This is a genomic window from Rathayibacter sp. VKM Ac-2835, from assembly GCF_013266705.1.
Lineage (GTDB): Bacteria > Actinomycetota > Actinomycetes > Actinomycetales > Microbacteriaceae > Rathayibacter.
The window spans coordinates 851,977-906,523 of sequence record NZ_JABSNQ010000001.1 but is presented as its reverse complement, the minus strand read 5'-3'; the positions used below and the strand labels follow the sequence as shown (position 1 = coordinate 906,523).

The window sequence follows — 54,547 nt, the reverse complement described above, 5'->3', positions numbered from 1 at the left end:
CGTGTCCGTGTCAGTCGGCTCGACTTCAATACACGTATGGCGTCCGCGATGAAGATGGACCCCTGACGGATGGAGTCATCGATATGAGGAATTCAACGAAAGCACTGGCGGTCGGCGGTCTCGTGGGCGCTCTGATGCTCGGAGCGACCGGTACCGCGTATGCGGGAACGAAGAACATCGCCTTCAACGAGACTCTTCCCCGCTTCCAGATCGCCGGGTGGACTAACAGCCAAACGAAGGAGATCTCCGACTTCGACGGTCACGTGAACGTGGGGACAGTCGGTGATGACTACTCCGTCGATGTGGAGATGTGCCAGAGCGCGCTTCTCGCGTGCAGCGCGAAGGTGCGCGGCTTGAAGGACAGGAGCGAGGCGAACCTGCACAACCGCTTTCCTGCCGGTGCCGAGGTGAGGCTGCAGCTGCGCATCGGGAAGGGCAATGTCGTGCAGGTTCAGGTCCAGGGGGCCTGGCGCAGCAATTAGGGCCCCGGCTCTTCCGACCAGCGGCGTGGTCCCCCTCGAGGTCGGTTCGTCTCGACTCGGAAGGATGTGATGAGTGATGTCCCCGCGAGAACGCTGCCGAGATCTTGTCGTTCTGGTGCGACGAGAGCTCGTTCGACGGCGGTCACACCTTCCGACGTGCTTCGCGGCGAGCATCATGATCGCGGTCATCGTCGAAGCGATTCTCTCCAACACGCGTTCGGTCTTCCGTGACGACGGTGACGTCCTGATCACGCTCTTCGGCTCACCGGCAGCACTGGTGTTCCCGTTGGTCGTCGCCGTGGCGGGGTCGATGCAGTTGTCCGACGACGTGGCGCACCGAGCTGTCGTCAACGAGCGTTCGCGGCAGTCCTATTCGGCTGTGGTCTCGGCGAAGTTCATCGCCGCGGGGCTTCTCTCCTCGGCTGTCTTCCTCCTCTACGGCTTCCTCGCGACACTCATCGTGTGTGTCGTATGGCCGCTTCTGGGGCATCCGGGAGTCGAGCCCTCCGTGTACATCGACGCCGTCCCGTTCCAGCAGCGCGAGACGTTCGCCAATCTCAGCGGTGGGAACGTCCTGGTGTTCGGGCTGCTGATGTCGCTCTGGTTCGCTTTCGCGGCGGCGGTCTACTCGGTGCTCACGTCGGCGAGTCTGGTCCTCGTCCCGAACAGGGCCGTCGCCCTGCTTCTGCCGTTCGCGTTCTATCTCGGGCTGACCGTCGTGCTGTCCGTGCTCCATGAACCGGCCTTGACGCCGATGTTCTCCGTCTTCCCCGCGGGTCTTGAGCAGTCCCCGTGGTTGATCGCGGCGTCCCCGACCCTCCTCACCGCTCTCCTGGCGGCCGCGCTCTGGGTGTTCGTCGTGCGGCGGCCGAGCGAGAGCAGGCACCTCCTGTGACGGGGCAGAGACTCACCGCGCTGGTCTTCCTCGGTCTCACCGGGGCGTACGCCCTCTACTCGCGCTTCTTCCAGGAGACGGCGACCGGCCGGTCACCGGGGGTCTGGGACGTCCTCCTCGACGTCGCCGCCGATCCCTACTACCTCGGCTTCGTCGTCGTTCCGCTGTGGCTGATCCTGTCGGCGCTGCGGGCGACTCGGACCGCCTCGCCCGGAGCGCTGCTCCGCCACGGGTCGCTCCTCCGAGCCTGGGGCGGGACCCTCGCGGGCCTGGCGACGCTGTGCGCGAAGGCGGCGGCGGGTGCCCTCGCCGTCTGCCTCGTCTGCGGTGCGGGTCTGCAGCCGACGTCGTTCGCGCCTCCGGAGAGCGTCGCCGCCGTCTTTCGAGCACACGGCTTCGCTCCGGTTGCGGCCCTGGTCGCGCAGGTCGGCCTCCTCGGGGCGTCGCTCTGCGCGACGGCCGCTGTCGTCGTGTCCGTCCGCCTGCTCTCGGGCAGGGCCTCCGCCACCTGGGCGTCGGTCGGCGGTCTCTTCCTCTGGGTCGTCCTCTCAGTGCTCGCTCTCGTACCGCCGAGTGCGCCCCTCAGCGCCGCCGCCTTCCTCGACCTGGTGGTCGGCATGGAGAGGACGTCCCTGGTCGGGACGGCGCTGAGGCCGCTGATCGTCCTCCTCGGCGTCGGACTGGTGGTACGGCACGCCGCGCGGGCCTCGAGCCGTGCGGACCGGGTCGCCGTCTCCGTTCTCCTGTCGGTCTCGGCGCTGCTCGTCCTCTTCTCCTTCCTCCAGGCTTCCGCCGGCCGGGACCTCCTCGAGGTGGCAGGTCTCCTGGTGCCGAGTCCGCTCGGATCGATCGCGGAGTCGATGCAGTACCTGCTCGTCTTCCTCCCGTTCCTCCTGGTCGGCATGATCGGCCGGGGATCGCCGACACCTCAGCGCGAGCATCACGAGCTCATCAGAGCGGGGAGTCGGGCGGCCCGGCTGCGGCGCGAGGTCGTCCGGAGCTCGGTCGGTTCGTTCGCGGCGTGGACGGTCGCGGCTGTGCTCGTGCTCGCCGGTGTCCTCTGCGCGACCCGGGAAGTCGTCGCGCCCTCGCCGCAGTGGATCGCGGTGGCGGGTGCCGTCGCCGCGGGAGGCGTGTGCGCGGCCCTGTACGGCGGCGTCGGGGTCGTCCTGCGCTGCTCGATCGCGGGCGTCCAGTCGAGGTTCGTCGCCGTCTGCCTCGTCGCCGTCGCCGTCGTCCTGTCCCGCTCGTTCGCCCCGGACAACCCGTTCCTCCTCGGCGGCCTCGCCGACGGCGGCCCCGGCGGTGATCGGGTCCTCCCGCGGATCGCCGTCCTCGTGGCGTCCCTGCTCGCCCTGTCGCTGCTCGGAAGCGTCGGCTTCCTCGCTCTCACTGCACGAAGAAAGGTCGTGGTCTGGTGGACGTGATCACCCTCGCCGAGGTCGGCAAGAGCTTCGGCCGGAAGGAGATCCTGCGGGACGTGTCCCTCCGGATCGAGGACGGGCGGACCTACGGCCTCGTCGGGCCGAACGGCGCCGGCAAGTCGGTGCTGCTGCTCCTGATGTGCGGCCTGCTGCGACCCTCGGGCGGCACCGTGACGATCGATCCGGCCTACCTCTCCCGGGGTCGGGACTACCCCGATCGATTCGGCGTCTCGATCAACGGCCCGGGCTACCTGGCCGGCAGGAGCGCTCGCCAGAACCTCGCCGACCTGGCCTCGATCCGGAAGCAGGTGGGCGAGGACCGCATCGACGAGGTCCTCGAGCAGGTCGGTCTCTCGCCGACATCGCCGCTGAAGGCCCGGAACTTCTCGCTGGGCATGCTGCAGAAGCTCTCGCTCGCGCAGGCGCTGCTCGAGCACCCCGCTGTCCTCCTCCTCGACGAGCCGTTCAACGCCCTCGACGCGGAATCGGTCGAGCGCCTGCGGGAGATCCTCGTCGCGGAGAAGGCGAAGGGGACGACCATCGTGTTCACCAGTCACCGCGACAGCGACATCGAGATGCTCAGCGACGAGGTGCTGAGGGTCGAGGGCGGCCGGGTGACGGACGGGTGACGACCGTCCGATCGTCGGGCGGCTCGGTGGGCGACGTCCTCTTGGTCTCGGGCGGCCGGATCCGGGCGGCTAGGACCGCAGGATCGCCTCGAGCTCGGCGACGACGAGGTCGGGTCGGGAGAGGAAGGGGTGGTGGCCGGTCGGCAGGTCGATCGAGCGGGTGGCGCGCTCGGCGTGGACGCGCTGGAGGCCGACCGAGGTGCTGCCGTCCTCGGTGCAGACCAGGTACGTGGAGTCGACGCCCTGCCAGCCGGCGACGGAGGTCGGGGTGGTGAAGGCGGCGATCGACTGAGTCGTGACGCGCTCCCAGGCGGCCCGCTGGGTCGTCTCGTCGGCGTCCTGAAGGAAGCGGCGGCCGAACGAGGCGGCGTCGTAGCCGGCGACGCCGAGCGTGCCGTCGTCGTGGGGCGCGATCGAGACGGGGTCCGTCTCCCCGGCCATGATGCCGCCCTGCGTCGAGCCGAGGTCGGGGAGGTAGGAGGAGACGTACACGAGGTGGGCGACGGCGGCGTGCGCGCCGGCCTCGGCGATGACGGTGCCACCGTAGGAGTGGCCGACGACGATCGCCCCGTCGTCCTCGACGTCTTCGAGTGCGACGCGCAGGGCGGCGGCGTCCTCGACCAGCCCGGCGCCGGCGCGGTCCGCCGCCGACTCGCCGCAGGAGGGCAGGGCGACGGCGCGGCTCGCGACACCGGTGCGCTCGAGGAGCAGCTCGGCGGTGCGGTGCCACCACCAGTCGCCGTCGCGGACCAGGGCGCCGTGCACGAAGAGCAGTTGCATGGCAGGAGTCTGCCTCCGATCGCCCGCCGTCGCCTCCCCGGAGGACCCGAGTCCGCTGACAGCGGAGCGCGGGGGCGACCCCTGGTCGGAGCGGGCGCTCTCGGCGTCCGGAGGGCGTTCCACCGGGCTTCGCTCAGGAGGGCCCGCCACTATCGAACCTGTTACCCGACGGAAGGTCCCCTGTGAGCACTCTCAAGCGCATCCTCAGCATGGCGTCGAAGGCGCTCGACTCCAAGAGCTCGTCGAGCTCCTCCTCGCGCCCCGCGACCGGTGGCGGCACGGACTGGCGCGACATGGTCCGCTCGGCCGCGAACGCGGTGACGGGCGACTCCCGATCCGCGTCCTCGAGCACGGCCGCGCCCAGCGCTCCCGCCTCGCGGACGCCCGGCCCCACCCCCGCCTACGGATCGCCGCACCCCTCGGCCCGCCCGCAGGACGCCCGGCCGGCGGCCGCCGTCGCGCCGGAGGACCGCGCGGCGATCGCGCGCTACGACTACCTCCTCCGCACCGCCGACCCCGAGCAGCTGGAGCAGGTGCACCGCGACGCGTTCGCCAAGCTGACGCCGGCGCAGCGTGCCCAGGTCGAGGGGCGCCTGCGCGACGAGCTGCCCGCGAACGAGCAGCCGCGCTCCTCCGCGCCCGACGATCTCGCCCGCGCGGCGACCAGAGGCGAGGCGCACAACCCCGGCTTCCTCAAGAAGATGTTCTCCAAGCCCGGGACCAAGGGTGCGCTGGCCGGTGCCGGAGTGGGCGCCGTCGCCGGCGTCGGCCTCGGTGCCGCGGGAGGACTGCTCGCGGCGGTCGCGGGCGGCGCGGTGCTCAGCAGCGTCGCCGGTCCGCTGCTCGCGCAGGCCGCCGGGATGGGCGTGGACTTCGAGAACCTGGCCGGCGGGCTGGGCGAGTTCGGCGACCTCGGCGAGTTCGGCGACATCACCGGCGGCGCGGGCGAGTTCGTCTCCGGTGCCGGCGAGCACGTGTCGGGGCTCGGCGAGCAGGTGTCGGAGTTCGGCTCGAACTTCGAGATGCCCGACCTCGGCGGACTCGGGAACCTCTTCGACCGCTGAGTCAGCGGGCGCGGCGCCGCACGAGGAGTGCGAGCGCCGTGCCCAGCACTCCCAGGAGCGCGAGCGCGGCGCCGACGATCCCGACGGCGGTGGTCGACCAGTCCGGTGCCGCGTCGACGACGGTGCCGTCGAGCAGCTCCCAGCGGCAGGTGCTGCCGAGCGGCCACCAGGACCAGGAGCCGGCGACGAGCGAGCCCTCCTCGGCGGGCACGCGGCCGACGCTGGCGAGGCAGACGTCGTCGAAGCCCTGCGCGGCGAGGGTCGAGTACTGCAGCGCCACCAGGCCGAGGAGTGCCAGACCGACGACGAGTGCGGTCAGCGCGGCGATCAGCGCCACGCGGCGCGGGGTGAGGAAGCGGCGTCTCGCGGGGGCGGGGATCGGCGCGCTCATCCGTCGATGGTGTCACGCGGCGGCTGGGAGGCGGGTACGTCGTGCAGGTGGCTGTTCGTTCTGCAGGCGATCACGAGGCGAGAGCGCGTTCCGCCGCGTGGAGGTTTCCGGAACGCTCGGATCACCTGCAGATCGAACCGGTGGTGGTCGGGCGGAGGTGGTCGAGTGGGGCTCAGAGCCGGTGGCCCGCGAGCCGCAGGGCGACCGTGAGCAGCAGTGCCGTCGCCGCCAGGCCGACGGCGAGCAGGAAGATCCGCGGGTCGTAGCCGGTGACCGCGAGCGGGAGCAGGGCGCCGAGGACCGTGCCGATCTGCACGACGGCCATGTAGGCGCTCGCCCCGGCGCCGGGTCCGCCGCCGCTGGTCCGCTCGAGCAGGAGCAGGCCGATGCTCTGGTAGCCGGCGGCCGCGACCGCGTAGAGGGCCTGCGAGACGAGCAGCGCCGGATAGGACTGCGTGCTCGAGAGGATCGAGAACGCCAGGACCCCGGCGAGTGCGACGACGGCGAGCGTGAGCACGCTGCCGCGGGCGCTGCTGAGCCGGCTCAGTGCGGGCAGCGCCGCGAGCTCGAGGACCGCGGAGGCGAGGAGCACCGGCGCGACGAGCGCGGCGGGGACACCGGAGGAGACGGCGAAGAGCGGCAGGTAGATCGCCCGGAGCGTGTCGACCGACTTCAGCAGCGCGACCAGCGCCAGCGCAGCGAGGAAGACGAGGGCGAGGCGCGGGCGGGTGGAGCCGTCGCTGCGCGGCCCGTCCGGCGCCGCGAGGCGGGTCGACCGGCAGCCGGTCGCGCAGACCGCGGTCACCACGGCGGCGGCGACGGCGGCGAGCAGCGGATCGAGCCCGGCCTGCGCGAGCAGCGCGTAGAGGACGAGCCCGAGGATGTAGCCCGAGATCAGGACCGCGCGCATCCGGGCGATCGACGCCTCCTGAGTGTCGCCACCCCGCGCGGCGACGCGGCCGAAGAGCTGGGGGACGAGTGTGCTGACGAACAGCATCAGCGCCCCGCCCAGGTAGAGCACGACGACGTGGCCGCCGCTGGCGCGCACGAGCAGCAGCCCCACCGGGACGGCGAGCGAGGTGGCGACCAGGGCGGCCCTCGGGTAGCCGGCCCGGCGGATCCGGGGCACGAGGAGGGTGTTGTACGCGATCGCGATCGCGGCGTTCACGACGAAGAAGACCGCGATCTGCACCTTGGCGAGTCCCGCGGCATCGAGCGCGACGGGCACGCCGACGGCCGTGATGCCGCCGAACACCGCGTTGCTGAGCAGCGCGCCGGCGACCGGCCGGGGGAGGCGGATCGCGAGGGCCGTCGTCGTGCGGTCGTCGCTGGTCACTCGCACTCCTCCGGACGCGCCGGATCCCCTCGACGCGGCAGCAGCATCGGGTCTGCAGGCGTGCTCGGGGATCCTCCGGTCGGCGGGTGCCGGCCCTCGGCTCGGGAGGAGACGCTAGCCGTGACGGCGCACTGCTCGGAGGCCGCTGGCGCGGGGGACGCGGTCGCCGCGTGCCTCAAGGCGCACCGCCGTGGCGCCGGGCACGTCGGAACGGCGACTGCGAGGATCCTCAGGGGTTCGGCGACGTACCCTCGGACGCATGGGGTTTCTGTTCTCGCTGCTGACCGTCGTGCTGATGGTGCTGGCGCTCGTGGATGTCGTGCGTCAGCCGGACAACGTGGTCCGCAATCTGCCCAAGATCGTCTGGATCCTGCTGATCGTCTTCATCCCGCTGATCGGCGTGACGATCTGGTTCCTGCTCGGGCACGACTGGAGGAAGGGCGAGGGCGCCTCGTTCGTCCCGAGCGGGCGCACGAAGCGGCCGCGCCGCTCGAAGACGCCGCCCCCGCCGACGACGGTGGTGCGGCCGCCGACGAAGAGCACCGAGGAGCAGCTCGCCGACCTCGAGCGCGAGGAGGCGCACTACGCGCGGCTCGCCGAGGAGCAGCGCCGGCTCCGCGAGGGCGAGCGGCCGCAGGACGCCTGAGGCGTCGCGCGGCCGCTCCGGGCGCTAGCCCGCGGCTCCGAAGTTCGACGCCGTCCACTGCACCGAGGCGATCTTGGCCTGGCCCGCGATGCTGGGGTGGAAGTAGTCGGTGGTGCCGATCAGCGCCTTCGTGACGGGAGTCGCGGTGAGCGCGCCGCCGTCGTAGTCGCAGAGGGTTCCGGCCGCCGTGCAGGCCTTCTGCAGTGCGGTGTTGTACTGCGTCGTCCGGGTCTTCGCGGCGGTGGCCGAGGCCGAGGCGGCGGTGGTGCTGAGGCGGCCGCCGGTCGCGCTGACGCCGCGGGTGGTGCGGCAGAGGTTGCCCGAGGCCCAGACGACCGAGCCGAAGCCGCCCTTGACGACCGCCCACTCGGCGGCGACGTTCGGCATCGAGGAGAGGACGATCTTGGCGGCGGGCCAGGTGCTGCGGATCTTCGTGATCGCGGCGCTCGCTCCGGTGCTGAAGGCGGCGGCCGTGGTCATCGTGTAGCCGTCGGCGGCGACCGGGTTCTTCGCGGAGCAGAGGTCGTTGCCGCCGATCAGCAGGGTGACGACGTCGGGGCGGACACCGGCGGCGACGGCGGCGTCGATCCGGGCGGGGACGCCGGCGACGAGGTCGCCGGTCTGCGCGAAGTTGGCGGTGGTCACCGTGGTGCCGGGGTTGGCGGTGCGCAGGCGGCTCGCGAAGGAATTGACGGTCGTGTTCGTGCCGGTCGACCAGTTGTTGCGCGGGCAGTCGGCGAACTGGCCGCAGGTGCCGTAGGCCTGGGTGATCGAGTCACCGAGGCTGAGCACCGACAGGGTGGGGGTCGCGGCGGAGGCGGCGCCCGCGGGCACCACCGCCGCAGCGAGGGCGAGCACGGCGCCGACGGCGAGCGCGCGCACGCGGCGGCTCCCGGGACGGCGCGGGCGGAGGGAGGTGGGGAGGCGCATGAGGGGGAACCGCTCTCGGTCGGGGGACAGCGGTGGGGGCCGCCGATCCTGACGTTAGGCCTGCGGGGTCTCCGGCGGTCCTGCGCGCGTGGCCCCAGAACGGGGCCCGATACGTCCGGCTCGATTCACTCGCGTCGGGCGCCGGAGGCCTGCAGGCGGCTGAGCGCCCAGACCACGGCGCCCGAGAGGACGAAGACGGCGGCGACGACCAGGACGTAGACCGCGACCCGGTCGTAGCCGATGCTGGGGCTCAGGAAGGGGTACGGCACCCAGCCGTCGGTCGCACCGCGGATCAGCACCACGACCAGCCAGACGATCGGGTAGATCGTGACGACCCAGAGGCGGCGCCAGGGCAGCGGCGGCCGGTCGGTGAAGAAGATCCAGTCGAGGAGGCCGTAGACCGGGAAGAGCAGGTGCATCACGGTATTGGCCCAGGGCAGCGTCACTCCGCCCGCGAGGCCGACGAGCAGCGTGTTGTAGACGAGGCCGACGACGATGATGTAGCTCGTCGTCGCCCCGCGGACCAGTGCCATGGTCCCGCTCTGCGCCCGGCCGGCGAGGGACAGCGCGGCGGTGATCAGGAGGACCGCGGCCATCAGCAGGTTGCCCTGGATCGTGAAGTAGCCGAAGAAGTTCACGGGGATCAGCGGCGTGCGCGAGGCGGAGTCGATCGCGGTGGCGGTGACCGCGGCGAGCACCGTGAGGGCGACCGCGATGCGCAGGACGGCGAGGAGGATCCGCAGCGCGCGGGTCCCTCGTGCGGGGGAGATCGGCGTCATCGCACGAGCGTAGCGAGCCGGCGGGAGGGGCGCGCCCGGCGGGTAGCCTGACCTGATGCTCACGATCGGTGTCGACCTCGCCGCGGAGCCCGTGCGGACGGCGGTCGCCGCGCTGGAGTGGAGCGGCGGCGAGGCGGTCGTCCGCTCGCTGGTGCTCGGCGCCACCGACGAGGACGTGATCGCCGCGTCGCGGGAGGCGACGACGATCGGCATCGACTGCGCGTTCGGCTGGCCGCTGGAGTTCGCGGCGTTCGTGTCCGCGCACACCCGCCGGGAGATCGCGCCGCGGACGCTCGCCGGGCGCGACTGGCGGCGGCGGCTCGCCTACCGGGAGACCGACCGCGCCGCGCGCGAGGTCACGGGGCGCTGGCCGCTGAGCGTGTCGACCGACCGGCTCGGCATGACGGCGATGCGCTGCGCCGAGCTGCTGGACGCCTTCGCGGCGGCGGGCGAGGACGTCGACCGATCCGGCGGCGGCCGGCTGGTCGAGGCCTACCCGGCGGCGGCGCTCCGGCTCTGGGGAGTCGACACCACGGGCTACAAGACGCGGCCCGAGGCGGTGGCGCTCGCCGTCGAGGCGCTGCGCCGGGCGGCGCCGTGGCTCGTGCTGCCGGTCGGCGCGGCGGCGCTGATGGCGCGCTCGGACGACGCCTTCGACGCGGTGATCGCGGCGCTGAACGCCCGCGCGCACGCCCTCGGGCGGACGGTGCCGGTTCCGGAGGAGCTCCGGGAGTCTGCGCTGGCCGAGGGCTGGATCGCGCTGCCGACGTGCGGGCTGGACGAGCTCGCCGGCTGAGGCGTCAGGCGGACAGCTTGCGGTCGGCGGCCGAGGTGATCGCCTCGGCGGCGCGCTCGGCCTCCTCGACGGTGGCGAAGGGGCCGGTGAAGGCCCCGGTCAGGACGGCTCGTCCGGGTTCGATCTCGAGTCGGAAGCGGGGCAGCTCCGCCCCGGGAACGACGACGATCCGGACTCCGTTGCGACTCCATCGTGCGGGCTGAAGAATGGGGATCTGGGTCATTGGTGCTCTTTCGCGTGCATCGTGCTCGGAAGGCTTCCGCCTCGACCGTGCGTCCTCACGCTAGGTCCGCGGGCGCCCTTCCCGAACGGGGTTGACCTCCCAGGTGCGCGGAGGTAGTCACCGACGGGACACCGTGTCCTGCCTCTCGGCAGCGAGGGCGGACTCGAGCTCGGCGTCGAGGGAGGAGTCCTCGTCCGGCTCGTCGCGACGGGGGAGCGGGTCCGTGAGACCGCGCTGCACGCGGAACCGGTGACCGAGCACGATCCCCAGGAGCGCGACCAGGAAGACGGCCAGACCGGTTCCCGCGATCGGGATCGCGACCGTGCCGAGCGCGCCCGGGACGGCGTCGCCCTCGTCGGTGACGGTGAGGGTGACGCGGATCGACTCCGGGACGCCCTGGGCGTCCTGCTCCCGCGCGATCCGGTCGAGGAGGGCCGTGGTGGCGGTGCGGGAGAGCTCGACGGCGCGAGCGGGATCGAACGAGGTTCCGATCACCGAGAGGAACGGCAGGGTGAAGCGGCCGCCGTTCGACTCGTCGCCGCGCGGCTGGGTGGTGCGGCGGACGGCGCCGACGCAGTCGCCCTCCTCGAGCGGACCGGCCTGCTCGGCGACGGCGGCGCGCACCTCCTCGCCGCTGGCGAGGTAGGCGTAGATCACCGCGGTGCTGCTGAGGTCGCTGAACTGGTCGTCCTCGACGCCGGGCACGCGCTCGACTCCCGGGATCTGCGCGGCGTAGGGGTTCTTCGGGCCGCCACCGAGCAGCACGGTCACGGCGGCGCTGTGCTCGCGGTCGCCGCGGAGGGTGAGCCCCTCGTCGGTGACGGTGAAGTGCACGGCGGTCGCGACGATCACGGCGAGGGCGGCGCTCGCGACGACGAGGAGCTTGCAGCGCCAGAGGACGAGGAGGTAGGTCGGCATTTCCACTGTTTCAGGGTGACCGTCGGGACCTTTCGCCAGCCTGAACAGCCTCGATGTCCTGCGGTCAGCCGGGAGCCGGCAGGCGGATCTCGAGCCGTGCGCCGCCGAGCGGGGAGTCGAGCAGGCGGGCGCTGCCGCCGCCGGCCCGCGCCGCCTCGGCGACGATCGCGAGGCCGAGCCCGGAGCCGCCGGTGTCGCGGGCGCGGGCGTCGTCGCGGCGCTCGAAGCGGAGGAAGACCCGCTCGCGGTCCTCGGCCGGCACGCCCGGGCCGTCGTCGTCGACGCGCAGCACCGCGGTGCCGTCCTCCTCGCGCACGGTGAAGGCGACGACGCCCGCCGCGTGCCGCCGGGCGTTCTCGGCGGCGTTGCGCACGGCGCTGTGCAGCAGCGGCTCGTGGCCGTGCACCTGGGCCGGTCCGACGTCCTCGGTGCGCACGTCGACGCCCAGCGCGCGCAGCCGCGCGGCCTCGGCGAGCACGAGGTCGTCGAGGTCGACGTCCTGCTCCGCTCCCTCGTCGCGCTCGTCCACTCGGGCCAGCAGCAGGAGGCTCGCGACGAGGTGCTGCATCCGCTCGCCCTCGTCCTCGACGACGCGGGCGAGGTCGGCGAGCGGGACCGCCTCCGGATGCCGCAGGGCGACCTGGGCGTGCTGCCGGACGGCGGCGACCGGGGAGCGCAGCTCGTGCGAGGCGTTCGAGACGAAGCGGCGCTGGGCGGCCTGCGAGCGCTCGAGGCGGTCGAGCAGTCCGTTCATGGTGCGGGCCAGGCGGGCGAGCTCGTCGCGGCCGGGCGGCTCCTGCACGCGTCGCTCGAGGTCGGCGGCCTCGATCGCCTCGACGTCGGCGCGGATCCGCTCGACCGGCCGGAGCGAGCGGCCGACGACGAACCAGACCAGCGCGCCGACGACCGCGGTGACGAGCGGGACGGCGACCGCGAGCAGCCGGACGGCCGAGCCCGCGGCGTCGTCGGCGCCGGCGAGTGTCCGTGCGACGACGACGGTCTCGCCCGGGTCGCCGCCGAGCTGGAGGCTCTCGGAGCCGACGACGAAGCGGGCGCCGTCGATCGAGGTGATCTGCGGCTCGTCGGAGACCGGCAGCGGCACGGCGTAGACGACGTCGTCGTCCGCGACCGCGACGACCGATCCCTGCCGCTGCAGCTGGATCACGACCTCGTCGGTGTTGAACGGCGGCAGCCGCCCGGCGCTCTCGGTGTCGGTGGCGATCTGGCGGGCCTGCTGATTCGCGGTGAACGCCTCGGCGTCGACGAGGGACTGCTCCAGCAGGGCGGTGAAGGCGACGGACCCTGCGATCAGGACGGCCAGGATCGCGGCGGAGACCAGGGCGGTCAGCCGCACGCGGATGCTCCAGGGCGGGCGGGGAGCCATCGGTCCTCAGTCTTCGACGAGCCGGTAGCCCGCGCCGCGGAGCGTGGTGATCGACTCCGTGCCGAACGGGCGGTCGAGCTTGGCGCGCAGCCGCGCCACGTAGACCTCGACGATGTTGAGGTCGCCGTCGAACGCGTCGTCCCAGACGCCCTCGAGGATCTCGCGCTTGGAGACGACCCGGTCGCGGTGGCGGGCGAGGAAGTCGACGACGGCGAACTCGCGCGAGGTCAGCCGGACCGGGACGCCGCCGCGATGGACCTCGCGCAGCGCCGGGTCGATCAGCAGCTCGCCGAGGCGGTGGACCACCGGCCGCTCCGGCCGCCCGCGCCGCACCAGCGCCCGCAGCCGCGCGACGAGCACGGTGTACTCCAGCGGCTTCACCACGTAGTCGTCGGCGCCGGCATCGAGGCCCTCGATCTGGTCGTGGTCGCCGTCCTTCGCGGTCAGCATCAGGACCGGGGTCCAGTCGCCCTCGTCGCGGAGGGTGCGGCAGAGGGCGGAGCCGCTCAGGCCGGGCATCATCAGGTCGAGGACGATCGCGTCGTAGACCGTCTCGCGGGCGCGCCACAGCCCGTCCACGCCGTCGTGCGCGACGTCGACCGAGAAGCCCTCGGCCTCGAGACCGCGGCGGACGCCGTCGGCGAAGACCGCCTCGTCGTCGACCACCAGAATCCGCATCCCGTCGAGTATCGCCGGTGCGGGGCGGCCCGTGCACGGAGGCCGGGCGGTCAGTCCAGGCGGTCGAGCGTCGCGCTGATGGTGCGCAGGCACTCGATCAGGACGCCGATCTGGCGGGAGTCGAGGTCGGCGAGGACCTCGCCCTCGGCCGCGACGAGGTGGCGCATGGCGTCGTCGACGCGCTTCGTGCCGCGCGGGGTGAGCGAGACGATCTTGCTGCGCGAGTCGGCGGCGTTCTGCTCGCGGACGACGAGGCCGCGCGCGCCGAGCCGGTCGACGCGGCTGGCGAGGTTGCCGCTCGAGATGCCCAGGCGGGTGGACAGGACGGACGGGGTCATCGTGCCGGCCGGGTTCTGGCGCAGCAGCGAGAGCAGCTCGAACTCCCACGGGGCGAGCTCGCCGGCCGCGAAGGAGAGGCGCCGCACCTCCTGCACCCGCGGGCTGAGCCGGCGCAGGCGGGAGAGGACGTCGAGCGGGGCGAAGTCGAGATCGGGCAGGGCGTCGGCCCACGCGTCGATCACCAGATCGACATCGTCGTCTTCACGCATCCCCCGATTATCGTCGTCCCCGGCGGTGCCGGGCGACGGCTGGCCGCGGCGGCGCGGGAGGCCTACCCTGCCCGCCGCGGCGCACCTGCCGCTAGCCTGGTCGGGTCGGAAGGACTCCTGTGCGCGCGCACCTCGAGCAGCTCCTCGCTCTGCTGAGCGGGACGTTCCTGCTGCTCGCGCTCGTGTCGAGTCCCGACGCCGCGGTCGTGCTGGTCGTCACCACCACCGCGGTCGCCGCCCTGGTCCTCGGGGCGCGCTACCTGGCCGTCGGCGCTCGCCGGCCCGTGCTGTCGATCGGGAGGCGGGCCAGGGAGCACCGGCTCGGCCTCGCCGCGCAGCCCTCGCCGCAGCACCCGTGCACGCGGGGGCGCGTGCGCTCGCGGGCACCGGGCCTGCCGGGACTGGTCGCGTAGCCCGGAGCTCTGCCTCGGGAGGCGCGACCGTTCGCGACCGCGCTCACCTCCCGACGACAGGACTCCCATGAACTTCTACGACTTCCCGCCCATCGCGGCGGCGCTCGACGCCGCCTCCCACCTCGTCACCGGCCTCGCCTCGGCCCTCGAGCCCCTCGCGGGCGGCGCCTCGGCCGCCGCGGCGATCGTGCTGGTGACCCTCCTCGTCCGCGTGCTGCTGATCCCGGTCGGGATCTCGCAGGGCCGGGCCGAGATCACCCGCCGCCGCCTCGCCCCGCTGCTGCGCGAGCTGCAGCGGAAGCACGCGAAGAATCCGGAGGCGCTGCAGCGCGCCACCATGAAGCTCTACGCCGACGAGAAGGCCTCGCCGCTCGCGGGCTGCCTCCCGGTGCTGCTGCAGGCGCCCGTGGTCTCGCTGCTCTACGGGCTGTTCGTGCACCCGGACATCGCCGGTCACGGCAACGCACTGCTCGACGCGCGGCTGCTCGACGTGCCGCTCGGCCGGTCGTTCGTCACGGCGCTCGGCGGCGGCGACCCCGCGCAGCTCGGCGTGTTCGCGGTGCTCCTCGGGGTGATCGCGCTCGTCTCGTGGCTGGCGCGCCGGGTCGCGCTGCGGCAGGCGGCGCTCACCCCGGTGCCGGAGGGGACGCCCGCGGCCGTCGCGCAGCTGACGGGGGTGCTCAGCTGGATGCCGTTCCTCACGGTGGTGTTCGCGGCGTTCGTCCCGCTCGCGGCGACGCTCTACCTGACGGTCACGACCACCTGGACGCTCTGCGAGCGCGTGATCGTGCGGCGGGCGCTGACGAGCGCGGCGCGTCCGTGAGGCGCCCGCTCACCAGCCCGTCGTCAGCACCTCGTCGAGCTGGTCCGCGAAGAAGTCGGCGCTCTCGACGGTGAAGCAGAGCGGCGGCTTGATCTTCAGCACGCACTGGCGATCGGAGGTGGGCTGCACGATCACGCCGCGCTCGCGGAGCCGCTCGCAGATCGCGCGCGTCTGGGCCGTCGCCGGCTCGAGCGACTCCCGGTCGCGGACCAGCTCGAGGCCGAGGTACAGCCCGCTGCCGTGCACGGCCCCGATCAGCGGGTGGCGCTCGGCGAGCTCCTCGAGTCGGCGGCGGAGGTGCGCTCCGGTCGTCCGGGCGTTCTCCTGCAGCCGCTCGCCGGCGAGCACGTCGAGCACCGTCGTCCCCACCACGGAGCTGACGGGGCTGCCGCCCGCCGAGGAGAAGAACGAGCCCTGCGAGCGGTAGCGGTCGGCGATCTCGCGGGTCGTCACAACCGCGCCGAGCGGGTGTCCGTTGCCCATCGCCTTCGCGACGGCGACGACGTCGGGCACGACGCCCTGCTGCTCGAAGCCCCAGAACCACTCGCCGAGCCGGCCGTAGCCGACCTGCACCTCGTCGGCGATGCAGAGGCCGCCGTGGGCGCGGACGGCCGGGTAGACGGCGGCGAGGTAGCCGTCGGGCAGCGGGATGCCTCCGGCGTTGCCGTAGAAGGTCTCGGCGATGAAGCCGCCCGGGGGAGTGCCGGCCGCGGCCAGCTCCTCGATCCGGGCGACCGCCTCGGGCGCGTAGCAGTGCGCCTCGGCCCCGCGGTGCGTGCCGCGGTAGCTGTTGGGGGCGTCCAGAGTGTGGACCCAGGCGGGCCGCGTCGCGAGCGCGTCGGGGTTGTCGGCGACGGAGGTGGAGACCGCATCCGACAGGCCCGACCAGCCGTGATACGCCTCGCGCACCGCCAGCACGTCGTCGCGGCCCGACCAGGCGCGGGCGATCCGCAGCGCGAGATCGGCCGCCTCAGTGCCGCTGTTGACGAGCAGCACGGTGTCGAGCCCCTCCGGCAGCAGGGCCGCCAGCCGCTCGCAGAACGCGCCGATCGCGGGGTAGGAGAAGCGCGAGTTGGTGTTGAGCAGCCGCCACTGCCGCTCGACGCGCTCGACGAGCAGCGGGTGGGCGTGGCCGATCGAGGTCACGTTGTTGAGCACATCGAGGTGCACGCGGCCGGAGTCGTCGACGAGGTGCTCGCGCCAGCCGCGCAGCATCGTGGGCGGGTCCTCGAAGTAGTGCTCCTGGGCCTCGGCCAGGTGCGCGAGCCGCCGCTCGAGCACCTCGGGGTCCGGGCGCGGGGCGGGGAGGGCGCGCCCCAGGAGCAGCGGGGTCGGGTCGAGGAGGACGTCGAGCCAGGCGTCGGCCCAGCGCGCGCGCGCGAACGGCGGCAGGTCGGCCGCGTCGAGCAGGCGCGGCGCGGCCTGGGCGCGCAGGAGTCCGCGGGCGGTGCCGAGCGGGTCGCCCGCGGTGACCCGGGTGCCGGGCGCGGGCGGCTCGTCGACGCCGTCGAGACGCAGCCGGACGCCGTCGGCGAGCAGCGTGACTCCTCCAGGGACGCCGCCGCCCACCTCCGCGTCGAACGGGGCGCTCAGGGAGGTCCGCGCGGCGAGGTGGACCTCCACGACCAGCGCGGTCGTCTCGGGCTCGTGCGCCGTGTGCGGGCGGCCGCGGGTCAGGCGGCGCTCGCCGTAGCGCAGCACCGCGGCCCCGGCGCCGCCCGCGAGCGCCGCGCGGGCGAGGGTGGGCTCGGCGTCGTCATCGAGCCAGCGGCCGGCGTCGAGCGCCGGGCTCTCGGGCGAGAGGTCGACGACGACGGCGTCGAGGCCGCCGAGCACGGGGGCCGCGGCGGGCAGGGCGGCCGGTGCGCTCGGCCGGCCGAGGGCGCGCCGGACCAGCGCCTGGAGCACCGGCAGCGGCGCGGCGGTCGCCCGGTCGAGGATCAGGCGCTCGTGCTCGAGGTTCTCGCGGGCGTAGTCGTTGCCCGGGTCGCCGGCCAGGACGTCGTGGGCGCTGACGACGAGCACCGCCGCGCGGAGTACCACGAGCGGCCAGAGCGCCTCGACCTCGGCCTCGGCGAGCGGGCGCACGGCGTCGTAGGCGGTGGCGGCGCGGAGCACCGTGGCGGCGTCGGCGTCCGCGTGGTGCAGGAGCGAGGACAGCGTGATCGCGAGCTCGCCGACCGCCCAGCCCGCGCCGAGATCGCCGAAGTCGATGACGCCGTCGGGGAGGACACCCGCGTCCACCACCACGTTGTCGTCGGTGAGGTCGCCGTGCACGAGCTGCACCGGGAGCGCGGCGGCGAGCGGATCGACGACCGCCAGCGCCGCACCGACGGCCGTCCGGATCGCCCGCGCCGAGCGACGGGGCACCCGGCCGATCAACGCGTCGACGACCTCGCCCGCCCGCCGCAGGTCCCACTGGTCGGTCTCCTCGAGGCCGTCGAGCGGCTGCTCGGCGAGCGCGACGTCGACGCGGGCGGCGAGGTCGCCCATCGCCCGGACGACGGCGGGGGAGAGGTAGCCGGAGCCGGAGAGGGTCCGGCCGGCGACGAAGTCGAGGACCCGCGCGACGGCGGTCGTGCCGCCGAGGTCGAACTCGTGCAGGGTGCGGCCCTTGCGGTCCGGCCGGACGCGCGGGAGCCGGACGCCCTCGAGCCGGTCCGCCAGGCGGGCGACGGCCTCCGTCTGCGCCTGGATCCGCCCGATCGGTGTCGCGGGATTCGCGATCTTGAGCAGCAGCCGCTCGTCGCCGCTGTCGACGAGGACGTTGCGGTCCTGATTGCTGCCCAGCTCGCGCAGCGCGCCGTGCAGCCCGTAGCGCTCGCGCAGCAGTGCGGCCGCGACCTCGTGGTCGAGCGCGGGCGGGGGCGGCGGTGCGGCGTCGGACGGCATGGCGAGGGTCCTGTCGAGCGGGGGATCGGGTGCATCCATGATCGCGCGTCGTCGCGGCGCCGCGTGTCCCGTCGGCCGCCGCTGCATGCTGGTCGAGGAGCCCCGGAGGGACGTATGGAGACCTGCCGTCCTCAGCAGTGCGGGCAAGCAAACCGGCTTCCGGCGATGGTGGATCTCGATACGCCCGCTGCGCGAGCCACTCGATCAGCATGCACTCCCTGAGGAGGACGCTCTCTGCGTGCTGGTCGAGGAGCCCCGCAGGGCGTATCGAGACCTGCCGTCCTCAGCAGGGTGGGTCTGCAGACTCGGCTTCTGCCGCTGGGGGATCTCGATGCGCCCGCCTCGCGGGCCACTCGATCAGCATGACTGCGCGAACGGACCCGCAACGGGCCCCGCACCCGGAGCAGCGCCCCGCCCGCGTCCAGTCGGAAGGGAGGACGCGCGCGAGTGGACCCGGACAGGGCCCTGGAGCTCCGTTGGGCACCGCCGCGCGTCCAGTCGGCCGCCGCTGCATGCTGGTCGAGGAGCCCCGCGGGGGCGCATCGAGATCGGCCGTCCTCAGCAGGGCGGGTCTGCAGATCCCTCTTCTGGCGGTGGTGGATCTCGATACGCCCGCTGCGCGATCTACTCGATCAGCATGATTCCGCGGGCGATCCTGCGAAGGGCCGAGTCCAGGGGCTCACCCGTGCATGGTGGTCGAGTAGGCCCGGAGGGGCGTATCGAGACCCGCAGTCCTCAGCAGAGGGCCGCCCGCTCCGCGGATTGCTCGATCAGCATGGTCAGTGCGCGTAGGCCGACGGGTCGAAGCGGCCGAGCTCCTCGCGGAAGGCGAAGGCGAAGTCGGGCCAGAGCAGGGTGAGGCGGCGGGAGGCGGCGTCGACGTACCAGCTCTCGCAGCCGCCGTTCGTCCAGACGGTGTCGGCGCTGAGCGCGTCGAGGCGGGCGAGGGAGGCGGCCTCGGCCTCGGCGGTGACCTCGAGGACGTCGACGCCGGCGCTCGAGCGGTGCTCGAGCGCGGCGAGGACGTAGTCGATCTGCGACTCGATCATGTGCACGGCGGAGTTGTGGCCGAGGCTCGCGTTCGGCCCGTTGATCACGAAGAGGTTCGGAAAGCCGTGCACGGCGGTCGAGTCGTAGGCCGACATCCCGTCGCCCCAGCGGTCGGCCAGCAGCTCGCCGCCGCGGCCGCGGATCCGGCGGGCGAACGGCGGGCGGGTCGCGAGGAAGCCGGTCGCGAGGATCAGCGCGTCGATCTCGTGCGGGACGCCGCCGTCGCCGATCGCCGCCGAGCCCTCGACCCGGCGCAGCGGGCCCGGCACGACCTGCACGTGCGGCTGCGCGAGCGCGGGGTAGTAGTCGTCCGAGAGCAGCACCCGCTTGCAGCCGATCTCGTAGTCCGGCGTGAGCACGGCGCGCAGCTCCGGGTCGGCGACCTGCGCGGCGAGGTGGCCGAGCGCCTCCGCCCGCAGCCGGTCGATGGCCTCGGGCACGCCGACCCGGCCGGCGAAGCCGAGCTCCGCGCGCCAGAACAGCTCGGAGCGCAGCCGCTCGACGGCGCCCGGCACGCGGGCGAGCGCCCGGCGCTCCGCAGGCGGGTAGGCGCGGTTCCGGCGCGGGACGACGTACGGCGCCGAGCGCTGGAAGAGCACGACCTCGGCGGCGCGCTCGGCGAGGTGCGGCAGGATCTGCACCGCGGAGGCACCCGAGCCGACGATGCCGACCCGCGCTCCGTCGAGGTCGACGTCGTCGCGCCAGCGGGCGGAGTGGAAGACAGGCCCGGCGAAGCCGTCCAGCCCCGGGACGTCGGGCAGTCGCGGCTCCGACAGCCGCCCGGCGCAGACCACGAGGACGGCCGCGTCGAAGTCCCCCCGCGAGGTGCGGACGCGCCAGCGACCGGCGAGCTCGTCGAAGGTCATCTCGAGCACGTCGGTGCCGAGATGCAGCTGCGGCGCGAGCCGCTCGCGCTCGACGACCCGCTCGAGATAGGCCTGGATCTCGGCGCCCGGTGCGTAGAAGGCCGACCAGTCGGGCTCGGGCGCGAACGAGTACGAGTAGAGGTGCGAGGGGATGTCGCAGGAGACGTTCGGATAGCGGTTGTCGCGCCAGGTGCCGCCGACGCGGTCGGCCCGCTCGAGCACCGCGAAGGAGACGTCGGCGCGGCGCGCGAGTCGGGCCGCCGCTCCGATGCCCGCGAAACCCGCGCCGACCACGACGACGTCGACGGAGGTGGCCATCAGACGATCGTCCGGGGGAGCGTCGACCCAGCCGGGTCGCGGTGCGGGTCGGCGACGAAGTGCTCGACGAGCGCGAGCAGCTCGGCCGGCCGCTCGGCCAGCACGCAGTGGCCCGCGTCGATCACGGCGTAGCGGGCGTCGTCGATCGCGCCGAGCAGCGCCTCCGACCCCTCGACACCGACGACGGCGTCGGCGGCGCAACCGACGACCAGCGCGGGGACGCGCAGGCGGGCCGCGGCCTCGGTCGCGTCGGCGCGGGCGGCCGCGGCGAGGAGCGCGGCGGTCGCGGCGTCGACAGCCAGGGGAGTCGCGCGCTCGGGTCCGAGGTCGGCGAGCGTGCGGACCCCGACCACGCGCGCGAGGTCCGCACGGGCGTCGGGGAGGTCGGCCAGCGACTCCCACAGCCGCGAGACCGCGACCAGGCGCTCAGTGGGGTGCAGCCAGCCGGCGGCCAGCACCAGGGCGCCCACCCGCGGATCCGCCTCGGCGGCGGTGATCGCGGCCCAGGCGCCGAGGGAGACGCCGACGACCACCGCCCGCTCGGCGCCGAGCCTGTCGAGCGCGGCGGAGACGGCGCGAGGCGCGTCGCGCAGCGGATCCCGCAGGTCGGCGAGCTCGACCGCCGCCACCCGGTGCCGGCGAGCGAGCATCGGCAGCAGCAGCGCCCCGTCGGCCCGGGCACCGCGCCCCGGCCCGGTCGCGAGCAGGACGACGTCCGTCGCCGGCTCACCACCGGAGTAGAGGCGGACCGTGTCGTCGCCCACCGTCAGCGAGGACTCCTGGATCAGCGCGGCCTGCCGCTCGAGGTACGCCGACGACCGCGTCACGAGACGCGGCCGGCCTCGCGCACCGGGAGGCGCAGCCGGCGGGTCGCGGTGCTGCCGGGCACCGGCACCGTCATCGCGCGCTCGGCGGCGACGTGTCCGTAGTCGGTGGTGCGCTGGCGCCAGGGCCGGCCGATCTCGCCGGTGAGGCGCGCGACGGTCGCGATGTCGAGCGAGCGGTGCGCCTCGGCGCCCGACTCCGGACTCATCGCGCCGTCGAGCAGCAGCCCGCCGAGGTCGTCCGCGCCGCCGCGCAGCAGCTCCTGCGAGAGCTGCAGTCCGAGCTTCGTCCAGGCCGTCTGCACGTGGTCGATCCGCCCGTGCAGCAGCAGCCGCGCCACGGCGTGCACCGCGCGCGTCTCACGCCGGGTCGGCCCGCCGCGGGTCTGCGCGACGACCGCCGCCGGCGCCTCGGCCGGCACGAACGGCATCGCGATGAACTCGGTGAAACCGCCCGTCTCGTCCTGGATCGCGGCCAGCGCACGGAGGTGGTCGATCTGCTGCTGCGGCGTCTCGACGTGCCCGTAGACCATGGTCGCGGTCGAGCGCAGGCCGCCGCGGTGCGCGGTCGTCACCGACTCCCGCCACTCGGCGACGCTCGGGTCCGCGCCCTCGCTGAGGAGCGCGCGCACCCGGTCGTCGAGGATCCGCGCCGCGGTCCCCGGAACGGAGTCGACGCCCGCCTCGCGCAGTGCGGCCAGCATCTCGGCGGGGGTGCGCCCGGTGCTCACGGCCGCGTCGAGGATCTCGCCCGGCCGGAACGCATGCAGGTGCAGCGTGGGGTGCCGCGCGTGCAGGGTGCGCACGATCAGCAGATGGTCCTCGCCCGGGGTCGCGAGCGGTCCCTGGAGGCACAGCTCGGTGGCGCCGAGCGCGACGGCCTCGTCGGCGAGCTGCTCCAGGGTCTCGACGGTGAGCCCGCCGGCGCCCCAGAGCGCGGTGTCGATGTTGCGGTTCGCCACCACGGTGACGGTGTCGCCCACGGCCGAGCGGCGGACGTCGTCGGCGAGGGCGGCCAGCGCGTCGAGGTCGTCGCCGTCGGCCGCGAGCAGGGCCAGGTAGTCGGCGTCGTCGAGGCCGGCCGGCTCGGCGGCGGCGCGCTCGAGGACGGCGGCGAGGGCCGGGGCCGCCGGGCGCGGGGCGGGCTCGAGCTCCTCCCGGTACGGGCGCGCCACGATCGGCGCGGCCTCGTCGGCCAGCCACGACTCCCGATCGGCGAGCGCGAGCACGTACGGCGCGACCCGCGGGTCGATCCAGGTCTCCGCGTCGCTCAGGTACCGCGGGTGGGCGGTGAGGCGCTCGTGCAGCCGGTAGCCGGAGTCGGCGGTCAGTCGCGCGAGGTCGTCGATGTTCGGCCAGGGCCGCTCCGGATTCACGTGGTCCGCGGTCAGCGGGCTGACCCCGCCCCAGTCGTCGATCCCGGCGCGGAGGAGGAGCCCGAGCTCCTGCTCATCGGTGAGGTTCGGCGGCACCTGGATCGTCATGTCCGCGCCGAGGACGAGGCGGGCGACGGCGACGTTCGCGACGTACTCCTGCAGCTCCAGGTCGACCTCGTTCTGCATCGCGGTCCGCGGCTTGGCGCGGAAGTTCTGCACGATGCACTCCTGCACATGGCCCCAGAGCGCGTGCGAGTCGCGGATCGCGAACAGCGCGTCGGCTCGCTCCGCCGTGTTCTCGCCGATGCCGAGCAGCACGCCCGTGGTGAACGGGATCCGGCTGCGCCCGGCGTCGTCGAGCACCCGCAGCCGCAGCGCCGGATCCTTGTCGGGCGAGCCGTAGTGCACCCCGCCCTTCTCCGACCACAGCCGTTCAGCGGTCGTCTCGAGCATCATCCCCATCGACGGCGCGACCGGGCGCAGGCGCTGCAGCTCGGCCCACGACATCACGCCGGGGTTGAGGTGCGTGACCATGCCGGTCTCGGTCATCACCAGCACCGCCATCGCGCGCACGTACTCGAGCGTCGACGCGTAGCCGTGCTCGGCGAGCCAGGCGCGGGCGACGGGCCAGCGGTCCTCCGGGCGGTCGCCGAGGGTGAACAGCGCCTCCTTGCAGCCGAGCGCGGCGCCGGCGCGGGCGACCTCGAGGATCTCCTCCGGCTCCATGAAGGTCGACTCGCGCTTGAGCGCCAGGCCGCCGGGGGTCTCGACGAACACGCAGTAGTGGCAGCGGTCGCGGCAGAGCTTGGTCAGCGGCACGAAGACCTTGCGGGAGTACGTGATCACGCCCGGCCGGCCCCGGCGGGCCAGCCCCTCGTCGCGCAGCTGCCCGGCCGCGAGCAGCACCGCGTCGAGATCGTCCCCGCGGGCCTCGAGGAGCACCTCGGCGCTCGCGCGCGTGATCGGCTCGCCGTCGGCGAGGCGGGCGAGGAGGGTGGGCACGGTCATGCGGAGGCGGCTCTTCCGGAGGGGTCGGTCGGCGGGCGGCCGACGGGTCGGGGCGCGGGAGGGTCGGACGGCCGGGCGCGGGGCGCCGGCCGATCGCGACGGTGTCAGAGGGCGCGCAGGCGCGGCGCGAGGTCGCGCTCGAACGCGTCGAAGAAGCGCTGCTGGTCGTCGCCCGGCGCGTGGAACACGAGGTGGTTGAAGCCCGCGTCGACGTACGGCTTGATCTGCGCGACCGTCTCCTCCGGATCCGAGCCGACGATCCAGCGCTTGGCGACCTGCTCGATCGGCAGCTCGTCGGCGGCGCGCTCCATGTCGACCGGATCGGTCAGGGAGTGCTTCTGCTCGGGTGTCAGCGAGAGCGGCGCCCAGAAGCGCGTGTTCTCCAGCGCGAGAGCAGGGTCGGGGTCGTAGGAGAGCTTGATCTCGATCATCCGGTCGAGCGCGGCGGAGTCGCGTCCGCCGGCGGCGACCCCCTCCTCGACCGCGGGCAGCAGCTTCTCGGTGTACAGCTCCATGCCCTTGCCCGAGGTGCAGATGAAGCCGTCGCCCGCGCGACCGGCGTACTTCGCCACGACGGGCCCGCCCGCCGCGATGTAGACCGGGACGCCGTCCTCGGGCTTGTCGTAGATGGACGCCTCGTGGGTGGAGTAGTACTCGCCGTCGAAGGAGACGCGGTCGCCGGCCCAGAGGGCGCGCATCAGGCGCACGGCCTCGCGCAGGCGGGCGAAGCGCTCCTTGAAGTCGGGCCAGCTCTGCTCGCCCGCGCCCTGGTAGCCGGTGGCGACCTCGTTCAGCGCCTCGCCGGTGCCCACGCCGAGCATGATCCGGTCGGGGTAGAGCACGCCGAGCGTGCCGAACGCCTGCGCGATGACGGCGGGGTTGTAGCGGTAGTGCGGCGTCATCACCGAGGTGCCGAGCCGGATGGTCGAGGTGCGCTCCCCGGCCGCGGCGAGCCAGGCCAGCGAGAACGGCGCGTGGCCGCCGGTGTGGCGCCAGGGCTGGAAGTGGTCCGAGACCACCGCGCTCTCGAAGCCGTGCCGCTCGGCGGCGACGGCCAGCTCCACGAGCTCGCGCGCCCCGAACTGCTCCGCCGATGCCTTGTATCCGAGCGTGATCGTCATAGTGCCGCCTTCGTCAGAGGGAGGGGGGCCGCTCCGGACACCGGGCGGTCCCTCCATTCTGCGCCCGCTCAGACGAGGATCGGGACGCTCAGGCGGATGCGCCCGAGATGTTGACCATCCAGTGCACGCCGAAGCGGTCGGTGAGCATCCCGAACCGGTCACCCCAGGGCGAGGTGGTCAGCGGCTCCTGAACCGAGCCGCCGGCGGCGAGCCCGTCCCAGTAGCCGCTGAGCTCGGCGTCGTCGTCGCCGAAGAGCGCGACGGTGATGCGCGCCCCTTCCTCGAACGTCATCGAGCTCGGAGTGTCGGACGCCATCAGGATCAGGCCGCTCGGCGTGGTGAGCTGCGAGTGCATGAGCAGGTCCTGCTCGGCCGGATCCTCGCTCGCGTGGAAGTCCGCGAAGGTGCTCGACACCAGCTCCCCGCCGAAGACCGAGTGGTAGAACTCCATCGCCTCGCGAGCGTTGTCGCGGAAGCCGATGTAGGGGCTGAGACTCGTGGACATGGGGCGCCTTCCGCTCGAGGAGGGCCCCAGTATCGACCCGTCACGGTCCCGCTGCAACGTCCGCCCCCCTGTTGATCGAGTAGCCCGCGGAGCGGGCGTCCCCCTGCTGATCGAGTAGCCCGCGGAGCGGGCGTCCCCATGTTGATCGAGTAGCCCGCGGAGCGGGCGTATCGAGATCCATCCGCATCAGAAGGACGAGTGTCCAGACCCGCCCTGCTGAGGACGGCGGGTCTCGACACGCCCCTGCGGGGCCACTCGACCAGCATGAAGGACCGCCACTGCGTCCTCCCTCTCACCACCGAGACGCGAAGGGGCCTCGCCGCTTCAACGACCGCCGCGGCGGCGCCGACACGTCCGGACGCGGGAGGCATCGACGTACAGAGCCAGTTCCGTTGCATCGACGTGACCGAAACCTGCGTCGTTCGCGACCAGGCCGTTCGCGCCGACGTAGGTGGCAGTGGCGGCATGAGCGGCGTCGTACGACGCCAAGCCGTAGGCGGTCATCGTCGTCAGGACGAGGTCGGCGACCTCGTCGAGCTCGACCCGGAGATGGGGCACCGTCGTCAGCAACTCACTCCAGGCGTCGAAGAGCTCTTTGCAGAGTCGACCGGCACGGCGGCGGACTCGGCCGTCGGCGCGAAGTCGAGGCCACGCCTTCGGTCCGTGCTGCTCCTTGACGGCGATCTTGAAGGCGATCTCGGCCAGCTCCAGTTCCAGCAGCCGGTTGTAGAAGATCGTGGAGTTGTTCTCCACCAGATCCAGCATGAAGCCGCGACTGGCGGCATGAAGAGGCTCGGTGGTCACCAGGACGTTCACCACGAAGGACGTGTCCAGTGCGACTTCAGCGGGAAGAACGAGCGCGGGATCCTCGTACGAGTACACGTTGCGAGGGAGCGCCGGTCGACCCGCGGGCACCTACTCGGCCCTCCGGCCGCGAGCCGCGTCCGTCGCTGCGCTCCTGGCCTCGGAAACGGCGAGTCGCCCCGAAGCCACCGCTCGTGCGACGATGCGCCCGCTCGCAGCGGATGCGGCGGCGCGGCGCTCGGACGCCGTCCCAGACGGTTTCACGATGCGCGACGCCTTCGCGCTCTCGCTCAACCGGTGGAAGGACATGGAGAAATCGTACGCCAGTGGCCTCGTCTGGCACCGAACCGTTCGAAGATGCAGGGAGCGGTGTCGTCGGACGACGTGCGGCAGGTCCGTCGGGCCGCGCCGGGCCTACAGCTCTGCGCGGGTCGGGGGGTTCGCGCCGGAGCGGGAGGTGGTGATGCCGGCGACGCGGGCGGCCCAGTGGCCGATCGCGCGCAGTGCCGGCTCGTCCAGGAGCGCGCCGTTCGGGTCGCCGAGGCCCTGGCGGAAGGCCTCGTCGAGGATCGCGCCCATCGCCGAGTCGCCCGCGCCGATGGTGTCGGCGACGACGATGCGCGCGGCGGGGACGGTGGCGCGGGCGACGGCGGAGGCGAGCAGCAGGCCCTCGCCGCCGCGGGTCACGACGGCGAGCTGCGCGCCGAGCTCGAGCAGGCGGGTCAGCACCTCGTCGAGCTGCATCGTCGGGTAGAGCCAGCGGGCGTCCTCGTCGCTGAGCTTGACGATCTCGCAGGCCGCGGCGACCCGCTCGAACCGCGTCAGTGCGTCATTGTGCTCACCGACGAGGGCGGGCCGGATGTTCGCGTCGACGCTCGCGGTGACGCCGGCCGGCAGCGCCTCGAGCAGCTCGAGGACCGCGGAGCCGCCGGGCTCGAGGTAGACGGCGATCGAGCCGGTGTGCACGTGGGTCGCGCTCGTCGGATCCGCGGCCGGCGGATTCCAGGAGAGGTCGAAGTCGTACTCGGCGGAGCCGTCCGCCTGCAGGCGGGCCCGGGCGGTCGAGGTGCGCTCGGCGTCGCCGTGCAGCACGGTCACGCCGGAGGCGCCCAGGTGCTCGGCGATGCGCCGACCGCGCTCGTCGTCGGCGATGTCGGTGACGAGGGTCGCCTCGCGGCCGAGGCGAGCGAGGGTGAGCGCGACGTTCGCGGGCGAGCCGCCCACGTGCTCCGTGCTCGCGCCGTCGCGCTCGACGATGTCGATCAGGGCTTCGCCGATGACCAGGATGCGGGGCGCCGCGCTGTCGCGGACGTCGGTGGAGGACATCCCGCCATCATGCCGGTCCGCGCGGCGTCGTCGCGAGACCTCCCGGGCCTCGTCAGGCTCCCGTGCCGGAGACGGCCAGCACCTCGTCGACGGTGGTGAGGGTGATCAGCGGTCCGAACAGCGCCATCGCGTCGAGCGCGCGGGCGTGATCGGCCTCGGAGGCGCCCGCGCAGGCGTCGGTCACCACGCGCACCTGGACGCCCGCGTCGGCCGCGGCGAGCGCCGTCGACAGCACGCAGCAGTCGGTCGAGACGCCGGTCAGCACCATCGAGCGGGAGTCGTCGAGGAGCGCCTCGAGCTCGGCGCCCCACTTGCCGAAGGTCGGCGCGGTGATCGTGCGGTGCCCCTCGAAGCCGGGGACGAGCGCGTAGAGCGGATCGGCATCGGGCACGAGCGCGAACGGCCACTCGCGGTAGTAGGGGATCCACGCGCCGCTGGGCTCGGCCGGCGCGACGAAGCGGGTGGTGACCACTCGCTCGGCGAAGTGCGGGAGCAGCCGGGTCGTCCCCTCCGCCGCACGGGTGAACTCCGCCGACGCCCACGGCGAGGACGCGTCGGCGAAGACGTGCTGCAGGTCGACGGCGACGAGCAGGCTCACGCGTCGGCCTCCTGGCGACGCACGGCCGAGCGGGAGAGCACGAGCGTGCCGGCGAAGCCGATCACGAGGGCGACCAGCACGCCGAGGTTGGCTCCGGCCCACTCGCCGTCGCGTCCGCCGATCGGGCCGAGCAGATAGCCCTCCCACTCGAAACCGGGGGAGTAGTTGACGACGAGGCCCCAGCCGATCACGGCGCCGATCACCACGAGCAGCACCGGCGCGAGCGAGACGCTGCCGTAGCGGCCGCGCGAGGTGTAGAGCGCCTCCTGGTCGTAGTCGCGGCGGCGCAGGAGCAGGTCGGCCAGGAAGACGCCGAGCCAGCCCGCGATCGGCACGCCGAGGGTGATCAGGAAGCCCTGGAACGGGCCGAGGAAGTCGCCGGCGACGAAGACGACGTAGATCGCGCCGAGCACCATCAGCACGCCGTCGATGCCGGCCGCGACCGGCCGCGAGACCTTGAGGCCGGTGCTGAGCAGCGCGAGCCCCGAGGAGTAGATGTCCATCACGGCACCGCCGATGAGCCCCAGCAGGGCCACGACGATGAAGGGGAGCAGGAACCAGGTCGGCAGGATGCTCGCGAGCGCGCCGATCGGGTCGGCCGCGATGGCGTCGGACAGCTCCGTCGAGGAGGCGGCGAGCAGCAGTCCGACGACCACGAGCACGACCGGCGCGACGGCGCCGCCGATCGTGGTCCAGCCGATGACCCCGGCGGTGCCGGCGGTGCGCGGCAGGTAGCGCGAGTAGTCCGCTGCCGCGTTGACCCAGCCCAGTCCGAAGCCGGTCATCATGAAGACGAGTCCGCCGATCACCGCGCCCGCGGACCCCGCGGGCAGGCTGCCGACGGCGGCGAGGTCGATGCGGTCGAGCACGAGCACGACGTAGACCACGGTGAGCACGGCGGTGGCGATCGTGATCGCGAGCTGGAGCCGCATGATCAGCCGGAAGCCGGCGATCCCGGCGATCACGATGAGCGCCGCGACGACGATCAGCGCGACGACCTTGGTCAGCACGCCGCCGTCCCAGCCGAACTCCTCGAAGACGGTCGCGGTCGCGAGCACGGCGAGGGAGGCGAGCACCGTCTCCCAGCCCACCGTGAGCAGCCAGGAGATCACCGCGATCAGCCGGTTGCCGTCGACGCCGAAGGACGCGCGGCTGAGCACCATCGTCGGGGCCGAGCCGCGCTTGCCGGCGACGGCGACGAAGCCGCAGAAGAGGAAGGAGACGACGATGCCGATCACGGCCACCGCGGTCGCCTGCCAGAACGAGAGGCCGAAGCCGAGCAGGAACGAGCCGTAGCTCAGGCCCAGCACCGAGACGTTGGCCGCGAACCACGGCCAGAACAGGTCGCGGGGGCGGCCGTGCCGCTCCGACTCCTGGATGGTGTCGAGACCGTTGAGCTCGATGCCGCCGGCGGGGCGGGTGGTCGGTTCGGGAGAGGTCATGGCATCCCTCGTTCTCGCGCGGAAGGCCCGGGCGAACGCCGGATCCTGTCGAATGTAGTGCAGGATCGGCGCCCTATCGCGGCGGCGGAGAAGACCGGTGGACGGCATCGCGCGACCCGCTGCTGGGGAGGAGCTCCCCGGCCTCCGCCCGTCAGTCGTCCGCGCGCTCCAGCAGCCCCCGCAGCGTCTCGAGGTCCGCCGCGACCCGGTCGCAGTCCTCGTCCCATTGCTCGAGCGTCATCCCGTCGTACCGGCGGACGGTGAAGGCCACCTCCGCGCCGTCGCCGTTGGCGAGGACCCGGAGCGGATTCTCGAAGACCCGCCCGCCCTCGGTGATCACCCGGTGGTCCGCGACGCCGTAGGGGTTCCGCGGGGCGAAGACGATCTCGACACGCCCCATCGGCGAGTCCGCGTACCAGCGGCCCGCCACCTCCTCGACGGAGGCCTGCGCCAGCCCCGCCGCCCAGAGCGACAGGTTCGAGGGATCGACGACGAAGGAGTACACCTCGTCCGCCGGCGCGTCGATCACTACACCGACCGGGCGCGACTCGTACAGGACCATCTCAGTCTCCCTCCGCGGCGAAGCTCGCCACGAGCAGCGCCGCGAGCGCGGTCCGCTCGAGCATCCCCTCGATGCTCACCGATTCTCCCCGGGCGTGCGCGCCCTCACCAGGGGCGCCGAGTCCGTCGAGCACGGGGATCCCGAGCGCGGCGATCAGGTTGCCGTCGCTGGCGCCGCCCACCGCCGTCTCGGTCAGCGGCAGATCCATCGTCTTGGCCACCCGCTCGGCGCGGCGGTAGAGCGCGCCGACGGCGGCCGTCCGCTCGAAGACGGGCCGCTGCCACGAGCCGCGGACCTCGATCCGGATCCGCTCGTCCGACGCCTCGAGCGCGTTCATCTCGGCCTCCACCCGCGCCGCCTCGGCCGCGCCGCGGATCCGCACCTCGAGCTCGAGCCGCACCTTCGCGGTCGTCACGTTCACCCGGCTGCCGCCCTTGACCACGCCGATGTTGACGGTCGTGCCCGCCTCCGGCCGAGCGATCCCGAGCACTCGAGGGATCAGCGCGCCGAGCTCGTGGATCGCGCTGGCCCCCTTCTCGGGCTCGACGCCCGCGTGCGCCTCGATTCCGACGACGTCGACGACGAAGTTGCCGATGCCCTTGCGCGCGGTCTTCACCGCGGTGCCGATCGCCCCCTCGAAGACGAGCGCCGCCTCCGCTCCGCGGCTCTGGTGCTCGAGGAAGCTGCGCGAGGTGAGGCTGCCGACCTCCTCGTCGCCGTTCATCACCAGCCGCACGGCCGGATGGGACAGGCGGGCGTGCCGCAGCGCCAGCACCAGCCAGACCATCTGCACGAGGCCGACCTTCATGTCGTAGCTGCCCGGTCCGCTGAGGCGGTCGCCGTCGACGGCGAACGGCCAGCCGCGGGTCGTGCCGAGCGGCCAGACGGTGTCGTAGTGCCCGACCAGCGCCACGAACGGCCGGGACCCGCGCGGTCCGCGCCCCGCGGCGCTGCCCGGGAAGGTCCAGCTCGAGGCGCTCGGGCAGTCCTGCTCGCGGAGGTGCTCGGCCTCGCCCGCGTGCCCGAGCCGCTCGCCGACCCAGTGCACGAGGAACGCGTGCAGCTCGTCGAGCGCGTCCAGCGAGTCGCTCGGGCTCTCCATCATCACGAGGTGCCGGACGTCGTCGAGGATGCGAGCGCGCTGGTCGCGGAGGAAGGTGCGGACGCGGGCGGCGTCGGCGGCATCGGGGAAGGTCACCGCTCCGGAGTACCAGAGTGCGGCGCCGCGCGCGAACCGGGAGCCTCGGTGAACCGGACGCCGCGCCTCTACGTTGAAGGAAGGAAGAGGTGGAGATGTCCGAGGATCAGGCCGAGATGCTGCGTGCCCTGCACGACGAGCACTCGGCGGCGCTGTGGCGGTTCGTCCTCCGGCTCACGGGCGACCGCCAGCTGGCGGAGGACGTGGTGCAGGAGGCGCTCCTGCGCGCCTGGAAGCACCCGGAGATCCTCGCCCAGGGCGAGGCCGCGGCCCGCTCCTGGCTCTACACCGTCGCCCGCAACATCGTCATCGACGACCGCCGCAGCGCGCGGCACAACCGCGAGTTCGGCACCGACGAGGTGCCCGAGCGCGCGCACGGCGACCGCACCGACCAGGTGCTCGACGCCTGGCTGCTCTCCGAGGCGCTGAGCACCCTCAGCCACGACCACCGTGCGGTGATCGTGCACGCGTACTACGGCGGGCGCACCGTCGGCGAGATCGCCGAGCTGCTGGGCATCGCGCCCGGCACCGTCAAATCGCGGATGCACTACGGAATGCGGGCGCTCAAGCTCGCCCTGGAGGAGAAAGGCGTGACCGAACCGTGAGCACCGATCCGACCCGCGACGACGCCTTCCGCGACGACGCCTTCCGCGACTGGGACGCGGCGTACCTCCTCGGCGCGCTCTCGCCCGCCGACCGCCGCGCCTACGAGCAGCACCTGCGCGGCTGCCCCGACTGCCGCGAGGCGCTCGGCGAGTTCGTCGCGATCCCCGGCCTGCTCGCGCACCTGCCGAAGGAGGACGCGCTCGGCCTGCTCGAGACGGAGCAGCGCGCCGAGGAGTCCGCTCCGCCCGCCCTGCTCCCGCGGCTCGCCCGCGCCACCGACGCCGTGCGCCGCCGCACCCGGTTCCGGATCGCGGGGCTCGTGCTCGCCGCCGCCGGAGTATCGGCCGCCGCGGCCGTCGCCCTCCCGCTCGTCGTCGGCGCACCGCCCACGGTCGTCGAGAACACGGTGGCGCTCGCCGCGGCGCCCGGCGTGCCGGTCGAGGCGTCGGTCCGGTTCGTGCCGGAGCAGTGGGGCACCCGGATCGAGATGGACTGCAGCTGGGAGAGCGCGGGCGCGGACACCGCGTCCGTCGGATACGTCATGTACGTGACCGACGCCGCCGGGTCCTCGGAGGCGATCGGCTCGTGGACGAGCACGCCCGGCTCGACAGTGGAGCCGAGCCTGTCGACCGGCCTTCCGCTCGCCGAGATCGCCTCGGTCGAGGTGCGTCTCCAGGGCTCCGAGGAGGTCGTCCTCACCGGCAGCCCCTGACGCGGGGTCCGGTGCCGACCCCGATCTCCCAGGTGCGGGGCCACTGGACTGAGTAGCTTCTCAGTCATGACGATCGCGACCCTCGCCCTCGCCCCTGCCTCCGTGACGGCGGCCTCCTCCACCGACAGCATCGACGAGCTCTCCGGTCTCGTCGGCGTCGCCGCCCGCGTGATCGCGGCGCTCGGCGAGGCCGGTGTCGGACTGCTGACCCTGATCGAGACGGTCTTCCCGCCGATCCCGAGCGAGCTGGTCCTGCCGCTGGCGGGCTTCCTGGCGCAGCAGGGCCGGATGAACCTGGTCCTCGTCGTGATCACGGCGACCCTCGGCGCCTACCTCGGCGGGCTGGTCCTCTACTGGCTCGGCTTCCGCATCGGCACGGAGCGCTCGATCCGGCTGCTCTCGAAGCTGCCGCTCGTCGACCGCGAGGACTTCGAGAAGGCCGTCGGCTGGTTCCGCCGGCACGGCACCTGGGCGGTGCTCTTCGGCCGGCTGATCCCCGGGGTACGGAGCCTGATCTCGCTGCCCGCGGGCGCCGAGCGGATGAACCTGCTGCTGTTCTCCGGGCTGACGATCCTCGGCTCCGGCGTCTGGAACGGCCTGCTGATCGGCCTCGGCGCGGCTCTCGGCACGCAGTACGAGCTCGTCGACCAGTACGCGGGCGTGCTCGACGCGATCATCTACGGCGCGATCGGCGTGGTCGTGCTGCTGCTCGTGATCCGCAGCATCCGCCGGCACCGCGCCGCCCGCGGCACCGGGGCGCGTCGCCGGCACTGATCCCGGACGGGGTCGGAGGGTAGCGCGCGCTCGCGTCGAGCGCGACGCCCCCCGTGTCCCGACCGCTGCGGCGCGGATGTGCCCTAGCGTTCGAGGGGTCAGCCCCCGACGCGAAGGAACGCCATGCCCGAGAACACCGTCGAGAACGGCGCCGCCACTCCCTCTCCCGCTCTCTCCCGCACCGCTGTCGAGCGCAGCTGGATCATCGGCGTCTCGCTGATCGCCATCGCGCTCGGCGTGATCGCGGTGCTGATCCCGGGCCCGACCCTGCTCACCGTCGCGATCGTCTTCGGCATCCACCTGATCGCCGCAGGCGTGTTCCGCCTCCTGCTGGCGTTCACGGCCACGCGCCTGCAGACGCGGGTGCGCTGGCTCGCCGGGCTCCTCGGCGCGCTGATCCTGGTCGCGGGCATCCTCTGCCTGTCGAACCCGTTCGAGTCGCTGAGCATCCTCGGCCTCGTGATCGGCCTGGGCTGGATCCTCGACGGCGTCTCGAGCATCACCAGCGGGCGCACCGTCGCCGGGCCGTCCTGGCTGCCGATCGCCGCGGGCATCGCCTCGGTGATCGCCGGCGTCCTCACGATCATCATGCCGGTGCTCGCGCTGTCCGCCTTCGTGACCGTCGCGGCGATCCTGCTGATCGTCGTCGGCGTCTCCGGCCTGCTGCTGCTGCCGGGCCGTACGAAGCCGACGCAGGTGAGCGCCGCGACGCACTAGGCGCCGGGCCAGAGACCGAGCATCGGCACCGTGATCGCGTAGGCGAACCAGGAGAGCGGTGCGAGGATCCAGGTCGCGAGGATCCGCCGACGGCCGTCCGCATGCGCGAGCACCACGGCCACCTCGGAGCGCGCGATCCGCGGCGAGTAGAGCAGCGGTGCGTTCACCACGATCGACAGCAGCGCGCCGAGGAGCACGGGCCCGCCGGCGAGGACGGCGATCCCCGGCACGATCTGCAGGGCCAGCGCCAGGGCGGCGACCAGCCAGATCGCGAGCAGGGTGACGGCGCTCGCCCTGGTCGCCCGCTGAGCGAGGCTCCGGCCGGAGGCGATCACCGGGTCGAGCGGCTCGGCGCGGTCCCGGCGCACCGCCCGCACGGCGCTGATCCGGAGCACGGCGGCGACGGCGAGCGCCAGCACCGCGTAGGGCAGCCCCGCCCGCGACAGCGCCAGCGGCAGCCAGGGCGTGCCGAGGAAGAGGACGGCGCCGAGGAGCGAGCCGGCCACCAGCAGGACCACCGGCACGACGACGGCGAGGCTGAACGGGAACCGCGGGGGACCGTCGAGCCCCGGGCGGAGGTGCTCCCGGCCCGCATGGCTGTCCGGTCGCTCGCCGGTCGCCTGCGGGGCGTCCGCGTCGTTCCCGTCGTCCCCGATCCCCGTGCTCTCCGCCCCCATGCCGTCGACCCTAGTCCGGGCCCCGCGCCGCTGCGCCGTTGCGGACCCGTGGCACGATGGCGCCGTGAGCGCCGCTGATCAGGTCCCCGACCCCGCCTTCGAGCCCGACCTCGTCCCCGAGCTCCTCGTCGAGGACCTCGAGCGCAGCCTCGCCTTCTGGTGCGGCCCCTGCGGCTTCGCGGTCCGCTACGCGCGGCCGGAGGAGGGCTTCGCGTCTCTCGTCCGCGGCAGCGCCCACGTCATGCTCGACCGGATCGGCAGCACCCGCGACTGGATCACCGCGCCGCTGGAGCGCCCATTGGGGCGGGGTCTCAACCTCCAGATCGACGTCGACGACGCCGACGCCGTCGCGACGGCCCTCGCCGAGGCGGGAGTGGCGCTGTTCGCCCCTGCCGAGACCCGCTGGTACCGGGTGGGGGAGGAGGAGGCGGGTGTCCGCCAGGTCCTCGTCACCGACCCCGACGGCTACCTGCTGCGCTTCCAGTCCTCGCTCGGGCGGCGCCGCGCGACGTGAGCCGAACGGCGCGCGCCATCATGCCAGCGGAGGACGCAGGAGACGGCCGCCGACTGGTTCCATCGGTTCCATGTCCACTCCGTCCACCGGCACCCTCGCGCTGCCGACCACCGATCCGGCTCCCGCCGCGCCCGCCGCTCTCCCCGTCGACGACGAGGTCCTCCGCCCGGCCGATCTCGTCACCGCGCTGACCGGGATCACCCTCGGCTTCTTCGCCGTCTTCGTGCACGGCCTCACCCAGTGGTCGTACGTCGGCCCCGCCGTCGAGCGGGCGAGCGTGCTCGGCTGGCTCGCGCCCGCGCTGGTCGGGCTGATCTGCGTGGTCACGGCCGCGGCGTCCGTCGCCGTCCGGGCCGTGCGCCGGGAGAGCCGCCGCCGGGAGAGCCGCCGCCGGGCGTCCGCGCCGGCCGGAGCCGACTCGTGACCGCCGTCCTCGCCGTCGCGTCCGCCGCCGCCCCCTCGGTCGCCCTCGCGCAGGAGCTGCTCCGGCGCACCGGCTGCGCCCGGCCCGGGCTGCCGTGGGTCGTCGGGACCGACGCCGGTCCGGTCGTCGACCTCGTGCTCCTCCGGTGCGGCGTGCACCTGCTCGACCTCTCCGAGGAGGCCGTCGCCAGGATCGCGCTGTCGATCGCCACCGGCCGCCCGGTCGACCTGCGCTCGGCCTTCGCGCATCTGACCCGCGACCACGCCGAGGCCGTGATGATCGCGGTGGCCTCGGCCGGCGGGCACGACCGGGTCGAGAGCCGCATCGTGCTCGTGGACGGCGAGCGCCGGGTCGAGAGCGTACCTCCGCTCGGCGTCTGGCCGGACCGGGGAGGCCGGGCCGGCCGCGACACCCGCGCGAGCCGTTCCTTCTGACCTGAGCCCGGCACCCCCCCCCAGACGCGGGTGGCACCGCGGTCGTCCGGCCGGTCCGCGTCGCTACGGCCTTTCGCAGATCCCCGGCTTAGGGTGTCCGTGTGCAACGTGTCGACGATTTCCCAGGAGCCGGACCGGTGGCGACCTCCCCCGAGTCCGGTGACCCGCGCGAGGCGTCCGCCCTCCAGCTCCCCTCCAACGCCGCGACGCCCGTCCAGGTGACGAGCGGCGAGGCCGGCTACCAGGGCGGCAACGCGGCCGACCCGGTCTGGCAGTCCTGGCGGGAGGAGCTCGCCAAGGTCGGCGGCCCCTCGCCCCTGCTGCACTTCGTCGACTCGCCGCGCACCCGCATCGAGCTGTCGACGACGCACCCCGGCGGGCTGCCGCCGTTCATCTCGGGCAAGACGACCCTGCTCTCCTCCCTGATCCGCGACGAGCTGGCGCTGCGCACGGCGAAGAACGCCGCCGCCGCCATCACCGACAAGGGGATCGAGCTGCGCTCGGTCCGCGGCATCGAGGGCGTCCACCTCGCGATCGGGCTCGCGCAGTGGCGCGCGGGCGAGACGGAGTTCACCGCTCCCGTCCTGCTGCGCCCGCTCGCGATCCGCCGCTACGGCCGCGACTTCGAGCTCAAGCTCAAGGGCCAGCCCTACTTCAACCCGCAGCTCGCGCGCGCGCTCAAGCAGCAGTTCGGCATCACGATCGACCCGGAGCAGTTCGTCGAGCTCGCGGTGCAGAACGGCGTCTTCAAGCCGCAGCCGGTGATCGACCAGCTCCGCGGTCTCACCTCGCACCTGCCCTGGTTCGCGGTGCACCCGCGCCTCGTGGTGTCGAGCTTCGCCGACGTCGCGGGCGACATGCTCCGCGACGCCCGGATGCTCGAGCACCCCGTCCTCGACGCGGTCGCCGGCAACCCGGCCGCCAAGCGCGCGCTGCAGCAGTCGCAGAAGGTGGCGTCGATCATCCCGCAGGACGAGCGTCCGCCGGCGACCGACAACCTCCTCCTCGACGCCGACGCCGAGCAGGAGCAGGTCATCGCGAACATCGCGGCCGGCAACTCGCTCGTCGTGAAGACCCTGCCCGGCACGGGCGGCACGCAGACGATCGTCAATGCGATCGGCGCGCTCGCCGCGCAGCACAAGCGCGTCCTCGTGGTCGGCGCCCGCCGCTCCAGCCTCGACAGCATCCACCAGCGCCTGCTCTCCGCCGGCCTCGGCGGCATCGCCGTCAGCCCGCGGACGCTCCGCCGCGACCTGATCCAGTCGATCGGCCGCAACGAGAAGGCCGCGCGCCCGTCCGTCAGCGAGATCGACGACGCGCTGCTGCGCCTGCGCAAGGTGCTGCTCGACTACCGCGGTGCCCTCTCCCGCCGCGACCCCAGCTTCGGCGTCTCGGCGCTGCAGGCCCTCGAGGAGCTGGCGCGCCTCTCGCAGCTGCGCACGCCGCCGTCGACCGCCGCCCGCCTCGACCGCCGTGCCGTCACCGCCCTCGCGCACAGCCGGCCCGAGGCGACCCGGATGCTGATCGAGTCGGCCCGCCTCGGTGAGTTCCGCTACGGCCCGGGCGACTCGCCCTGGTACGGCGCGCAGTTCGACTCCACCGCCGACGCCGAGGCCGCGCACGAGCTGGCCAAGCGCCTGCACCTGCGCGATCTGCCGCGCCTGCTCGACCGCGCCCAGGACGTCATCGCGCAGACGCGCATGCGTCCGTTCGAGTCGGTCGCCGAGCTCGGCATCTACCTCCGCCTGCTGCAGGACGTCCGCGAGACGCTGGACAAGTTCCAGCCCGCCGTCTTCGATCGCTCGATCCAGGACCTCATCGTCGCCACCTCGCCCCGCCGCGAGGCAGCCGAGATGTCGTCGACGAACCGCCGCCGCCTGAAGAAGCTCGCCCGCGAGTACATGCGGCCCGGCGCGCACGTGACCGACCTCAACGCGTCGCTGCGCCGCGTGCAGCAGCAGCGCACGCTCTGGCAGCGCTACGCCGTCGCGGGCACCGTCCCCGAGGTGCCGGTCGGCGTCGCCGATGTGCAGGTCGCGTTCCAGCAGGTGTCCGACCAGCTCGGCCGGCTCGACGAGCCGCTGGGGCGTCGCGGCGGCAGCACGCCGCTCGCCTCCCTCCCGCTCGCCGAGCTCGTCTCGATGGTCTCCGGGCTCGCCGAGGACAGCGAGGTGCTCGCCAACCTGCAGGAGCGCACGACGCTGCTCTCGACGCTGCGCGAGTGGGGGCTGGACCCGCTGCTCACCGACCTCTCGCGCCGCCACGTGCCGGCCGAGCTGGTCGCGATCGAGCTGGACCTCGCCTGGTGGCGCTCCGCGCTCGAGATCATGCTGACCGACGAGCGCGCCCTGCTCGGCGGCAACACCAGCGTGCTCGACCGGCTCGAGGCCGACTTCAAGCTCGTCGACGAGGCGCACGCCGCCTCGAGCGCCGAGCTGCTCGCCTGGAAGCTCTCGGAGACCTGGAAGATCGGCCTGGTCGACTGGCAGCTCGAGCGCGACGCGCTGCGCGCGCTGCTGCGCTCCGAGGCCTCGACCACGCCGCAGGAGCTGCAGAAGGCCGCGCCGCACCTCTCGCGCGTGCTCGCCCCGGCCTGGCTCGCCTCGCCGTACGAGGTGCACCGCATCGGCACCGAGACCACCTTCGACGCGGTCTTCCTCGTCGACGCCGGCGCCACGACACTCGCCGAGAACGTCGGAGCGATCCGCCGCGCCAAGCAGGTCGTCGCGTTCGGCGACCCGGTGACGCAGACGCCGACGCCGTTCTCGCTGCGCGTCGACGAGACCGTCGAGTTCGGCAGCGCCGCCTCGCGCACCGACGTCGAGGCGCTGCACGCGCAGTCGGCGCTGGCCCGCCTGGGCGAGCTCCTGAACACCGTCACGCTGACCCGCAGCTACCGCGCGGGCGGCGAGGACCTCGCCGAGCTGGTGAACCGCCGCTTCTACGGCGGCCGCATCGACTCGCTGCCGTGGGCCGGCTCGTTCCTCGGGCACGACTCGCTGCGCTTCCACTACATCGCCAGCGGTCACGGCATGCCCGAGAACGACTCCGGAGCGGTCGAGTCGGTCGACGCCGAGGTCGCGAAGGTGGTCGAGCTGGTGCTCGAGCACGCGGTCATCCGCCCGCGCGAGTCGCTGATGGTGATCACCGCGAGCCCGCGGCACGCCGTCCGGGTGCAGCAGGCCGTGCTCACCGCGTTCGCCAAGCGCGCGGACCTCAACGACTTCATCCTCGGCGACCGGCCCGAGCCGTTCGCCGTGGTGACGCTCGAGCAGTCGGTGGCGCAGAGCCGCGACCGGGTCATCTTCTCGATCGGCTACGGCCGCACCCCGCACGGGCGACTGCTCTCGAACTTCGGCGCGCTGGCCGAGCCGGGCGGAGAGCGCCTTCTCGCCGTGGGCATGACCCGCGCCCGCCGCTCGATGGACATCGTCTCCTGCTTCCGCCCCGGCGACATCGACGAGTCGCGGATGCGCTACGGCATGGTCGCGCTCGCCCAGGTGCTGCAGGAGGCGGAGGACCGCGTCCAGCCGAGCGACCGCGACGACTACTCCGAGCCGATGCTGGTCGACCTGGCCGCGCGCCTCGAGCGCCGTGGTCTGCGCGTGAACATCGGCCACAAGGGCAAGCTCGCGCTGGTCGCGGCGCACGGCACCCGCGCCGTCGTCGTCGAGACCGACCGCGACGTCAGCACGCAGAGCCTCCGGGTCTCGCTGCGGCTGCGACCCGAGCTGCTGCGCCGACTCGGCTGGCACTACCTCCGCGTGCACAACTTCGAGCTGTTCGCCGACCCCGAGGCCGTGGCCGCGCGGGTCGCCGGGCTGATCGGCGCTCCGCAGGACGAGACGTCGACCGGTCCGATCGAGGTGCCGGTGGGCGCCGGCGCGCCGATCGTCGAGGACGCCGCTCCGGCGTCGAGCGAGACGCAGCCGATCACGCCTCTGCCCGCCGACTGAGCGTGCCCGAGGACTCCCGGGCCGCCGCGCCCGCCGGCGCCGACCGACCGCTCCGGCGCTCGCGCGGCGGCCGGCGGGCGACCCTCCCCGCGAAGCCGGGCACCGACCCGTCCCCCCACGACGCCGTCGTCCCCGACCCTGACGCCGCGCCCGCGCGCCCCGACACGGGCCCGAACGACGCCCGCCTCCGCCAGGACGTCCCCCCGCACTACTGACCCCCTCCGCGAGATGCCACTTGTGCACGCGACACGCCGCGAAAGGTGTGCACAACTGGCATCTCGCGAAAGGGGTCAGCAGGGCTCCCCGACACGGGAGCGGCCCGCCGCGCCGGAGCGCGACGGGCCGCCGTCAGGGCGTTCCCCGGTTCAGCCGCAGGTGCGGGCCGCGTAGGGGGCCTTCACCGTCGAGGTGACCGTCGTGCCGCCGACCGTGGCGGTCGCCGTTACCGTCGCCTCGCCGGCCGCGAGCTGGGCGGCCCGGACGGTGAAGGCGGCGGAGGCGTTCGAGCCCGCCTTGACGCCGGCGAAGGACTTCGTGCCCGCCGTCGAGGTGACGGTGACGTCCATCGGGACGGTGTCGCCGTTGGTCGCGACGACCGTCAGCACCACCTTGCCGGCGACGCAGCGGGTGGTCGCTGCGGCCGTCAGCTTCAGCGACGACTGGACGGTGACCGTGGCGGTCACCGGCATCCGCGAGTCGTCCTGCGCCACGCCGCGCACCGTGAAGGTGCCGGCGGCGGCGTAGGAGGCGGGGGCGACGGCGTCCCAGGTGACGGCGACGGTGCGCTTCGCGCCGTCCGCCGTCGTGAGCTCCGCGCTCGGCAGCACCGGGGCGACGCCGGCGGCGGTCGAGACCGCGATCGGAGCGACCGAGGTGACGGCGATGGCCGGGGCGTAGGCCTCGAGCATCCGCTGGTACTCGGCGCGGGTCACCGGGATGACCGTGCCGTGGCGGGGCTTGCCGCCGTCGGAGTTCTGCGGCAGGTTCTCCCGCAGCTTCGCTCCGAGCGGCTGCCAGGCGTCGGCGGCCAGGTCGTCGGTGCCGAACGGGATGTAGTGGTTCGGTCCCGCGTGGTAGTCCGGCTGGTCGATGAAGAGGAACCAGTCGAGGCCGTTCACGTCGCCCTCGTTCGCGGGGAAGACGTTCGGGCCCTCACCGCTGGTGAAGGTGCCGTTCGGCTCGCCGTTGGGCAGGCCGGAGGCGACGCGCTCCTTGACCAGGGTCCACTCGTCCGCGGGTCTGGAGGTGCCGGGCAGCGAGCCGCTGATCGTGGCGAGCAGGTCGGTGCTCTTCTCCTCGCGCAGCGTCATCGACGCCTCGTCCTTGGTGAAGCGGTAGTAGGTGTCGCCGTCCTTCGCGATGGTCGAGTCGATCGTGCCGCGGCCGGTGCCGCGCTTGACGTCGATCCACGGCTTCGCCTCCGAGAAGGTGACGAAGTCGTCGGTGGTCGCGTACATCATCTGGTTGTAGGTGACGGCGGTGCGGTCGGCCGCGTTCGTCGTCGGGTACATGTTCGAGGCCCAGAACACGACGTAGGTGTCGAGCTCGTCGTCCCAGTACGCCTCGGGCGCCCAGGTGTTGCCGGCGAAGTCGGTCGAGACCTTCACGTGACGCTGCGCCGACCAGTTCACCAGGTCGGTCGACTCCCAGACCTCGATGTACGTCGAGCCCGACTTCTGCGCGGTGTCGAAGCCGCCGGCGAGGCCGTCGATCTTGAGGTCCGTCGCGAGCATGAAGAACTTGTCGCCCTCGTGCGAGCGGATCACGAACGGGTCGCGCAGGCCCTTGGTGCCCTGGTCGGAGGTGAAGACGGGCTGTCCGCCGTTCAGCGTGTTCCAGTCGAGGGCGTCGTTCCCCTTCGAAGCCGCGAGGCTGACGCGCTCGGCGCCCGCTCCCTCGCCGGTGAAGAAGGCCCAGACGTAGGCCTCGGTGTCGTCCTTGCCGGTGGGGAGCGGCTGGAGGCGGAGGGTGAAGTCGCGGGTGCGCATCACCGATCCGCTCGTCGCGGTGGCGCGGACCGTCACGTCGACGGCCGGGCTGCCCGCGGCGGGGCGCTCGACGACGATGGTGCGGCTGTCGGCGGTGCTGCCGTCGCGGATCGACGCGGCGCTCGAGCCGACGACGCTCCAGGCGATGCTCGAGCCGAGCGCTCCGCGGGCCGGCACCGAGATGTTGGTGCGGACGTCGCCGGCCTGGGCGACGGTCACGGCGTCGAGGTCGCGCTGCACCTTGTCCGCGTCGGCGAGCTCCGCGGTGACGACCACGGGGTAGTCGACGGTGCGGGTGTCGCTGCCGGAGGTGAAGGTCGCTGTGAGGGTCACGGCGGCGTCGGGGGAGCCGACGCCCGGTCGCGTGACGACGGCGCTGCCTCCGGAGACGGCGATGGCCGTGTTGTTCGAGCGCCAGGTCACGGCGACGCCGGCGCTGCTGGTGGGCAGAGCGAAGCCGGCGGTCGCGGTCGTCGGGATGCTGACGGAGGCGACGGCGCGGTCGATCGCCTGCGACGAGTACAGCGCGGTGACGGCGTCGGCGGTGAGCGCGCTGTCGTAGACCGCGAAGTCGTCGACGAGGCCGTTCCAGCCGGCGTCGTTGTAGGTGGAGCGCCCGAGGTAGCCGACCAGCGAGGCGCCGAAGGAGGAGACGTTGCGCGCGATCGCGTTCTGGCCGATGCGGCTGCCGTTGACGTAGACCGAGAGGGTGCCGTTCGTGCCGTCGATGACGGTCGTGTAGAGCGAGTAGCCGGCAGGGGTGCGCAGGCCGGTGCTGGCGGCGTTCGTCGAGCCGGGGCCGACCTCGGTGCTCCACGGGGCGCCGGCGTTGGTCGCGTTGGTCACGACCGACTTGACGTAGCCGGCCGGGTTCGTCGGGTTGAGCAGGAAGTAGCCGGAGGAGAAGGAGGCTCCGGCCGCGACGGGGGCGCCGAGGAAGGCGGCCGCGGTGTTCGCGGGCCCGGTCCGGTTCGACAGCCAGGTGGAGACCGTGATGTCCTTCTTGCCGACCAGGCCGGCCGTCGGGATGTCGACGTAGGGGGCCGCGGCGGCGGAGCCGCCCGGCAGGCTGAGCGCGCCCGCGGCCACGGTGGCGCCGGTGCCGCGCAGCGTGCCGTTGTAGCCGTTGCCGCTCGTGTCGGCCACGGTGGTGCCGGTCGGGGCGGTGTCGAAGCTGTAGTGGAGCAGCGGCTGAGCCGTCGCTCCGGAGGCGGAGACCGGGAGGGCGGCTCCGAGCAGCGCGGTGGCTGCGATCGTCGTGGTCGCCAGAGCGGTCCGCAACGTCGATCGTGATCGTCTCATGCAGGGTTCCTCGTCGTCGAGAGTGCGACGAGGCCGCGGACCCTCGGGCGAGGGCGCCGGTGCTCCGTCGCACGGGTGGTGAGGAACCACACACTAAAGGCTCGCGAGGGCGACACGCGAGCAGATTGTTACCGTTAACAAGATTTGCCTCGGAAGCGGCGGCGGGAGTGCGCTCCGCGGACATCGCCCGACGCGCGGAGAGGGGCGGCGACCTCGCGATCGCCGCCCCTCTCGCCGTGCCGGAACGTCAGTCGACGTGCTTGCCGGAGTTCGCGGTGGTCGCCGTGCCGCCGTTGGCGAGCAGGTCGCGGATGTCGGCGAGGAGCTCGAGCTCGGTGGGCGCCTTGTCCTCGGCGGCGGGCGCGTCGTCCATCTTCTTCTTGAACGCGGCGTTCTTGAGGTGGTTGATCGGCAGGACGAACGCGAAGTAGAGCACGAACGCGACGATCACGAACTGGATCAGGGCGGAGAGCACAGCGCCCCAGGCGAGAACGGTGTCGGGCTCGCCGTTCTCTCCCGTGCGCAGCGTCCAGCCGATCCCCTCGAGCGAGGAGGCGTCGAAGATGACGCCGATCAGCGGGTTGAAGATCCCGGTCACGATCGCGTTGACGATCGTGGTGAACGCGGCGCCGATGACCACGGCCACCGCCAGGTCGATGACGTTGCCGCGGAGGATGAACTCCTTGAAGCCGTTGATCATGGTCTGTTCCGTTTCTGCCGGCGGGCGGGGTGAGGTGCGCGGAGGCGGGTCGGCTCCCGGAGGAGTGGCGGCCCTAGGAGGAGGAGGAGGAGGAGGAGCCCGACCCGGAGGACGAGGGCTTCGAGGAGGAGGAGCCCGAGGACCCGGACGAGCCGGACCCCGAGGACGAGGAGCCGGAGGAGCCGGAGCCGGACGAGCCCGAGCCCGAGGAACCCGACGAGGAGCCCGAGCCGCCCGAGGACGACCCTCCGGATCCCGAGCCGGTCGCGGCAGGTGCGGACGACCCTCCGCCCGACTCGCCCTTCGACTCCTTCGAACCGGAACCGGAGCCCGACGCCCGCGAGTCCGTCCGGTAGAAGCCCGACCCGTTGAAGGTCACGCCGACCGCGCTGAAGACCTTGCGCAGCGCGCCCTGGCAGCTCGGGCACTCCGTGAGGGTGTCGTCGGTGAACTTCTGCTGGATGTCGAAGGCGTTGCCGCACTGGGTGCAGCGGTAGGAGTAGGTGGGCACTGGTGCTCCTGAGGCGGGTGGCGGCGGTGGGGGAGGAGGAAGAGGAGAGCGGATCAGCGGCGGATGTCGACGATGCCGGAGGGGGTGACGACTCCGTCGACCGCCTGGTCGTGCACCTCGCTGGGCACGTGCTCGACGAACTCGCTGTCGAAGATCACCGCGTAGACCGGCGGGCACTTCTCCATCGAGCCCAGCGTCTTGTCGAAGTAGCCGCGTCCCCAGCCCATCCGCATGCCCGAGCGGTCGACGGTGGCGGCGGGGACGATGATCAGGTCGACGTCGTTGATCGCGATGGGGCCGAGCAGCTGCCCGACCGGCTCCGGCATCCCGAACAGGCCCTGCGTCTCGGTGTGGCCGTCGCCGACCGCCCAGTCGAGCAGTCCGTCCTGGCGGGAGATGGGGAAGAGGACGCGGATGCCGCGGCCCTCGGCCCAGCCGAGGAACGGCCGGGTGCTCGGCTCGTCCGGCGCCGACAGGTAGCAGGCGATCGAGCGGGCGCCGACCCGGGTCGCCAGCTCCTCGAGGTGCTCGGTGAGGTGCAGGGTGGCCTGCTCGCGGGCGGTCGCGGTCTGCGTGCGTCGGCGCTCACGGAGCTCGGCGCGCAGCGCCCGCTTCTCGTGGGTGATGTCGGCTGGCATGGAGCCCAGTCTAGATCCGGGGTGTCCGGCGGCTTCCCCGGCCGGAATCGCGCTCGCGAGGAGTGCCGGACCGCGATCGTGAGGAGTCCTGCGGCGGCTCGGTCCGCGAGCGGGGTACACGGCGGTCAAGCCCCCGATCCGGCCGAAACGTGCCGGACCACGGCCGCCGCTAGTATGGCGCCCCATGGGCACTCGAATCCGCAAAGCCGTCATCCCCGCCGCCGGTCTCGGCACCCGCTTCCTGCCGGCGACCAAGGCCATCCCCAAGGAGATGCTGCCCGTCGTCGACAAGCCGGCGATCCAGTACGTGGTCGAGGAGGCCGCGGACGCCGGACTCCAGGACGTCCTCGTCATCATCGGGCGCAACAAGAACGCGCTCGCCAACCACTTCGACTCGGTCCCCGAGCTCGAGCAGAACCTCGCCAAGAAGCTGGACGACGCCAAGCTGGCGCACGTCCAGTACGCGAGCGACCTCGCCGACGTGCACTTCGTCCGCCAGGGCGAGCCGAAGGGCCTCGGCCACGCCGTCTCCCGCGCGCAGCGCCACGTCGGCGACGAGCCGTTCGCCGTCCTCCTCGGCGACGACCTGATCGACGCGCGCGATCCCCTCCTCACCCGCATGATCGACGTCGCGGAGCAGCGCGACACCACGGTCGTCGCCCTCCTCGAGGTCGACCCCGACCAGATCCACCTCTACGGCTGCGCCGCGGTCGAGACCACCGATGAGGACGACGTGGTGCGCATCACCGGCCTCGTCGAGAAGCCCTCCAAGGAGGACGCGCCCTCCAACCTCGCGATCATCGGCCGCTACGTCCTCAAGCCCGACGTGTTCGGCGTGCTCGAGGACACCCCGCCCGGCAAGGGCGGCGAGATCCAGCTGACCGACGCCCTCGAGCGCATGGCGCAGGACCCGGCCGAGTTCGGCGGCGTCTACGGCGTCGTCTTCCGCGGCCGCCGCTACGACACCGGCGACAAGCTCGACTACATCAAGGCGATCGTGCAGCTCGCCTCCGACCGCGAGGACCTCGGCGTCGACCTCAAGCCCTGGCTGAAGGACTTCGTCGCGGGTCTCTGAGCGAGGAGCCCGCGGGGCGGGCGCTGCACTTCGAGCAGCCCGCTCCGCGGCCCGCACACGCTGATCGAGTAGCCCGCCCAGCGGGCGTTCGTTCCATGCTGATCGAGTAGCCCGCGCAGCGGGCGTATCGAGATCCACCGTCGCCAGCAGTCGGGCCTGCAGTGCCGCTCTTCTGGCGGACGTGGGTCTCGATACGCGCCGTAGGCGCTACTCGACCAGCATGTGGCTCGGCGTTGCTCGACCGGCATGCGTGCGGCTCCGGTCGCCGATGCCCCTGCCGCGTTCCGGCGCTCCGGTCCACCCCCTTCGACCGCCGCGACCGCGCAGTAGGGTCAGCACATGCCGCTGCCGATACCGACGCTCACCGAGGGTCGTGTCACCATCCGCCCGATCCGGGTCCGGGACGCCCGCCCCCTCGAGCGCGAGCTGATCGCGAATCGCGCCTGGCTGCGGCAGTGGGAGGCGTCCGACCCCCGCGGCGGCGCGGCCTTCGACGTGCGGGCCAGCATCCGCTCGCTGCAGCAGAACGCGCGCGCCGGCGGCGGCGTGCCGTTCCTGATCGACTGGGACGGCGAGCTGGCCGGCCAGCTCAACATCTCGAACATCGGCTACGGCTCGCTCTCCTCGGGCTCGATCGGCTACTGGGTCTCCGAGCGCTACGCCGGCCGCGGCATCACGCCGGTCTCGGTGGCGCTCGCCACGGACCACGCCTTCTTCGACCTCGGGCTGCACCGGATCGAGATCTGCATCCGCCCCGAGAACCGGCCCAGCCTGCGCGTGGTCGAGAAGCTCGGCTTCCGCTACGAGGGCCTGCGCCGCCGCTTCATCCACATCAACGGCGACTGGCGCGACCACTTCTGCTTCGCCCTCGTCGCGGAGGAGGTGCCGCGCGGCGTCCTGCGCCGCTACCTCGAGGGCCAGGTGCCGAGCGACGTCGGCGTGCCGACCGACGCCGACCAGCGCGCCTCCCGCCGATCGGGCCTCTCCGGGCCGCCCGACGGCGCCGGTGTCCCCCCTACGGGGAGCCGATTGATCCGCGATCCGCACGGACACACCTACCCGTAATCACGGACGGGAGCGCCCCGTGCTCCTAGCGTTGGTCGCATGAGTAGCGACTGGCTGGGCGGGGGCGTCGTCTGGGCGCTCGCCGCCGTTCTGTGGGTCGCCTACCTCATCCCCGCGTGGATGCGCCGGCGGTCGTTCTACGCGACCGAGCGCAACGCGGTGAGGCTCCAGCAGACCCTGCGGATCCTCGCCGAGACCGCCGAGGTGCCCGAGCACGTGCGTGCGGAGGCGACGGCCCGCGAGGTCGCGCTGCAGCAGCGCACCCTCCGGGCGACCGAGACCAAACAACGAGCCGAAGAGAAGGCACAGGCGATGGAGCTGGCACAGGCGGAGAAGGCGGCGCGCGAAGCGCTGCGGCGAGCGGCCGCGAGCACGCGGCAGAGCACGCGGACGGCTCCCGGCGCGATGCGCTGGCGCCAGGGCGCGGCGCTGGCGGTGCTGATCGGCCTCGTCGTCACCCTCGTCGGGCTGGTCATGCTGCCCTTCGGCGGCGCGGGCGTCGTGCCGCTGGTCGGCGTGCTGGTGCTCGCCGCCGGGCTGGGCACCCTCATCCTGCTCGCTCCGGGCCGGCAGCGCAGCGCCGCTCCCGCCTCGGTCTCGACCAGCACCGCCGAGGTGGCCCGCCGCCGCGCCGAGGTCTTCGAGGCCGAGCTCGCCGAGGAGGCCGCCGCCCCCGAGGAGGAGGCCGCCGCCGCCGAGGAGACGCGCTGGACGCCGCAGCCGCTGCCCAAGCCCCTCTACCTGTCCCGCGGAACCGTCGCGGCCAGCGCGATGGCCTCGATCGACGCCGTGGAGCGCCTCCGCGCCGCCGCCGCGGACGCCGAGATCGCGCAGCGCGCCGCCGCCGCGGCCCCCGAGGTCGCGCCGATCCGCTCGCCCCGTGCGACCGGCCCGGTCCCCGTCCCCGAGGCACCCCGCCCGTCCTCGCGCTTCGCCTCGATGGGCGTCGTCGAGGGCGTCGACGCGATCGACCTCGACCAGGCCCTGCAGCGCCGCCGCGGCGCCTGAGCGTTCCGACGCCCCCTCGGCCACGTGCTAGTGTGGACGAGTTGTTCGGGCCGGTGACGGCTCGGAAGGCACGGGTCCGTGGCGCAGTTGGTAGCGCGCTTCGTTCGCAATGAAGAGGTCAGGGGTTCGAATCCCCTCGGATCCACCACCACATGGAAGGCCCGCTCGGGAGAGCGGGCCTTCTTCGTTCTCCGGACCCGCGTGGTCTGATTCGGCCCGTTCTGTCGGTGGACCAGCCGCGGTGCGCGACTGCACCTCGCGCCAGATCGAGCCCTCGGCACCATACTGGTATTTACTGTGCTATGAGCCGTTCACTCGAACGGCTTCGAGATTCGGAGGGCGACGTCATGGAGAGAACAAGGTCGGGAACGGTCGCGCATCGTCGCCTCGCAAAGGGAGTCATCGCTGCTCTGGGGACACTGATCCTCGTCGTGGTACCGGTGGTTCCGGCGAACGCCGAGGCGACGGAGAGCGCCGCGCTCCTGGCTCCGGCGGACGACACCGCGGCCCTCATCGAGCGCGTGGCACCCGATCATGGGGGCGTCGAAGGTCTTCTCGAGCGCGACGACGGATGGACGGGATCCGATCGAGCAACGACCGTCCCGCGCGATTCCCACGACCCCCTCCTTCTCTCGACAAGCAGTGGCGGTGCTCTCAAGATCTCCCTCCCCAGCGATGTCGCCGTCGGAGCCGGGCAGGAAGCGGCCGATGGAACGGTCGTCTACTCCTCGCTATCGGGTGACGCGGATCTGGCGGTCCAGGTCTTGGAGAGTGGAGCGACGCGAGTGCAGTCCGTGATCAGAGGTGCGGGGAGTGCGCACGAGTTCAGCTACGCGGTCGGCGGTGATTTCGTCCCGGTTGAAGCCATGGACGGTACTTTCTGAGCAGTCGGCTTCGACGCTGAGGGACGTTATCAGGTGTACTCGATCGGTGCGGCATGGGCACAGGATGCGCGCGGTCAGGCCGTAGAGACGCACTACGAGATTCGCGGCAATGACTTGGTTCAAGTCGTCACACCGAGTCCGTCCACGGCTTACCCCGTCGTCGCCGACCCTACGTGGCAGTGGTACAGCGCGGCGTATGGAGCTGGATTCAGCAAGTCGGAGACTCGCGATCTCACCTCGTACGGCGCGATCACCGGCTTCTGCGCGGCGCTGCCAGGTCCGTTCGGCGTCGCTTGCGCCGTTCTGGGTGCCCAGTGGTTCCTTCAGGCGCAACTGGCTGCTGACGCGGATTCGTGCGTTTTCATCTCGGTCGTTCCGGCGCCCATCGCCCTGCGGTGGAGCTCGCCGGAGTGCCAGTGATCTCCACGTTAGAGACAACATGGTGACCGCCGCAGCAATGCTCATAGGACTCTTCGCCGGCCTGCTGGTAGGAAGAGGGCGCGCTCCGAGACGGCGGCCGGGCTTTCTCATGGCGGGCTGCGGCCTCCTTGCTGTGCTCATCGGAATACTCGCTCTCGAGGCCTTCGCCCTGGGGAACGCCCTGCTCGCGGGCGTCGCCGCGACCCTCGGCGCGACGGCCTATGCCGCCTCCGTCTGGAAGCGGCGCATCCCGGACCCGGAGATCTCCTGGGCAGGCTGGGCCTGGCGTGAGCTCATCCACCCGCGTTACGTCCGGGAGCAGTTCGAGCAGGTCGGCAGACGGTGATGCGTCTCTTCGCCCGTGCGGGTTCGCGCATTTCTGCTTCGACAGCGACTCCTGGCCTCGACTCGCAGAGGCAGCCCGGCCGAATGATCAGGAAGACGCTCCTCGTCCTGAGCGCCACGTTGCTCCTCGGCCTGACCGCATGCTCGAGTCCCACTGCTTCTGAGAGGCAGTCCGAACCGGCTCTCGACAGGCCTGCCTTCAGCGGCCCGTGGGCCTCGGAGTTCGCCGCCTCCTACGACCGGGCGACGGACGACTTCACCAGGTCCGTCATCGAGGACGGGACCGTCTCGGAGGAGGAGCGCGCGGAGATGATCGACCGCTTCGCCAGGTGCGTGGCGGATCTCGGCTACGGCATCGACGAGTACGCGCTCGACGGGTCTTTCCACTTGACGTTCGCTCCGGATACGGATGCCGATGCCGCCAACGAGGATGTGAAGGGCTGCTCCCGCAGTTCGGGCGAGACCGAGATCGGCGCCCTCTACAGCTGGACCCATCGCAACCCGGATCGGGCTGACGAGACCACGCTGATCGTGGAGTGCCTGATCCGCTTCGGGGTCGTGCCGCCCTCGTACTCGACATCCGACTACGCGAACGACGTCTCGAATGACGACTACCCCTTCGCCGAAGAGGACGCGGGCCGGGCGGCGCTGGAGGGCTGCCGCTTCGATCCGCTCGGAGGCGGCACCTGAGACGGATTCGTACGAGGCCTCCTCCTGTCGTCGTGTCGGAACGGCGGACGGGTGGACGACCGCTCAGCGGGCCGCCGCGTCCGGATCGCGCCAGTTCTCGACGGTCTGCAGGATCCAGAAGGCGGTGAAGAGGGCGAGGGCGACCGCTTCCACGATCAGCAGCCACTGCTCGCCGAGGAGCGCGGAGGCCCGGCCGCTCAGCAGCAGGACGATCGCGGCGGCGTCGACCGCGGCCAGGAGGACGGCGAGCGCGGAGTAGGCGAGCGAGTAGGCGCGGAGCGACCCCGGTCCGCGGACGCCCTGCGAGCGCACGGCGTGGGCGTGGATGCCAGCGACGGCGGCGATCAGCAGGAAGAAGAGTGCGGCGGCGGCGTAGTGGCCGAGGTCGGCGAAGGCCGGGGTGGTCGAGAACACGGCGAGGCCCGCGAGCAGCACAGCGGCACCGCCGGCCCGCAGCCAGGCGGCGCGGTCGAGCGCGCGGTCGACGGCGAGGAAGGCGAGCGAGGCGACCAGGGCCGCCGCGGCGACGACGAGGTAGGCGAGCATCCCGACGGCGATCGCGTCCGCGGTGCCGGGGGCGACGCAGCGGGCGACGCCCGCGGGGCAGCCGGTGCCCGTCAGCAGCGCCAGCTCGTCGGAGGGGATCGGTGCGGGCACCAGGGCGATGACGGGAGCGGTGAAGCCGGCGATCACGAGCAGAGTGCGGCGGAGGCTGCGCCCGGCGAGGACCACGAGGCCGACCGCGACGGCGAACAGCGAGCCGACGAAGATCGAGCGCACCGGCGTGTAGTAGGCGGCGCTGATGGAGCGCAGGGGGACGAGCGTGGCGAGCTGCCACGTCACTCCGACGCCGAGGAACAGCACGGCGGCGACGAGCGACACCCGGACGTAGCGGTAGGTCCGCAGCGACGAGACGGTGCCGTCGGCCCTCAGCGCGTCGGGGGAGTGCACGGGGCTACTCCGCGCGCAGGCCCGAGGAGGCGAGGGCGAAGTCGACGTCGATGCGGATCGCGACGCGGAGCGGGTTCTCGCGGGGCGTCCGGTAGCGCTGCGAGTAGAGCTCGACGGCGTGCGCGACGGCCTCGGGGTCCTCCTCGATCGAGGCCGGGCCGCCGAGGCTGAGCCAGCGGATGCCGTCGACCTGGCTGACGGTCGCGGTGCCGCCGCGGCGGACGTTCAGCACCTTCTGGCTCTCGCGCGAGGTGATGACGCGGACGACGCCGTCCTCGTAGGTGAAGCCGACGGCGACGACGTGCAGGCGTCCCTGCTGCCACGGGGTCGACAGGGTGGCCAGGTGCCGCTGGGTCACGAACTCGAGGCCGTCCGCGCTGAGGATGCTCATCCCGCGAGCGTAGCCGGGCCGGCTGACCCTCCCCGCGAGATGCCACTTGTGCACGCGACACGCCGTGGAAGGCGTGCACAAGTGGCATCTCGCGGGGGGCCGTCAGGCGCGGAGGAGGAGGGCCTCGCCCTGGCCGCCACCGCCGCAGAGGGCCGCGACGCCGAGGCCGCCCCCGCGGCGGCGGAGGGCGAGCGCGAGGTGCAGGGCGAGGCGGGCGCCCGAGGCGCCGACGGGGTGGCCGAGGGCGATGGCGCCGCCGTCGAGGTTGACCGACTCGGGCAGCACGCCGAGGTCGTCGGCGGACTGCAGGACGACCGAGGCGAAGGCCTCGTTGATCTCGATCAGGTCGAGGTCGGCGACGGTGCCGCCGCGGCGGGCGAGGGCGCGGAGGATCGCGGCGGACGGCTGGGAGTGCAGCGAGTTGTCGGGGCCGGCGACCTGGCCGTGCTCGGCGATCTCGGCGAGCCAGGGCAGGCCGCGGGACAGGGCCCAGCCCTTGCTCGCGACGACGAGGGCGGCCGCGCCGTCGGTGATCGGGGAGGAGCTGCCGGCGGTGATCGTTCCCTCGGGGCTGAAGGCGGGGCGGAGGCCCGCGAGGATCTCGACGGTGCTCTCGGGGCGGATGCCGTCGTCCTCGGAGACCAGGACGTCCGGGCCGCGGCGCTGCGGGACCACGACCGGCACGATCTCCTCGGCGAGGACTCCGGAGTCGCGGGCCGCGGCCGCGCGCTGGTGCGAGAGCGCGGCGTAGGCGTCCTGGCGCTCGCGGTGGATCCCGCGCTCGGCGTTGCCGTCGTCGGTGACGCGGCCCATCATCCGGTCGTCGAAGGGGTCGAGGAGGCCGTCGTGCAGGAGTGCGTCCTCGAGGGGACGCGCGCCGACGCCGAGGCCGGAGCGGGCGCCGAGCAGGAGGTGCGGGGTGTTCGTCATCGACTCCTGGCCGCCGGCGACGACGACCGACGCCTCGCCGGTGCGGATCAGGCGGGCGGCGTCGATCACGGCGGTGAGGCCGGAGAGGCAGAGCTTGTTGATCGTGGTGGCAGGGACGTCCCAGCCGAGGCCGGCGCGGATCGCGGTCTGGCGGGCGGGGCCCTGGCCGGCGCCGGCCTGGATGACCTGGCCGAGGATCACGGCGTCGATGTCGGAGGGGTGCGCGCCGGAGCGCTCGAGGGCCGCGCGGACGGCCGCGGCGCCGAGCTCCACCGCCGAGAGCGGGGCGAAGGCGCCCTGGAAGCGGGCGAAGGGGGTCCGGGCGCCGCCGAGGATGACGGGGGTGGTGTCGTCGGTGGTCATGGCGGGACTCCTTCGTCGGCGGGGATCTCGATACGCCCGTTGCGCGGGCTACTCGATCAGCATGGGGTGCGCGGGTCGCTCGATCAGCATGAGGTGCGCGGGCTACTCGATCAGCATGGGGTGCGCGGGTCGCTCGCCGCGGGTCAGGGGACGAGGAGGATCTTGCCGCGGGGGTGGCCGTCCTCGCTGAGGCGGTGGGCGTCGGCGGCGGCGTCGAGGCCGAAGCGCGGGCCGAGCTCGAGGGAGAAGCGGCCGTCGGCGGCGAGCTGGGCGGCGCGGGGGATGCCCTCTCGGCGCAGCGCCTTCTCCTCGTCGGTCAGCGGGACGGGGCTGCCGCCCATCCAGGCGCGGACGCCCAGCTCCGCCGCCCGCGCGCCGACGACGACGGTGCCGACGTGCTGCGGGTCGCTGACCAGCGCGAGGGAGGCGGCGAGCGCCTCGTCGGTGCCCGCGGCGTCGAGCACGCGGTCCACTCCGCCGGGCGCCGCCGCGCGCAGCCGCTCCTCGAGGCCGGGTCCGTAGGCGACGGGCTCGGCGCCGAGCTCGCGCAGCCGCTCGTGGTTGGCCGGACTCGCCGTCGCGATCACCCGCGCGCCGCGCTCCACCGCGAACTGCACCGCGGCCTGGCCGACCGCTCCCGCCCCCGCGTGCACGAGGAAGACCGAGCCCTCCGCGACGCCGAGCGAGACGACCGCCTGGTAGGCCGTGCTGATCGGGACGCCGAGCGCGGCGGCCTCCTCGAAGCCGAGGCCCTCGGGTAGCCGGTCGAGGCTCTCGGGGGCGACCACGACGGAGTCGGCGTAGGTGCCGCTCGCGCCGCTCACGATCACCCGGTCGCCGACGCTCCAGCCGGAGACGCCCGCGCCGACGGCGGTGACGACACCGGCGCCGTCCGAGCCGAGGCGGCGGGGGAAGGGCGGCCCGGGGCGGATGCCGGAGCGCATCTTCCACTCGATCGGGTTCACGCCGGCCGCGCGGATCGCGACGACGACGCCGCCCTCGGGGGCCTCGGGCTCCGGCGCCTCGACGACCTCGAGCACCTCGGGGCCGCCGTTCTCGGTGTACTGCACGAATCGCGTCATGTCGTTCTCCTTCATCGAGCCTTGTGGAGCAGCGGGGGCAGCGGGCCGGCTCAGCCCAGCAGCGTCTCGCGCACCTCGCGGCGCAGCACCTTGCCGATCAGCGAGGTCGGCAGCGCGTCGACCGTCACCACCCGCTTCGGCACCTTGTAGGCCGTCAGGTGCAGTCGGCAGAAGTCGCGCAGCGCCTCCGCCTCGACGACCGTCCCGGCGCGCAGCACGACCGCGGCGGCCACGCTCTCGCCGCCCTCCGCTCGAGGCAGGCCGACGACCGCGGCGCGCACCACGTCCGGGTGCGACTCGAGCACGCCCTCCACCTCGGACGGCGAGACGTTGAAGCCGCCCGTGATGATCAGCTCCTTCG

Annotated in this window: 57 protein-coding genes and 1 tRNA gene (1 of these 58 cut by a window edge); 26 read left to right on the top strand and 32 right to left on the bottom strand. The window is 73.1% G+C overall.

Annotation, left to right across the window (positions count from 1 at the left end; genetic code table 11):
- The first annotated feature begins 83 nt into the window (after window positions 1–83).
- The 4 genes from HRK28_RS04165 (at window position 84) to HRK28_RS04150 (ending at window position 3,430) form a co-directional block, all read left to right on the top strand.
- The gene (locus HRK28_RS04165; RefSeq protein WP_173250503.1) at window positions 84–482 is read left to right on the top strand and encodes a hypothetical protein; all 399 of its coding nucleotides are present in this window, start codon (window positions 84–86) and stop codon (window positions 480–482) included.
- A 175-nt stretch (window positions 483–657) separates the two neighbouring features.
- Window positions 658–1,377 (top strand): hypothetical protein, encoded by a 720-nt coding sequence (locus HRK28_RS04160; RefSeq protein WP_173250502.1) that lies wholly within the window; start codon window positions 658–660, stop codon window positions 1,375–1,377.
- On the top strand, window positions 1,374–2,804 hold the full coding sequence (locus HRK28_RS04155) for a hypothetical protein (protein WP_173250501.1): 1,431 nt from the start codon (window positions 1,374–1,376) through the stop codon (window positions 2,802–2,804). Before HRK28_RS04160 ends, HRK28_RS04155 begins: the two co-directional genes overlap by 4 nt.
- Complete coding sequence (locus HRK28_RS04150) at window positions 2,795–3,430, top strand: ATP-binding cassette domain-containing protein (protein WP_160087865.1); 636 nt, start codon at window positions 2,795–2,797, stop codon at window positions 3,428–3,430. The genes HRK28_RS04155 and HRK28_RS04150 overlap by 10 nt, the downstream gene beginning before the upstream one ends.
- Window positions 3,431–3,499: 69 nt before the next feature.
- On the opposite strand, the gene HRK28_RS04145 is transcribed toward HRK28_RS04150, so the two are convergent.
- On the bottom strand, window positions 3,500–4,210 hold the full coding sequence (locus tag HRK28_RS04145; protein WP_173250500.1) for an alpha/beta hydrolase: 711 nt from the start codon (window positions 4,208–4,210) through the stop codon (window positions 3,500–3,502).
- A gap of 182 nt (window positions 4,211–4,392) precedes the next feature.
- Here HRK28_RS04145 and HRK28_RS04140 point away from each other — a divergent pair, with 182 nt between their 5' ends.
- A complete protein-coding gene (locus HRK28_RS04140) occupies window positions 4,393–5,274 on the top strand; it encodes a cation-transporting ATPase (RefSeq protein ID WP_173250499.1) in 882 nt (293 codons plus the stop codon).
- Window position 5,275: 1 nt separating this feature from the next.
- Here the strand turns inward: HRK28_RS04140 and HRK28_RS04135 are convergent, their stop codons facing one another.
- The gene (locus HRK28_RS04135; RefSeq protein WP_173250498.1) at window positions 5,276–5,665 is read right to left on the bottom strand and encodes a hypothetical protein; all 390 of its coding nucleotides are present in this window, start codon (window positions 5,663–5,665) and stop codon (window positions 5,276–5,278) included.
- Between the two features lie 172 nt (window positions 5,666–5,837).
- Window positions 5,838–7,001 (bottom strand): hypothetical protein, encoded by a 1,164-nt coding sequence (locus HRK28_RS04130; protein WP_160087889.1) that lies wholly within the window; start codon window positions 6,999–7,001, stop codon window positions 5,838–5,840.
- A 259-nt stretch (window positions 7,002–7,260) separates the two neighbouring features.
- Between HRK28_RS04130 and HRK28_RS04125 the strand changes: the two genes are divergently transcribed.
- A complete protein-coding gene (locus tag HRK28_RS04125) occupies window positions 7,261–7,647 on the top strand; it encodes a PLD nuclease N-terminal domain-containing protein (RefSeq protein WP_173250497.1) in 387 nt (128 codons plus the stop codon).
- A 24-nt stretch (window positions 7,648–7,671) separates the two neighbouring features.
- On the opposite strand, the gene HRK28_RS04120 is transcribed toward HRK28_RS04125, so the two are convergent.
- Window positions 7,672–8,577 (bottom strand): GDSL-type esterase/lipase family protein, encoded by a 906-nt coding sequence (locus tag HRK28_RS04120; RefSeq protein WP_173250496.1) that lies wholly within the window; start codon window positions 8,575–8,577, stop codon window positions 7,672–7,674.
- A 125-nt stretch (window positions 8,578–8,702) separates the two neighbouring features.
- A complete protein-coding gene (locus HRK28_RS04115) occupies window positions 8,703–9,356 on the bottom strand; it encodes a Pr6Pr family membrane protein (protein WP_160087895.1) in 654 nt (217 codons plus the stop codon).
- Window positions 9,357–9,411: 55 nt separating this feature from the next.
- On the opposite strand from HRK28_RS04115, the gene HRK28_RS04110 reads away from it, so the two are divergent.
- Window positions 9,412–10,152 (top strand): DUF429 domain-containing protein, encoded by a 741-nt coding sequence (locus tag HRK28_RS04110; RefSeq protein WP_160087897.1) that lies wholly within the window; start codon window positions 9,412–9,414, stop codon window positions 10,150–10,152.
- A gap of 4 nt (window positions 10,153–10,156) precedes the next feature.
- Here HRK28_RS04110 and HRK28_RS04105 read toward each other — a convergent pair whose 3' ends face one another.
- The 5 genes from HRK28_RS04105 to HRK28_RS04085 all read right to left on the bottom strand — a co-directional run bounded on the left by HRK28_RS04105 (window position 10,157) and on the right by HRK28_RS04085 (window position 13,903).
- The gene (locus HRK28_RS04105; RefSeq protein ID WP_123445207.1) at window positions 10,157–10,375 is read right to left on the bottom strand and encodes a hypothetical protein; all 219 of its coding nucleotides are present in this window, start codon (window positions 10,373–10,375) and stop codon (window positions 10,157–10,159) included.
- Window positions 10,376–10,492: 117 nt separating this feature from the next.
- A complete protein-coding gene (locus HRK28_RS04100; protein ID WP_173250495.1) occupies window positions 10,493–11,293 on the bottom strand; it encodes a hypothetical protein in 801 nt (266 codons plus the stop codon).
- A gap of 64 nt (window positions 11,294–11,357) precedes the next feature.
- Window positions 11,358–12,677 (bottom strand): HAMP domain-containing sensor histidine kinase, encoded by a 1,320-nt coding sequence (locus tag HRK28_RS04095; RefSeq protein WP_173250494.1) that lies wholly within the window; start codon window positions 12,675–12,677, stop codon window positions 11,358–11,360.
- 6 nt (window positions 12,678–12,683) lie between these two features.
- Window positions 12,684–13,355: a response regulator transcription factor gene (locus HRK28_RS04090; protein WP_173250493.1), complete on the bottom strand. Its 672-nt coding sequence runs from the start codon at window positions 13,353–13,355 to the stop codon at window positions 12,684–12,686.
- A gap of 50 nt (window positions 13,356–13,405) precedes the next feature.
- Window positions 13,406–13,903, bottom strand: coding sequence for a MarR family winged helix-turn-helix transcriptional regulator (locus tag HRK28_RS04085; RefSeq protein WP_123445211.1), 498 nt, complete (start codon window positions 13,901–13,903; stop codon window positions 13,406–13,408).
- Window positions 13,904–14,022: 119 nt separating this feature from the next.
- Here HRK28_RS04085 and HRK28_RS04080 point away from each other — a divergent pair, with 119 nt between their 5' ends.
- Together HRK28_RS04080 and HRK28_RS04075 are read left to right on the top strand one after the other, a co-directional pair.
- Complete coding sequence (locus tag HRK28_RS04080; protein ID WP_160087905.1) at window positions 14,023–14,316, top strand: hypothetical protein; 294 nt, start codon at window positions 14,023–14,025, stop codon at window positions 14,314–14,316.
- A gap of 67 nt (window positions 14,317–14,383) precedes the next feature.
- Window positions 14,384–15,139: a membrane protein insertase YidC gene (locus HRK28_RS04075; protein WP_173250492.1), complete on the top strand. Its 756-nt coding sequence runs from the start codon at window positions 14,384–14,386 to the stop codon at window positions 15,137–15,139.
- Between the two features lie 9 nt (window positions 15,140–15,148).
- Here the strand turns inward: HRK28_RS04075 and HRK28_RS04070 are convergent, their stop codons facing one another.
- The 12 genes from HRK28_RS04070 to HRK28_RS04015 form a co-directional block, all read right to left on the bottom strand.
- Complete coding sequence (locus HRK28_RS04070) at window positions 15,149–18,031, bottom strand: aminotransferase (protein ID WP_173250491.1); 2,883 nt, start codon at window positions 18,029–18,031, stop codon at window positions 15,149–15,151.
- A 779-nt stretch (window positions 18,032–18,810) separates the two neighbouring features.
- Window positions 18,811–20,265, bottom strand: coding sequence for an NAD(P)/FAD-dependent oxidoreductase (locus tag HRK28_RS04065; protein WP_173250490.1), 1,455 nt, complete (start codon window positions 20,263–20,265; stop codon window positions 18,811–18,813).
- Window positions 20,265–21,092 (bottom strand): alpha/beta fold hydrolase, encoded by an 828-nt coding sequence (locus HRK28_RS04060; protein ID WP_173250489.1) that lies wholly within the window; start codon window positions 21,090–21,092, stop codon window positions 20,265–20,267. The genes HRK28_RS04065 and HRK28_RS04060 overlap by 1 nt, the downstream gene beginning before the upstream one ends.
- Window positions 21,089–23,473: a 7,8-didemethyl-8-hydroxy-5-deazariboflavin synthase CofG gene (gene cofG / locus HRK28_RS04055; RefSeq protein WP_173250488.1), complete on the bottom strand. Its 2,385-nt coding sequence runs from the start codon at window positions 23,471–23,473 to the stop codon at window positions 21,089–21,091. Before cofG ends, HRK28_RS04060 begins: the two co-directional genes overlap by 4 nt.
- A 104-nt stretch (window positions 23,474–23,577) precedes the next feature.
- A complete protein-coding gene (gene fgd, locus HRK28_RS04050; RefSeq protein ID WP_173250487.1) occupies window positions 23,578–24,594 on the bottom strand; it encodes a glucose-6-phosphate dehydrogenase (coenzyme-F420) in 1,017 nt (338 codons plus the stop codon).
- Window positions 24,595–24,682: 88 nt separating this feature from the next.
- The gene (locus tag HRK28_RS04045) at window positions 24,683–25,099 is read right to left on the bottom strand and encodes a VOC family protein (RefSeq protein ID WP_160087917.1); all 417 of its coding nucleotides are present in this window, start codon (window positions 25,097–25,099) and stop codon (window positions 24,683–24,685) included.
- Between the two features lie 324 nt (window positions 25,100–25,423).
- Window positions 25,424–25,981, bottom strand: coding sequence for a PIN domain-containing protein (locus HRK28_RS04040; protein WP_173250486.1), 558 nt, complete (start codon window positions 25,979–25,981; stop codon window positions 25,424–25,426).
- 336 nt (window positions 25,982–26,317) lie between these two features.
- Entirely contained in the window at window positions 26,318–27,229 is a 912-nt protein-coding gene (locus HRK28_RS04035) for a carbohydrate kinase (RefSeq protein WP_173250485.1), read from the bottom strand.
- Window positions 27,230–27,281: 52 nt separating this feature from the next.
- Complete coding sequence (locus HRK28_RS04030; RefSeq protein ID WP_173250484.1) at window positions 27,282–27,827, bottom strand: cysteine hydrolase; 546 nt, start codon at window positions 27,825–27,827, stop codon at window positions 27,282–27,284.
- On the bottom strand, window positions 27,824–29,269 hold the full coding sequence (locus tag HRK28_RS04025; protein WP_173250483.1) for a cytosine permease: 1,446 nt from the start codon (window positions 29,267–29,269) through the stop codon (window positions 27,824–27,826). The genes HRK28_RS04030 and HRK28_RS04025 overlap by 4 nt, the downstream gene beginning before the upstream one ends.
- Before the next feature lie 151 nt (window positions 29,270–29,420).
- A complete protein-coding gene (locus tag HRK28_RS04020) occupies window positions 29,421–29,831 on the bottom strand; it encodes an SRPBCC family protein (RefSeq protein WP_173250482.1) in 411 nt (136 codons plus the stop codon).
- A gap of 1 nt (window position 29,832) precedes the next feature.
- Window positions 29,833–31,029: a M20/M25/M40 family metallo-hydrolase gene (locus tag HRK28_RS04015; protein ID WP_217274392.1), complete on the bottom strand. Its 1,197-nt coding sequence runs from the start codon at window positions 31,027–31,029 to the stop codon at window positions 29,833–29,835.
- A 95-nt stretch (window positions 31,030–31,124) separates the two neighbouring features.
- Here HRK28_RS04015 and HRK28_RS04010 point away from each other — a divergent pair, with 95 nt between their 5' ends.
- The 4 genes from HRK28_RS04010 to HRK28_RS03995 all read left to right on the top strand — a co-directional run bounded on the left by HRK28_RS04010 (window position 31,125) and on the right by HRK28_RS03995 (window position 33,838).
- On the top strand, window positions 31,125–31,634 hold the full coding sequence (locus HRK28_RS04010) for a sigma-70 family RNA polymerase sigma factor (protein ID WP_160087927.1): 510 nt from the start codon (window positions 31,125–31,127) through the stop codon (window positions 31,632–31,634).
- A complete protein-coding gene (locus HRK28_RS04005; protein ID WP_173250481.1) occupies window positions 31,631–32,347 on the top strand; it encodes a zf-HC2 domain-containing protein in 717 nt (238 codons plus the stop codon). The genes HRK28_RS04010 and HRK28_RS04005 overlap by 4 nt, the downstream gene beginning before the upstream one ends.
- A 66-nt stretch (window positions 32,348–32,413) precedes the next feature.
- The gene (locus HRK28_RS04000; RefSeq protein ID WP_160087931.1) at window positions 32,414–33,121 is read left to right on the top strand and encodes a DedA family protein; all 708 of its coding nucleotides are present in this window, start codon (window positions 32,414–32,416) and stop codon (window positions 33,119–33,121) included.
- Between the two features lie 123 nt (window positions 33,122–33,244).
- Window positions 33,245–33,838 (top strand): HdeD family acid-resistance protein, encoded by a 594-nt coding sequence (locus HRK28_RS03995; RefSeq protein ID WP_173250480.1) that lies wholly within the window; start codon window positions 33,245–33,247, stop codon window positions 33,836–33,838.
- Here HRK28_RS03995 and HRK28_RS03990 read toward each other — a convergent pair.
- The gene (locus HRK28_RS03990; RefSeq protein WP_173250479.1) at window positions 33,835–34,515 is read right to left on the bottom strand and encodes a hypothetical protein; all 681 of its coding nucleotides are present in this window, start codon (window positions 34,513–34,515) and stop codon (window positions 33,835–33,837) included. The two genes, HRK28_RS03995 and HRK28_RS03990, sit on opposite strands and share 4 nt — an antisense overlap.
- A gap of 64 nt (window positions 34,516–34,579) precedes the next feature.
- On the opposite strand from HRK28_RS03990, the gene HRK28_RS03985 reads away from it, so the two are divergent.
- From HRK28_RS03985 to HRK28_RS03965, 5 genes are all read left to right on the top strand, one after another.
- Entirely contained in the window at window positions 34,580–35,029 is a 450-nt protein-coding gene (locus tag HRK28_RS03985; protein ID WP_160087937.1) for a VOC family protein, read from the top strand.
- A 70-nt stretch (window positions 35,030–35,099) separates the two neighbouring features.
- Window positions 35,100–35,453 (top strand): hypothetical protein, encoded by a 354-nt coding sequence (locus HRK28_RS03980; RefSeq protein ID WP_173250478.1) that lies wholly within the window; start codon window positions 35,100–35,102, stop codon window positions 35,451–35,453.
- Window positions 35,450–35,887: a hypothetical protein gene (locus tag HRK28_RS03975; protein WP_173250477.1), complete on the top strand. Its 438-nt coding sequence runs from the start codon at window positions 35,450–35,452 to the stop codon at window positions 35,885–35,887. The genes HRK28_RS03980 and HRK28_RS03975 overlap by 4 nt, the downstream gene beginning before the upstream one ends.
- A 218-nt stretch (window positions 35,888–36,105) precedes the next feature.
- On the top strand, window positions 36,106–39,843 hold the full coding sequence (locus tag HRK28_RS03970; RefSeq protein WP_367948365.1) for a DEAD/DEAH box helicase: 3,738 nt from the start codon (window positions 36,106–36,108) through the stop codon (window positions 39,841–39,843).
- 2 nt (window positions 39,844–39,845) lie between these two features.
- The gene (locus HRK28_RS03965) at window positions 39,846–40,058 is read left to right on the top strand and encodes a hypothetical protein (RefSeq protein WP_123445231.1); all 213 of its coding nucleotides are present in this window, start codon (window positions 39,846–39,848) and stop codon (window positions 40,056–40,058) included.
- A 150-nt stretch (window positions 40,059–40,208) separates the two neighbouring features.
- Here the strand turns inward: HRK28_RS03965 and HRK28_RS03960 are convergent, their stop codons facing one another.
- From HRK28_RS03960 to HRK28_RS03945, 4 genes are all read right to left on the bottom strand, one after another.
- Window positions 40,209–43,133 carry an immunoglobulin-like domain-containing protein gene (locus HRK28_RS03960; protein WP_173250476.1) on the bottom strand — a complete coding sequence of 975 codons (2,925 nt, stop codon included), beginning with the start codon at window positions 43,131–43,133 and terminating at the stop codon, window positions 40,209–40,211.
- 247 nt (window positions 43,134–43,380) lie between these two features.
- Window positions 43,381–43,833, bottom strand: a complete 453-nt coding sequence (gene mscL / locus HRK28_RS03955; protein ID WP_160087947.1) for a large conductance mechanosensitive channel protein MscL — start codon at window positions 43,831–43,833, stop codon at window positions 43,381–43,383.
- 73 nt (window positions 43,834–43,906) lie between these two features.
- A complete protein-coding gene (locus tag HRK28_RS03950) occupies window positions 43,907–44,344 on the bottom strand; it encodes an FmdB family zinc ribbon protein (RefSeq protein ID WP_173250475.1) in 438 nt (145 codons plus the stop codon).
- A 53-nt stretch (window positions 44,345–44,397) separates the two neighbouring features.
- Window positions 44,398–44,982 carry a 5-formyltetrahydrofolate cyclo-ligase gene (locus HRK28_RS03945; RefSeq protein WP_160087951.1) on the bottom strand — a complete coding sequence of 195 codons (585 nt, stop codon included), beginning with the start codon at window positions 44,980–44,982 and terminating at the stop codon, window positions 44,398–44,400.
- Between the two features lie 184 nt (window positions 44,983–45,166).
- Here HRK28_RS03945 and galU point away from each other — a divergent pair, with 184 nt between their 5' ends.
- From galU to HRK28_RS03905, 8 genes are all read left to right on the top strand, one after another.
- Window positions 45,167–46,057, top strand: a complete 891-nt coding sequence (gene galU / locus HRK28_RS03940; protein WP_160087953.1) for a UTP--glucose-1-phosphate uridylyltransferase GalU — start codon at window positions 45,167–45,169, stop codon at window positions 46,055–46,057.
- Window positions 46,058–46,396: 339 nt separating this feature from the next.
- The gene (locus tag HRK28_RS03935) at window positions 46,397–47,122 is read left to right on the top strand and encodes a GNAT family N-acetyltransferase (RefSeq protein ID WP_123445236.1); all 726 of its coding nucleotides are present in this window, start codon (window positions 46,397–46,399) and stop codon (window positions 47,120–47,122) included.
- A gap of 39 nt (window positions 47,123–47,161) precedes the next feature.
- Window positions 47,162–48,130 (top strand): hypothetical protein, encoded by a 969-nt coding sequence (locus HRK28_RS03930; RefSeq protein WP_173250474.1) that lies wholly within the window; start codon window positions 47,162–47,164, stop codon window positions 48,128–48,130.
- Window positions 48,131–48,202: 72 nt separating this feature from the next.
- Window positions 48,203–48,278 (top strand) — tRNA-Ala (locus HRK28_RS03925).
- A gap of 154 nt (window positions 48,279–48,432) precedes the next feature.
- On the top strand, window positions 48,433–49,014 hold the full coding sequence (locus tag HRK28_RS03920; protein ID WP_173250473.1) for a hypothetical protein: 582 nt from the start codon (window positions 48,433–48,435) through the stop codon (window positions 49,012–49,014).
- Window positions 49,015–49,047: 33 nt separating this feature from the next.
- Window positions 49,048–49,434, top strand: a complete 387-nt coding sequence (locus HRK28_RS03915) for a hypothetical protein (protein WP_173250472.1) — start codon at window positions 49,048–49,050, stop codon at window positions 49,432–49,434.
- A gap of 19 nt (window positions 49,435–49,453) precedes the next feature.
- Entirely contained in the window at window positions 49,454–49,780 is a 327-nt protein-coding gene (locus HRK28_RS03910) for a hypothetical protein (protein WP_160087959.1), read from the top strand.
- Window positions 49,781–50,088: 308 nt separating this feature from the next.
- Window positions 50,089–50,469 carry a hypothetical protein gene (locus HRK28_RS03905; protein WP_173250471.1) on the top strand — a complete coding sequence of 127 codons (381 nt, stop codon included), beginning with the start codon at window positions 50,089–50,091 and terminating at the stop codon, window positions 50,467–50,469.
- Window positions 50,470–50,532: 63 nt separating this feature from the next.
- On the opposite strand, the gene HRK28_RS03900 is transcribed toward HRK28_RS03905, so the two are convergent.
- The 5 genes from HRK28_RS03900 to HRK28_RS03880 all read right to left on the bottom strand — a co-directional run.
- A complete protein-coding gene (locus tag HRK28_RS03900) occupies window positions 50,533–51,420 on the bottom strand; it encodes a hypothetical protein (protein WP_173250470.1) in 888 nt (295 codons plus the stop codon).
- A 4-nt stretch (window positions 51,421–51,424) separates the two neighbouring features.
- Window positions 51,425–51,811, bottom strand: coding sequence for a pyridoxamine 5'-phosphate oxidase family protein (locus HRK28_RS03895; protein ID WP_123445245.1), 387 nt, complete (start codon window positions 51,809–51,811; stop codon window positions 51,425–51,427).
- Window positions 51,812–51,913: 102 nt separating this feature from the next.
- Window positions 51,914–53,104, bottom strand: coding sequence for an acetyl-CoA C-acyltransferase (locus tag HRK28_RS03890; protein WP_173250469.1), 1,191 nt, complete (start codon window positions 53,102–53,104; stop codon window positions 51,914–51,916).
- A gap of 143 nt (window positions 53,105–53,247) precedes the next feature.
- Entirely contained in the window at window positions 53,248–54,186 is a 939-nt protein-coding gene (locus HRK28_RS03885) for an NADP-dependent oxidoreductase (protein WP_173250468.1), read from the bottom strand.
- A gap of 50 nt (window positions 54,187–54,236) precedes the next feature.
- A protein-coding gene (locus HRK28_RS03880; RefSeq protein WP_173250981.1) for a long-chain-fatty-acid--CoA ligase crosses the window boundary here: on the bottom strand, window positions 54,237–54,547 show its 3' portion. 1,363 nt of this gene lie beyond the right edge of the window; only the last 311 of its 1,674 coding nucleotides appear in the window; the start codon falls outside the window, past its right edge — the gene reads right to left on this strand; its stop codon occupies window positions 54,237–54,239.

Excerpts from the sequence above, each read along its gene's own strand:
- HRK28_RS04165 (WP_173250503.1), top strand. The coding sequence starts at position 84 with ATGAGGAATTCAACGAAAGCACTGGCGGTCGGCGGTCTCGTGGGCGCT.
- HRK28_RS04160 (WP_173250502.1), top strand. The coding sequence starts at position 658 with ATGATCGCGGTCATCGTCGAAGCGATTCTCTCCAACACGCGTTCGGTC.
- HRK28_RS04145 (WP_173250500.1), bottom strand. The coding sequence starts at position 4,210 with ATGCAACTGCTCTTCGTGCACGGCGCCCTGGTCCGCGACGGCGACTGG.
- HRK28_RS04135 (WP_173250498.1), bottom strand. The coding sequence starts at position 5,665 with ATGAGCGCGCCGATCCCCGCCCCCGCGAGACGCCGCTTCCTCACCCCG.
- HRK28_RS04125 (WP_173250497.1), top strand. The coding sequence starts at position 7,261 with ATGGGGTTTCTGTTCTCGCTGCTGACCGTCGTGCTGATGGTGCTGGCG.
- HRK28_RS04120 (WP_173250496.1), bottom strand. The coding sequence starts at position 8,577 with ATGCGCCTCCCCACCTCCCTCCGCCCGCGCCGTCCCGGGAGCCGCCGC.
- HRK28_RS04115 (WP_160087895.1), bottom strand. The coding sequence starts at position 9,356 with ATGACGCCGATCTCCCCCGCACGAGGGACCCGCGCGCTGCGGATCCTC.
- HRK28_RS04110 (WP_160087897.1), top strand. The coding sequence starts at position 9,412 with ATGCTCACGATCGGTGTCGACCTCGCCGCGGAGCCCGTGCGGACGGCG.
- HRK28_RS04105 (WP_123445207.1), bottom strand. The coding sequence starts at position 10,375 with ATGACCCAGATCCCCATTCTTCAGCCCGCACGATGGAGTCGCAACGGA.
- HRK28_RS04100 (WP_173250495.1), bottom strand. The coding sequence starts at position 11,293 with ATGCCGACCTACCTCCTCGTCCTCTGGCGCTGCAAGCTCCTCGTCGTC.
- HRK28_RS04095 (WP_173250494.1), bottom strand. The coding sequence starts at position 12,677 with ATGGCTCCCCGCCCGCCCTGGAGCATCCGCGTGCGGCTGACCGCCCTG.
- HRK28_RS04090 (WP_173250493.1), bottom strand. The coding sequence starts at position 13,355 with ATGCGGATTCTGGTGGTCGACGACGAGGCGGTCTTCGCCGACGGCGTC.
- HRK28_RS04085 (WP_123445211.1), bottom strand. The coding sequence starts at position 13,903 with ATGCGTGAAGACGACGATGTCGATCTGGTGATCGACGCGTGGGCCGAC.
- HRK28_RS04075 (WP_173250492.1), top strand. The coding sequence starts at position 14,384 with ATGAACTTCTACGACTTCCCGCCCATCGCGGCGGCGCTCGACGCCGCC.
- HRK28_RS04070 (WP_173250491.1), bottom strand. The coding sequence starts at position 18,031 with ATGCCGTCCGACGCCGCACCGCCGCCCCCGCCCGCGCTCGACCACGAG.
- HRK28_RS04065 (WP_173250490.1), bottom strand. The coding sequence starts at position 20,265 with ATGGCCACCTCCGTCGACGTCGTCGTGGTCGGCGCGGGTTTCGCGGGC.
- cofG (WP_173250488.1), bottom strand. The coding sequence starts at position 23,473 with ATGACCGTGCCCACCCTCCTCGCCCGCCTCGCCGACGGCGAGCCGATC.
- fgd (WP_173250487.1), bottom strand. The coding sequence starts at position 24,594 with ATGACGATCACGCTCGGATACAAGGCATCGGCGGAGCAGTTCGGGGCG.
- HRK28_RS04045 (WP_160087917.1), bottom strand. The coding sequence starts at position 25,099 with ATGTCCACGAGTCTCAGCCCCTACATCGGCTTCCGCGACAACGCTCGC.
- HRK28_RS04035 (WP_173250485.1), bottom strand. The coding sequence starts at position 27,229 with ATGTCCTCCACCGACGTCCGCGACAGCGCGGCGCCCCGCATCCTGGTC.
- HRK28_RS04025 (WP_173250483.1), bottom strand. The coding sequence starts at position 29,269 with ATGACCTCTCCCGAACCGACCACCCGCCCCGCCGGCGGCATCGAGCTC.
- HRK28_RS04020 (WP_173250482.1), bottom strand. The coding sequence starts at position 29,831 with ATGGTCCTGTACGAGTCGCGCCCGGTCGGTGTAGTGATCGACGCGCCG.
- HRK28_RS04010 (WP_160087927.1), top strand. The coding sequence starts at position 31,125 with ATGTCCGAGGATCAGGCCGAGATGCTGCGTGCCCTGCACGACGAGCAC.
- HRK28_RS04000 (WP_160087931.1), top strand. The coding sequence starts at position 32,414 with ATGACGATCGCGACCCTCGCCCTCGCCCCTGCCTCCGTGACGGCGGCC.
- HRK28_RS03995 (WP_173250480.1), top strand. The coding sequence starts at position 33,245 with ATGCCCGAGAACACCGTCGAGAACGGCGCCGCCACTCCCTCTCCCGCT.
- HRK28_RS03990 (WP_173250479.1), bottom strand. The coding sequence starts at position 34,515 with ATGGGGGCGGAGAGCACGGGGATCGGGGACGACGGGAACGACGCGGAC.
- HRK28_RS03980 (WP_173250478.1), top strand. The coding sequence starts at position 35,100 with ATGTCCACTCCGTCCACCGGCACCCTCGCGCTGCCGACCACCGATCCG.
- HRK28_RS03960 (WP_173250476.1), bottom strand. The coding sequence starts at position 43,133 with ATGAGACGATCACGATCGACGTTGCGGACCGCTCTGGCGACCACGACG.
- mscL (WP_160087947.1), bottom strand. The coding sequence starts at position 43,833 with ATGATCAACGGCTTCAAGGAGTTCATCCTCCGCGGCAACGTCATCGAC.
- HRK28_RS03945 (WP_160087951.1), bottom strand. The coding sequence starts at position 44,982 with ATGCCAGCCGACATCACCCACGAGAAGCGGGCGCTGCGCGCCGAGCTC.
- galU (WP_160087953.1), top strand. The coding sequence starts at position 45,167 with ATGGGCACTCGAATCCGCAAAGCCGTCATCCCCGCCGCCGGTCTCGGC.
- HRK28_RS03935 (WP_123445236.1), top strand. The coding sequence starts at position 46,397 with ATGCCGCTGCCGATACCGACGCTCACCGAGGGTCGTGTCACCATCCGC.
- HRK28_RS03930 (WP_173250474.1), top strand. The coding sequence starts at position 47,162 with ATGAGTAGCGACTGGCTGGGCGGGGGCGTCGTCTGGGCGCTCGCCGCC.
- HRK28_RS03920 (WP_173250473.1), top strand. The coding sequence starts at position 48,433 with ATGAGCCGTTCACTCGAACGGCTTCGAGATTCGGAGGGCGACGTCATG.
- HRK28_RS03910 (WP_160087959.1), top strand. The coding sequence starts at position 49,454 with ATGGTGACCGCCGCAGCAATGCTCATAGGACTCTTCGCCGGCCTGCTG.
- HRK28_RS03905 (WP_173250471.1), top strand. The coding sequence starts at position 50,089 with ATGATCGACCGCTTCGCCAGGTGCGTGGCGGATCTCGGCTACGGCATC.
- HRK28_RS03895 (WP_123445245.1), bottom strand. The coding sequence starts at position 51,811 with ATGAGCATCCTCAGCGCGGACGGCCTCGAGTTCGTGACCCAGCGGCAC.
- HRK28_RS03890 (WP_173250469.1), bottom strand. The coding sequence starts at position 53,104 with ATGACCACCGACGACACCACCCCCGTCATCCTCGGCGGCGCCCGGACC.
- HRK28_RS03885 (WP_173250468.1), bottom strand. The coding sequence starts at position 54,186 with ATGACGCGATTCGTGCAGTACACCGAGAACGGCGGCCCCGAGGTGCTC.